Raw genomic sequence first — 53,918 nt, 5'->3', positions numbered from 1 at the left:
GCACTGGGGCGTCGCGATCTGCTCAGTCACGACCAATTCAAGGTTCTCAGCCGACAGGCACGAGCGATTGTTCGTACAGGCGAATGTCAGCCGTACTGCAACATCGTTCTGGTCGCTGGGGTTACGTTCTGATTTTCGATTTCATCTGCACAAGGAATGCGCCATGCAACGCTATGCTCAAAAACTGCATCAACTGGTCCGGAGTCTGCTGCTTTTGTCCGTGATAACTGCAACCGGCGCTCATGCGGCGGAAAAAATCGACCTGATCATCGACACTGATCCGGGTGCCGACGACGTGGTCGCCTTGCTGTTCGCCCTGGCCTCGCCGGACGAACTGAATATTCGTGCGCTGACCACCGTGGCCGGCAACGTGCGCCTCGACAAGACGTCGCGTAATGCGCGTCTGGCTCGCGAGTGGGCAGGGCGCGAGGATGTACCGGTGTACGCCGGTGCGCCGAAACCGCTGATGCGTACGCCGATCTACGCCGAAAACATCCATGGCAAGGAAGGCCTGTCGGGTGTCACCGTGCATGAACCGAAAAAAGGCCTGGCTGAAGGCAATGCGGTCAACTACCTGATCGACACCCTGAAAAAAGCCAAGCCGCACAGCATCACCATCGCCATGCTCGGTCCGCAGACCAACCTGGCGCTGGCGCTGATCCAGGAGCCCGAGATTGTTCAGGGCATCAAGGAAGTGGTGATCATGGGTGGTGCGCACTTCAACGGTGGCAACATCACCCCGGTGGCTGAATTCAACCTGTTTGCCGATCCGCAAGCGGCTGAAGTGGTACTCAAGAGCGGCGTGAAGCTGACCTACCTGCCGCTGGACGTGACCCACAAGATTCTCACCAGCGATGCGCGCCTCAAGCAGATTGCAGCGCTCAACAACAATGCGAGCAAGATTGTCGGCGACATTCTCAACGAGTACATCAAAGGGGATATGGAGCATTACGGTATCCCGGGCGGCCCGGTGCATGACGCTACCGTCATCGCTTACCTGCTGAAGCCGGAACTGTTCACCGGTCGCTCGGTTAACGTGGCTGTTGATAGCCGTGAAGGGATCACTTTCGGTCAGACCGTCGTTGATTGGTACGACGGCCTGAAACAACCGAAAAATGCATTCTGGGTCGAGAATGGTGATGCCCAAGGCTTCTTCGATCTGCTGACTGAGCGCCTGAAACGCCTGAAGTAAGGCAAAGACCCGCAGGTGCCAGCCTGCGGGTCGCTACTCTCTCTCGGTGTCCGGTTTGCCCTTTGGGTCGTGCTGATACCTCTCGAACACTTGGGCTATAAACGTTTGCGCGCCTTGTGTTCCCATCGTTTTGACCAGCAGATCAATACTGATCAATGCCAGCTCTTCCGAACTGCCCGGGCTGTATGAACTGTGCCCTTTCGGCCACAGGACTTTGATGTCGGCGGTGATGCTTACGGTGCTCATGAGTGCGCTCGAAAGGTCGGGAATGTCGGTGGACGAGTTAACCACTTTGTCGCTCGTTTGGCACTGCGACTTAGGCATGAGCACAACGCTATGCGACACTTGGTCTTTTCCGGCTTATCCAAGGATCGTGCTGTGCAGATCGATTTGAATACCCCTGACGGCCTTACGCTTGATGCCGTACGCCAATTGCTGGCGTCGGCCAGCGATGATGAGCACACGCAACTGCGCGTGACCAAGGGCGGTATTGCGTATATTTCTTCGGGCGTGACGGGCGGTCAGGACATTGATGGCCTGTTGTTTCGTCTGGAAACCTGGGCCAAGGGTTCAGGCTATGTGGGAAATGTCGCGGCCAGCGACGAAGTGTGGGTGATGCAGATTTTCAATGCGCTCAAAGACAACTGGCCGAATCCACCTTACGACTACATCGACGTCTACTGAGCTCGTTAATATTCAGTCACGATTGATTGATGAAGGGGTGAGGGCTGCTCAGGCAAACTCGGCGTTTTTCCGGTCGTGGGGCAGGGGGATGGCATTTGTCATGAAACCAAACGCCGCATTGGCGGTCGCACGATCTCAGCTTAATCATTTGAAAGTAAGGAGGCTTCATGCCTTTGAAGTTCGCGACACTGGGTGCACTTATGGCCGCTGCCATGTTGGCCGGTTGCAGTACGACCTCCAGCGAGTCGGCAAAGGATCCTGTGGCGCCAGAAGCTGGTAGCCGCTGTGAAGCGACGGCAGCGGAGTTCGCCATTGGCAAGAAAGCTTCGCCCGCACTATTGGAGCAGGCCCGAGCGAAAGCCGGTGCGCAAAACGCACGCTTCCTCAAGCCCGATGACATGATCACCCTGGAATACCGCTCCGATCGCTTGAACCTGAATACCGATAACGCTCTGGTGGTTACCCGCGTCAACTGCGGCTGATCGCCGAGCGCTTTTGTTTCAGGCATAAAAAACCCCGTCACATGGACGGGGTTTTTTTAGTTCTGCTCAGAAATTACTCTGGGCGAACCTGTGCAGCTTGCATACCCTTTTGGCCTTTCTCAGCCACGAAAGAGACGGTCTGGCCTTCTTTCAGGCTTTTGAAACCGTCGGATTCGATAGCTTTGAAGTGTACGAACAGGTCGTCACCGCCACCTTGAGGAGTGATGAAGCCGAAGCCTTTTTCATCGTTGAACCACTTAACGGTGCCGGTTTGGCGATTAGACATGGTGTATCTCCAAGAAACATATATTTTTCAGTACTGTGCTGCTCAGGCCAACTGGGCACACCCGGGTATCATAGTCGAAATGTTCGCTTTGGTAGCCCCCCGGACGTGCTGTTTGCCAATCAGTCGTGTTTTCTTTGCTGCCTTTGTACGCTGAAAGCCCCGGTTTCAAAGGCTTTTAGCGAAAAGTAAAGACAATAAAAAAACCTGTAAAACCTGCATAAATCGTCCGAAAAGGCTCAAATTCAGCCGTTTTCAGGGGCGCTGAGCCGAGTCAGAAGTGCTTTTTACTTACTTTTTTGCCGGGGTGTTGGCTTTGCATTTGGCAATTTGGCCCAGCGCTTTCTGCTTCAATTCAGGCGTAGCCTTGTTGTCCATCAACGCCTGAATGTCGCTGGCCGGATAAGACTTGATGGCATCTGCACCACAGGCACAGTGAGATTTGGCAGCAGCGGCGCCGATTTGTGGAGTAGCCGCCTGGGTGCACTGTGCCATGTATTTCTCGCGTTCGCCCTTCGGCCAATCAGCGTGAGCGGCCAGCGGCATCAACAGAACAATAGGGGCGACTACGGCGAATAAGGTGTTCAGACGCATGCGAGGATGCTCCTTGTGGGTCAATGTCTTGTTATCTGAGGGGGTAAAGGCCTCTCAAGTTCAGCACTCTGGCATAAAAACGGACGATTTGCCTTCTGCTCAAACAGAGGCATAAGTGACCGCTCATCTGTGCTAGCATGCCGGGCTCAAGCGTTTACAGGCACCGGATGACTTTCCGTCCCGGCTGCGGTCAGCGTGCGAACATTCTGATTTGAATCCCAGTCACTCTGGTTCGGTTTTCCGGTTGGCCGCAAGGCTCCTGCCGCTGTAAGGCAGGCGTTCGTCATTGAATGGCCTGGATCGGATCTTGTACTGGCTCATCCCAACCCACGTGACCTTTGGTAGGGGTCACCACTAGGAGAGGAGGCGCCATGCCAACTATTACTCTTCCCGACGGCAGTCAACGTTCATTCGATCACCCGGTTTCCGTAGCCGAGGTCGCCGCATCCATTGGTGCAGGCCTGGCCAAAGCCACCGTGGCCGGCAAGGTCAATGGCAAGCTGGTTGACGCCAGCGACATCATCGACAGCGACGCGACGCTGCAAATCATCACGCCAAAGGATGAAGAGGGGCTGGAGATCATTCGCCACTCTTGCGCGCACCTGGTCGGCCATGCGGTCAAGCAGTTGTACCCGACTGCCAAAATGGTGATCGGGCCGGTCATCGACGAAGGCTTCTATTACGACATCGCCTTCGAGCGTCCTTTCACTCCGGACGACATGGCCGCCATCGAGCAGCGCATGCAGCAGCTGATCGAAAAAGATTACGACGTCATCAAGAAGGTCACTCCGCGCGCCGAGGTGATCGAAGTGTTCAAGGCCCGCGGCGAAGACTACAAGCTGCGTCTGGTCGAGGACATGCCGAACGAGCAGGCGATGGGCCTGTACTATCACGAAGAATACGTCGACATGTGCCGCGGTCCGCACGTGCCGAACACGCGCTTCCTGAAATCCTTCAAGCTGACCAAGCTGTCGGGCGCCTACTGGCGCGGCGACGCCAAAAACGAGCAGTTGCAGCGCGTTTACGGCACCGCTTGGGCGGACAAGAAGCAGCTCGCGGCTTACATCCAGCGCATCGAAGAAGCTGAAAAGCGCGATCACCGCAAGATCGGCAAGCGTCTGGGCCTGTTCCATACCCAGGAAGAAGCACCGGGCATGGTGTTCTGGCACCCGAACGGCTGGACTCTGTACCAAGTGCTCGAGCAATACATGCGCAAGGTGCAGCGTGACAACGGCTACCTTGAGATCAAGACGCCGCAAGTCGTTGATCGCAGCCTTTGGGAGAAATCCGGGCACTGGGCCAACTACGCCGACAACATGTTTACCACGCAGTCGGAAAGCCGCGACTACGCCATCAAGCCGATGAACTGCCCTTGCCACGTGCAGGTGTTCAACCAAGGCCTGAAGAGCTACCGCGAGCTGCCGATGCGTCTGGCCGAGTTCGGTGCCTGCCACCGTAACGAGCCATCGGGCGCGCTGCACGGCATCATGCGCGTGCGTGGGTTCACTCAGGACGACGCCCATATCTTCTGTACTGAAGAGCAGATGCAGGCCGAATCCGCTGCGTTCATCAAGCTGACCATGGACGTATATCGCGACTTCGGCTTTACCGATGTCGAGATGAAGCTGTCCACTCGTCCGGAAAAACGCGTCGGTTCCGACGAGCTGTGGGATCGCGCTGAAGCCGCACTGGCTGCAGCCCTTGATTCTGCGGGCCTGCCGTACGATCTGCAGCCGGGTGAGGGCGCGTTCTATGGTCCGAAAATCGAATTCTCGCTGAAAGATTGCCTCGGTCGCGTCTGGCAATGTGGTACCTTGCAGCTCGATTTTAACCTGCCTGTCCGTTTGGGCGCTGAATACGTCTCCGAAGACAACAGCCGCAAACACCCAGTGATGTTGCACCGTGCGATCCTCGGTTCCTTCGAGCGTTTCGTCGGGATTCTGATCGAGCACTACGAAGGTGCATTCCCTGCGTGGCTCGCGCCAACCCAGGCGGTGATCATGAATATCACTGATAAACAGGCAGATTTTGTTGCAGAAGTAGAAAAAACTCTCAACGAAAGCGGATTTCGTGCCAAGTCCGACTTGAGAAATGAAAAGATCGGCTTTAAAATCCGCGAGCATACTTTGCTCAAGGTTCCCTATCTTTTGGTTATCGGAGATAAGGAAGTCGAGATGCAGACTGTCGCTGTGCGTACTCGTGAAGGTGCTGACCTGGGCTCGATGCCCGTCGCCCAGTTCGCTGAGTTTCTCGCGCAAGCGGTTTCCCGGCGTGGTCGCCCAGATTCGGAGTAATTATTATTAAGCGTGAAATGAGACAAGATAAACGAGCTGCACCGAAAGCCCCGATCAACGAGAATATCTCGGCACGCGAGGTTCGGTTAATTGGCGCTGATGGCGAGCAGATTGGCATCGTCTCGATTGATGAAGCGCTTCGTATTGCTGAAGAAGCAAAGCTTGATCTGGTAGAAATCTCTGCCGACGCAATCCCACCGGTTTGCCGGGTGATGGATTACGGCAAATCTATCTTCGAAAAGAAGAAACAGGTTGCAGCGGCGAAGAAGAACCAGAAGCAGATTCAGGTAAAAGAAATCAAGTTTCGTCCAGGGACGGAAGAAGGGGATTACCAGGTAAAACTGCGCAACCTGGTACGTTTCCTGAGTGATGGGGACAGGGCCAAGGTATCCTTGCGATTCCGCGGCCGTGAGATGGCCCACCAGGAGCTGGGGATGGAACTCCTCAAGCGGGTTGAAGCTGACCTGCTCGAGTACGGTTCGGTCGAACAGCATCCTAAGATGGAAGGACGCCAACTGATCATGGTCATCGCCCCGAAAAAGAAGAAGTAATCATCAGGGCACGGCAGGCCTTCTGATTATGTTTATCAACTGAATGCGGAGTATCCGAACATGCCAAAAATGAAAACCAAAAGTGGTGCTGCTAAGCGGTTTCTGAAAACTGCTAACGGTATCAAGCACAAGCACGCTTTCAAGAGCCACATCCTGACTAAAATGTCGACCAAGCGTAAGCGTCAACTGCGCGGTAGCAGCTTGCTGCATCCGTCTGACGTGGCAAAAGTCGAGCGCATGCTGCGCCTTCGTTAATTTTAGTCAAGAATAGAGGAAGTAACTCATGGCTCGTGTAAAGCGTGGCGTCATTGCCCGTAAACGTCACAAAAAAATTCTGAAACTTGCTAAAGGCTACTACGGCGCACGCTCGCGCGTATTCCGTGTTGCCAAGCAAGCGGTAATCAAGGCAGGCCAATACGCCTACCGTGACCGTCGTCAGAAAAAACGTCAGTTCCGCGCTCTGTGGATCGCTCGTATCAACGCTGGTGCACGTGTTAACGGTCTGTCCTACAGCCGTTTCATCGCTGGCCTGAAAAAAGCGTCCATCGAGATCGACCGTAAGGTTCTGGCTGATCTGGCAGTGAACGAAAAAGCGGTGTTTGCTGCGATTGTCGAGAAAGCTAAAGCCACCTTGGCTTAAGTACCCCCGACAATCACCCGGTCTCACTTCCGTGGGGCCAGGTGGTAAACGTCTTAAATAGGGGAAGAGCCTTCAAGCTCTTCCCCTATTTTGTATCTGGAGTCTGTACATGGAAAACCTGGACGCGCTGGTCTCTCAAGCTCTAGAGGCTGTGCAAAGCGCTGAAGATATCAATGCCCTGGAGCAAATCCGGGTTCAATACCTTGGCAAAAAGGGCGAATTGACTCAGGTGATGAAGACCCTGGGGAATTTGCCGGCAGAAGAGCGTCCACAAGTTGGCGCCCTGATCAACGTTGCCAAGGAGCGTGTAACAGGCGTTCTCAATGCGCGCATGGCCCTGTTTGAAGAAGCCGAACTGGCTGCCAAACTGTCCGCCGAGTCCATTGATGTGACGTTGCCGGGCCGTGGTCAGACCTCCGGTGGTCTGCATCCGGTGACCCGGACTCTGGAGCGTGTTGAACAGTTCTTCACTCGCATTGGCTACGGCATCGCCGAAGGTCCTGAGGTCGAAGACGACTATCACAACTTTGAAGCGCTCAACATCCCAGGCCATCACCCGGCCCGGTCGATGCATGACACCTTTTATTTCAACGCCAACATGCTGCTGCGCACCCATACCTCGCCGGTACAGGTCCGCACCATGGAATCGAAGCAGCCACCGATCCGCATCGTCTGCCCAGGCCGTGTGTACCGTAGCGACTCCGATATCACCCACTCGCCGATGTTCCACCAGGTCGAAGGCCTGCTGGTCGATCGCGACATCAATTTTGCCGATCTCAAAGGCACCATCGAAGAGTTCCTGCGGGTGTTCTTCGAGAAAGAACTGGCCGTACGTTTCCGTCCTTCGTACTTCCCGTTCACCGAGCCATCCGCTGAAGTCGATATGGAATGCGTGATGTGTAGCGGTAAAGGCTGCCGCGTCTGCAAGCAGACCGGCTGGCTGGAAGTGATGGGCTGCGGCATGGTTCACCCGAACGTGCTGCGCATGTCCGGCATCGATCCGGAAGAGTTCTCCGGCTTTGCTTTCGGTATGGGCGTCGAGCGTCTGGCCATGCTCCGTTACGGCGTGAACGACTTGCGTCTGTTCTTCGACAACGACTTGCGGTTCCTCGCGCAATTTCGCTAGTCGTAACGAATTCTTAGGAGAGCAGGATGAAATTCAGTGAACAATGGCTGCGTGGCTGGGTTAGCCCGCAGGTAGATCGCGACGAGCTGGTTGCTCGTCTGTCGATGGCCGGTCTTGAGGTCGATAGCGTTACGCCGGCCGCCGGTGTATTCAGTGGCGTGGTGGTGGGCGAGGTGCTGAGCACCGAGCAACACCCTGACGCTGACAAGTTGCGCGTGTGCCAGGTCAGTAATGGTGCGGAAACCTTCCAGGTCGTATGCGGTGCGCCAAACGTGCGTCCGGGCCTGAAGATTCCGTTCGCCATGATCGGTGCCGAGTTGCCAGGCGACTTCAAGATCAAGAAGGCCAAGCTGCGCGGCGTTGAGTCAAACGGCATGCTTTGCTCGCAAGCCGAGCTGCAAGTCGGTGAAGGCAACGACGGTCTGATGGAGCTGCCGGCCGATGCGCCGGTGGGCGAAGATTTCCGCGTATATCTCGATCTGGAAGACGCCAGCATCGAGGTCGACCTGACCCCGAACCGTGGCGACTGCCTGTCCCTGGCCGGCTTGGCTCGTGAAGTCGGCGCACTGTACGCCGTTCCGGTCACCCGTCCGGTGGTGATGAGTATTCCCGCTGTGCACGATGAAGTGCGTTCAGTGGAGGTGCTGGCGCCAGCGGCATGCCCGCGTTACCTGGGTCGTGTCATCCGCAACGTTGACCTGTCCAAACCTACGCCGCTGTGGATGGTTGAGCGTCTGCGCCGTGCTGAAGTGCGCAGCATCGACGCTGCCGTCGACATCACCAACTACGTGATGCTCGAACTGGGTCAGCCGCTGCACGCTTTCGATCTTGCCGAAATCAATGGCGGTATCCGTGTGCGCATGGCGGAAGAGGGCGAGAAACTGGTTCTGCTCGACGGTCAGGAAGTTAGCCTGCGTAGCGATACGCTGGTGATCGCTGACCACACCCGCGCTCTGGCGATTGCCGGTGTGATGGGTGGCGAGCACAGCGGCGTGTCCGCGACCACTCGCGATGTATTCCTGGAAAGTGCGTTCTTCGATCAGATCGCGGTCGCGGGCAAAGCTCGTTCCTACGGCCTGCATACCGATGCTTCGCACCGTTACGAGCGTGGTGTGGATTGGCAGCTGGCCCGTGAAGCCATGGAGCGGGCCACCGGCCTGCTGCTGGAAATCACTGGCGGCGAAGCCGGCCCGATCATCGAGACAGTCAGCGAGCAACATCTGCCGTCGATCGCGCCGATCACCCTGCGTGCCCAGCGCATTACCCAGATGCTCGGCATGGAAATGGATTCGGCGCAGGTCGAGCGTCTGCTCAGCGCCTTGGGTCTGAACATTTCCGCCGATGGTGCAGGCCAGTGGCGCGTAGAAGTGCCAAGCCATCGCTTCGACATTAGTCTGGAAGTCGATCTGATCGAAGAGCTGGCTCGCCTGTACGGCTACAACCGTCTGCCGGTTCGTTACCCGCAAGCGCGTCTAGCGCCACAAGCCAAGGCTGAAGCGCGTAGCGATCTGCCGGAGCTACGCCGTCTGCTGGTGGCGCGCGGTTATCAGGAAGCGATCACTTACAGCTTCATCGATCCAAAGCAGTTCGAGCTGTTCAATCCGGGCGTCGAGCCGCTGTTGCTGGCCAATCCGATCTCTAATGATATGGCCGCCATGCGTTCGTCGTTGTGGCCGGGTCTGGTCAAGGCGTTGCAGCACAACTTGAACCGTCAGCAGGATCGCGTGCGTCTGTTCGAAAGCGGTCTGCGCTTCGTTGGTCAACTGGAAGGTCTGAAGCAAGAGCCGATGCTGTCCGGTGTTGTCTGCGGTAGCCGTCTGCCGGAAGGCTGGGCGCAGGGTCGCGATACTGTGGACTTCTTCGACGTCAAAGCTGACGTAGAAGCTGTACTGGGTTTTGCCGGTGCGCTGGACTCGTTCACTTTCGCACCGGGCAAACACCCGGCGCTTCACCCGGGTCAAACCGCACGCATTGAGCGCGAAGGGCGTGAAGTCGGCTTCATCGGCGCCATTCACCCGGAACTGTCGAAAGCTTTGGGTCTGGATCGTCCAGTCTTTGTTTTCGAGCTGGTTCTGGCGGAAGTGGCACTCGGTAAAATGCCGAAATTCCACGAGTTGTCGCGCTTTCCTGAAGTGCGTCGTGACCTTGCACTGATCGCGTACAAAGACGTTGCAGCCTCGGCTGTATTGGACGTAATCCGTGAAAATGCAGGCGAATGGCTCACAGATCTAAGGCTGTTTGACGTTTATCAGGGTAAAGGCATTGATCCTGATAGAAAAAGCCTTGCAGTTGGCTTGACCTGGCAGCATCCATCGCGCACTCTTAATGACGATGAGGTGAATTCGACGACGCAAAATATCCTCACCTCGCTCGAACAAAGGTTGAACGCCACGTTAAGGAAGTGACGTATGGGGGCTTTGACGAAAGCTGAGATGGCGGAACGTCTGTATGAAGAGCTGGGCCTGAACAAGCGGGAAGCCAAGGAATTGGTCGAACTGTTTTTCGAGGAAATCAGGCACGCTCTTGAAGACAACGAGCAGGTCAAATTGTCCGGTTTCGGCAATTTCGACCTTCGGGACAAACGCCAGCGGCCTGGCCGCAACCCGAAAACGGGGGAAGAAATCCCGATCACGGCTCGCCGTGTGGTCACCTTTCGTCCAGGGCAGAAGTTGAAGGCCCGAGTTGAGGCTTATGCTGGAACCAAGTCATAACGACGAACTACCCGTCATCCCGGGCAAACGCTACTTCACCATTGGTGAAGTCAGCGAGCTGTGTGCCGTAAAGCCACACGTGCTGCGCTACTGGGAGCAGGAGTTTCCTCAACTCAACCCCGTCAAACGCCGCGGAAACCGTCGGTATTATCAGCGCCAGGACGTGCTGATGATCCGGCAGATCCGCGCGCTCCTTTACGATCAGGGTTTTACCATCGGCGGCGCACGTTTGCGTCTGTCCGGCGATGAAGCCAAAGACGACACCACCCAATACAAGCAAATGATCCGCCAGATGATCGCCGAGCTCGAAGATGTGCTGGTGGTACTCAAGAAATAAAAAGCTGCGTTTGAATACTTCCAGTTTTCAAAAGCTTGCGATATATTCTTGAGCGCTCTTAGAGGTGAAGAGCGAAATGCAACATCAGTCGGGGCGTAGCGCAGTCCGGTAGCGCACTAGCATGGGGTGCTAGGGGTCGAGTGTTCGAATCACTCCGTCCCGACCATTATTCCTGAGTAAAATCAGACACTTGAGCCGATCAAATAGATCGGCTTTTTTGTGCCTGCGCAAAATCCGCGCAAAACTTGCGCAAAACTACCCGGTGATTTCGTTGATATTCAGGTCTGGAATTGCCTCCGACCAGACGATCTCGGCGTGGTCCTTCTGGTAGTTTTTGGTCATGGTTTCGCTAGCGTGTCCGGCGATCTTCTGATCGAAGTAGCCAATGATGTAGCTGGTGTTTAGCTCGCAAAAGAACTGGGCAATGTTCAGGCCGTCCCACATGCTTCTCCAGTAGGCCGTCCAGCTCTTACCCCAGCAACTGACGGTGATCTTCCCTTTGCATGGCGCCAAGTCTTCGAGGAACACGGTGATTGGGTCGAGGTTCGGCGCGCCGGTGATTACCAGCTTCGTCACGGTCGAGCGCTCAACCTTCAGCGGCTCGGCCGGTTGGTTTTCTGTGGGCATGGGGCGTCCTATGCTGGGGCATGCCCGGGCGTTGGAGGGGGTGGGGGATCAGCTACAGTTGAGCGATTAACTAGAGATAGAAATCATGGTTCACATAAACAAGCATGGACTTCGCCGCACTGTCCCAGCAGCCGTAAAGCGTGAGATACGCAGTCGATGTGGTTTTGGATGCGTAATTTGCGGTCTTGCCTATTATGACTACGAGCATTTCGACCCAGAATTCAAGGAAGCTAAAGCTCACAATCCCGAAGGAATGACCCTTCTTTGCATGCAGTGCAATCAGAAGAGGGCACGCGGCACCTTGTCTGTGGAAACGGTTACCAGGGCAAATCTTAAACCGAAGTGCAAGGAAGATGGTTTTGCTTCGGAGTTGTTTGATTTTGGTCCGGAGCCTGTAGAGGTTACATTTGCAGGCGTGACTTTTTACAACTGTGACGTGCTCATTCAAATTTCGGGAATCCCCCTACTCTCGTTCTCACCGCCAAAAGAAGTTGGTGGCCCGGTTCTCCTTTCAGGTTTTCTCGCAGATTCGAGTGGTGCAACCACGCTAAAAATTGTAGAGAACGAATGGTTTGCGGGGGATGAAAGCTGGGATGTAGACGTGGTCGGACCTCAAATAACCATACGCAGAGGGCCAGGAGACATAGCTCTGCAAATCAGAGTGGCACCTCCGCATGCGATTTTCATCCAGAGAATAGACATGAATTTCGAAGGCTATTTTCTGCGGGGAGATCAAGAGTCGTTGCATATTTCGCAAGACGGAAAAAACTGGACCACTTTCAGTGCAGTTGGCGTGCGGAATTGCGGGGTTGGCATTTCATTGCGTTGATTTCCAAAGTTTTTGCCTTACGCCGCTTCCATGAGCGCTTCAATAATTCTTTGCCCAGCCAGCGGCGGTACTGCGTTGCCGGTCATGTGCATGGTCAGCTTGTGGTTGTTCGGGCGCAGCGTGTCCTTCAGGAATGATTGTGCGGCCATAGCCTCGTCAGCGCTGATCATGCGCATCATGTCACCGTCGACCACTGCCCAGCGGTCCAGCGTGGTGATGGTGCCGATCGGTCGATCAAGGCTGCGCCCAGTGAGGCCAGAACCCGAACCGTAATAGGGCATCACGAAACGATCGCCGAAGCGCTAGCGACCATTCTTCACACGGGTCAGCGTCGACGCAGCACGGCCTGGCTTGTTGGTCGGCGACCACTTGCCCGCGCCGAAGTCAATAATCTCGCGGGCGGGCACATACTGGTAGCGGGGGAGCTGTAGATGTAGAGGCGCTTTGCTACGCGAGCAGACCATGAACAGGCGCACGCGGTGTTGCGGGACACCAAGATCGGCGCAGTCCACGATGTGCGGTGCCAGTGCGTAACCCAGGCGCTGCATGGCGTCGGCCCAAGCCGGATACAAAATCCAGTCCATGAACTCCGGTACATTCTCGATTACGGCGAACTCCGGTCGATTGACCTCAGCGTTTTGTACCGGCGCCCAGGCTGTCAAGCGAGAGTTGTCGTGCTGAGGGTTGCCGGCAGCCTTGCCGCGAGCCTTTGTGTGCCCTTGGCAGCAGGGAGAGGCGAGCATTACATCGTGCTTCGGTACGTCGGCCCAGTTCGCCTGGTGCAGATATTGGCAGGCGTGAATCGTCTCCGGATTGTTGCGGGTGTGCCACTCGACCGCCTCGGGCCAGCGGTTGGCAGCCCAGAGAACATTGAGGCCGGCATCCTTGCCGCCACGCGTCCAACCGCCGAAACCAGAAAACAAGTCAATTGCGGTGAGCATGCGGGATCCCACCGGGCATTTCCAACCGGCTGAATGAATTTATGTGTTCGCGTTCGCCATCTCCCTACGCAAGAAGTCCAAACAACTATTGAGGTGTCGGATGGCGCAGGTATGTGAATGTCTTGATGTTTTGATCGCTTTATTGGCTTTGATTGCTGCATTGCTCCGGCTTTGGCCAGGATGACAAGCAATAGTGTTTTTTAGTTTTGGTTGATACGTTGGGCTTCTGGGGAGGAGAGGCCCATTTCACTTTCAGCGAACCAGGTTGCGCGCATGCCGAGCGGCTTCCATGCAAGTGTTGCCGCCTCGATGCCGGAGCACACCGAGCCGTATTCGATTTCCATAGGGGGGGCCTCGCCGGCTGGCGTGATTCGTAGAAGTGAGGTAGATTTTTTGGACAATAACTCGAGCGAAATTGCAATGAATGTACGAATGACACCATTAGAGTGATGGGCGGCAGGAATAGCGACCTCGCTGTTTGTAGTTGGTTTTGCGCTAGGCTATTTTTGGGATTCCGTTTGGCTCAATAGGTTTGGATCTTTGATTATTGTGGTCGGAGTGATGGCGGCCACAATCAAAATCTCAGACTTGATTGACTTGCAGGGAAACTATCCAAAAATCCTTGAGGAAGTAGTACAACACAATCGTGATTTTTTTGGCGGGCAAATGCCAGCAGGATATCAAGTAAAACTTGAGCAGGCAGTTGCTAAAAATTTCGCGAAAAATTTGTAGAATTCAAAAGAGATCAAGTTGATCGCGCTAAGTGGGTTGAAGTATATGTGATCGTCTTTGGGACTTTGACTAATGGATTTGGCGATTACCTGCTTAGCCTCTTCAAGGTTGTCGCTACCTGAAGTAGAGCTGTAAATGAGGAAGGTCAGGCGCGCCGAACTTTGAAGTGCAGCATCGCCTTGATGTTATGGCAGTAATCCTGAAACCGCTCGTAAGCCTTGTATTTGGCCTGGCTGCGAGTGGCTGCCCATACCCTGACCAGGTCTTCGCGGGCTTCCCGGCTCCAATCGAGATCGTCCCAGTCATGCTTGAACGGTAGTGCCAGCCACTCCTTGAGCGGCAACGTTTCGGCCATTTCGCCGTATTGCATTTCGTGGGTTGGGTGGTGGTTGTTGATCCGCTTCTTCGGGTCTTCGTCAAGTACCACGCCGATGTAGTGCCCGCGATCTGCCAGGATTATCCCGGGCTTCCCGTAGGCTATGACGCGGCGGCCAATTTCGGCGGGCATCTGATAGTGCTGCCGCACGTATGTGCAGTTGTGATTCATGGATTATCTCCAGTCAGGCGCCGCCCTTCGTGACCGGATGGAGGTGGCGGGTTGAATTTATTGAACTGGGCTACGCTCTTGGCTCAATCTCACTGAAGGATCGAGTCATGAGCAATCAATCGGAAGAATCGTCGCAAGTTCGCCGAAACAGAATTCTTGGTGATGCGATTGGGTTGTCGCCGGACGAAGTGGCTGAGTACGTCACCAGCATCCAGAAGAAGGATGGAAGCGACGAGTACACGATCCACTTCGGCATCCAGATCCCTGAAGCCATTCGCCGCAAGGTAAATGGCCTGGGTGGAGCGCTATTCTTTGATACTGGGCCAATAGACTTTCAAGGGCTTCAGACAAGCAAGATCTAAGCAGATGCGCGCTTGAGTTGGTCTCTGAGCTGGGTTGGCAGGCCTCTCGGAGTCAACGTGCCGCCAGCTTCGTCGAACTCAATCTTCGAAGCGAGCAGGTGCTGCTCGAAGCTGATCGTCAGTCCCTCGGCCCGGCCGGTGAATCGCCGGAATTTGTTGAGGGTCTTCTTGTCCAGCGGCAGGGTGTCGGAAAGCCCGTAGTCAGATGCCTTAACGAAGTCGACGAATGCCGGCGGCTGGTCTTCGTTGATCAGTTCGGAAAGGTCGTCGAGGGTGATCGGATCGCCAAGCTTGGCCTGGGCCATTGAGTGGCTGACAAGCGTATGGGTCTTCTCGCGGGCCGACTCTTCACCGAGATCTTCGCTCTCAATGAAGTCACTGAACGCTTTGAGCGGAGTTCGCGTCTGGCCCGGGCCGTCAATTCCTTCCTGGCAGCCGAGGAAGTCGCGGAAGTAATCGTTGAGCTTGCGACCCTGTTTGCCCTTGACGTACGAGATGTACTGCTTCGACTGCAGGTTGTTCTGCCATTCGCTGATGTTGATGCGCGCAGCCAGGCGGATGTGATTCGGGTCCAGGCGCTTGACCGCCATAAGGTGCAGCTCTTCGGTCATGGTCACCGCTTCCGTTTCTTGCACCAAGGCAATGATCAGGTAGTTGGTGAGGCCTTGCCGGTAGTGGCAGAAGAGGGCGTGGCCGCCCGTGGTCAGGTTCGGCTCTTCCATCAGTCGGGTCAGGTGCTCGACGGCGATGATGCTGAAGTCGAGGAAGTCCGATCTGCCGGCCAGGTATTTGGCGAGCCAGCCGCTGAGTGGAAACGCTCCAGATTCAGCGTGGAAGAGCCCCCAGCCTTTGCCGGTGGTGGCGTTGTAGCTTTCGTTGAACTGGTTCATCAGGTCGTCACGCGCTTGGCTTTTGACCTGCTCGGTGGCGCCGAGAAACAAAACTGCCGACGAGCCGTCGGGTTTTTTGTCGATCTTGTGAAGTGCGCTGTGGAGAGCTGGCATTGTGATTACCTCGGGTAGGCGCCGCCCTCCGTGACCGGTGGTGGCAATTTGGTTTGGGTTGGGGTATTACGAGTGACCGGCATGGAGCCGGGTCAAAGGAGATTTAAAGTGACAGATATCAAAATGGCCGAAGATCGTCCGCGCGACATCCATTACAAAGATGGCGTCTACGATGTGTCTTTAATTTTCGGGTGGCTTGATTCAGGAAAAAAACCCTCTGGTCTGCGAGTACATGTTGCAGAAACAGCGAAGCCAACCAACTTTGCTCAGTCCACTGGCTCTATCCAAAAAACATGGTCTACGTTTGAAGAGGCTACGGAAGAGGGCAAGAAATTCGCAACAGGCCTTATCAGTACTTGGCCAAAGCGGAAAGAAAACCCTGAAATTGAAGCCGGCTAATCAGCTGCGGCATCTACGAATCGATGCTGTTGGTATGCGCCACCTCAATTCGGCTAGATGATCTCTTCGCCGGGGTAGCGTTTGATCTCGGCTAAGCTTTCATTCCGAAACATCCGCGCCACGTTTTCGCTTATCTGCACTTTGTGGCGCGGGCTCTGAATCGCCTGATATGAGAGAGTCGGCTCGAGTGCGTGCGCGTTCAGAATGAGGTTTCTGCACCGTCTCGCTCATTTCCTCAATGCCGCTCCAGGCCATAAGCTCATCAAGCTTCTGCCGGGTGCCGAGCCTGACCCGGTGCCGGAGCTCCTTCTCGTCGTACTCGATCCGCTTCTCGGCGGCCTTCGCCGATCGTTCTTTTCCAGTCTTGGCCATGGCCTACCTCTTCAATTCCGCTGGCCGGCAAGCCCAGCCAAGTCTGTCGGCGGCGCGTGGCCGCCCGGTTGATGGTTTGTTTCATCGAAATGCGGACTTCAGCTTTGGATAGTCGATCTTGTGGTCGCGGACGATCCGATCGAGCATGTTGTAACTGATCGCCAGAGCATTGCAGCACTGGCTGCGGTTCATGCCGCCGGCGACGCAGTCCTTGATCTGATAGACCAATCGCGCTTCCACATCTGGCGGCACCTTGTTCGGCGCCGTTCCGATTTTTTGCGGAACTTGGAACTTGATGGCGTGCTTTGAGGCGATCGCCTTCAGTGGGGCCAAAGCTATTCCTTCCCGCTCGCAGATCTCGTTCCGGGTCAGCGTCTTTGCCATTTCACGGATTCGCGCAACGCGTGCAGTTGTTTCGTCCTTCACCTTCGGGCGCTGGAAGCTCGGTGGATGCTTCCGCTCGGAGGTGCTGGTGAACTTGATCGGGGTCGGTTCTGGCACGTCGATCTTTCCGCCAGCGGCCAGGAACTCGGCAATCTGAGCGGAAAGATTTATTGCGTCTTAGCGCCGCCGCTCAACGTCGCAGCCGTGTCGTGCATCTCGACCAGTTTGAATATCTGCTCCCTGGCTTGGCGCAGTTGAAGGTTCAATTCCTCGAACTCATTTTCGTAGAGCGCGAACTGGTGCCGGCAGGTTTCGAGCGGCGTCGGGCAGCCGAGCCAGTCGTCGGTGCTTTCGATAGCGGAGGGATCCACGGAAGGTGTCTTGCTTTTTGCTGTTTGGATATACAGTAATCGAGGCGCGGCAGGTGGTCGAAGGTGAGGCGACGAGCTGTAAGGTTTTGGATTGGAGATTGTCGGCAGAACACCGGAGGAGGAAAGTGCACGCACTTCGACTGCATTTGCCGATTCTTTGCGATAGCCTCAAGAAACAAATCAAAGAGGAGTCATCGTTATGGCAAAAGCGTTGTATGGGGTTTATTTCGTCTTCGCCCTGGGATTCGTCGGAATGGGGTATTCGTTTTTCACGGCGTCCAAGGACATTGAGCAGAATGCGTTTTCATGCTTGAGGCTGCCACAGGCCGAAATCGATAAGTGCATGGATGGTGTGACGCGGCATGCCGCCACTCTTCGGAAAGCTGCTGGGGTTCTTACCGGCCAAAATTGAAGAGCTCTGTAGGAATATACAACGCTAAGTTATTGATTCTTATAGGGTGATATGTTGCTTTTATAGCTTGGCGATAACTGCATATTTTCCTTATTGCTCAACGGCTTACGCGGGTTTCGTGGTCACCTTGACATGGTGGTGCTTTAACCTCGCCTCAAAGCCCCGCGGTGGCCGCGGGGCCGTCACGCCATTACTTACCGAGCTTCTTGCGAACGTCGGTCACCATCGGACCGACTGCTTTCACAGCTGCTTTTAGCTGGTCCGCTGTCACGCCGAATTTAGTCGACCAGTATTTCAACTCCCAATCCTCGGAAGTGTTTACCCGGTCTCTATCTTTGGGGCCGCGGTTTTTCAGATCATCAGCCATCTTCAATTTCCTTTTTGGTAGCCTGGGGCAGTCCAGGCCAATCCAGCATAGACGATCAATCCTGATCGCCTGGGTGGACTACCTTTCTGTGCAAAACCTCCGCTACCGCCCACGGTTTACCGTTTGCAAAAGCACAAAAAACGGATGTTTTGCAATTCATGAAAAGAATAATTTCCCTTATAAAACAATTACTTGGGTGGCTGTAGGCCCTGGCATGGGGTGCTAGGGGGCGAGTGTTCGAATCACTCAGTCCCGACCATAATTCCTGAGTAAAATCAGACACTTGAGCCGATCACATAGATCGGCTTTTTTGTGCCTGCGCAAACCGCTTAACACCTGCGCCAAGCATCGCAAATACCTTTCGTGGAGAAATATCCATCGATGTCATCCGTTAAGCCGACTGCTATTCGGTACGGAGTGAGCGCTCGGGTGGTGCCAAAAGAATGTTGATTGCCTAACAGCGGTCTGTTAAAAAGCCGCCTGATTTGCCGGCCCCTGCGTCTCTGAGGCAAACAACGCAAAAGTAATAAGGAAGTTACGTGATACGGAAGTTGATCTTGATTCTGGCGGCCTCGCCACTGAGTGGTTGCGCTTGGCTTGGGGCTGTTACGAACCCTCCCTATGACTGCTATGACGGCGTCAAGGGCGAGTACGTGCTCGCGCAGTTTCTCGGCCCTCTTGTCCTCATTGATTTGCCGTTCACTTTCGTGGCCGATACGGTTTCACTTCCTTTTTGCTGGTACTGAGCTTGCCCTCGTTATTAGTTGCGAGTTAGTGCGAGTTTCACAACGGATAAGTAATAAGGAAATTAAGTGCTACGCCAGCTGATCTTGATTTTGGCTACCTCGCAGTTGAACGGCTGCGCATGGTTTGCCGCCAATTCCTATGGCCCTATTTCGTGCTTTAACGGAACGGAGTACGAGTTCAAGGAATTGATGCCAATCATCGGGCCTTTCATCATTATCGACCTGCCTTTTACGTTGGTTGCCGACACGCTGGCGGTTCCTGCTTGCTTGTAGGGCCTGCATAAAAACCACCAAAGCCCGCGCTTGGTGGTATTGCATCGGCTATTTGTTGTCGCGGGATGCGCAGTTTTTGAATGAGTGATAAGGACGTTACGTGTTGCGTAAAGTGATTTTTCTGGTTTTGAGTGCCAGTCTAAGTGGGTGTGCGGCAACTGCGATGCGGTTGGATTACGGCGAGCATCGATGCCCTTACATCGGCTTGAGATTGGATTGGTGGCTGGTAGGCGAATCCAATGGAAAGTTGATCCCTTTTTTGCTTATCGACGCGCCGTTTTCGTTCGTGGTTGATACAGTCTTTTTTCCCTTCGAGTATCAATATATCGACGACTGCCCAAGGCAGTGATGCCAATTTCGCTCTAAAGAAAAAGGCCTGAGCGCAGATGTTTCTAAGTGCAAGAGGCAATTGTCAGCAACGCTTCTGGCACGGCAGTTTCCGGTAATGAGTGCTACTGTTTCGGCTCCTTCTTGATGTCCTCCGAATCGCTCGAAGTGGCTGCGTCCTTTGCTGTCTCATGCGGCTGTGCCCCGGAATTACCTCCCGAGGATTCCTCACCTTTTTTGTTGGCCTTCTCATCATTGGCGCGCGAACTTTTGGACTGATTGACGCCAGGCAGAGCATTGGGTGGGGCGGCAGAGTCCGCTGTTGTCTTTTCAGTTGCCAGGGCGTAGAGCGGGCCGAGGATAAGCAGGCTGGCGAGCGATAGGGCGGTCATGTTCTTGTTCATCATCTAAGCCTTCCACGCAGGGGGTGTACCGTATTGGAAGTGCGCCGAAGGCAAAGGTGCTCGGCGCTGGACGAGTGGTAGGCATTACGATTGGATTATGCCGCTCCACTCGAGCCCGAATCGCGTCAGATATTTCCTCAGTCGATCGGCATCATTCGGCTGCGCCTTGGCTTGTCGCGATACTCCAAACAGTTTTCGCCCGGCATCTGACAGGCTGTCGGCCTGTCGGCAAACCTCAAGCACACCCTTCAATTGCAGGCGATCAAACAGATCCATGCTCTCGCCATCTCCCGGCAACTCATCCGTAATGCCTGCGGGTTGCGCCAGACCCCATGCGTAGCGCAACCGATCAATTTCTTCCTGCACTTGCGCTTCATCAATCCGCCCACTGTCAGCCAACGTCGCCATCCGCGTGATCGACGCCGATAGTTCGCGAAAATTGCCCAGCCATGCCGCTTCCCTGGAGCTGGCGAACGCCAGGTAACGACGGCGTGCTTCCAGATTGAAACGCACCAGTTGCCCATGTTCACGGGCGTGGCGCTCCAGCTCGAAATCGATGTTCGGCTCGATATCCTCGCGACGTCCCGCGAGACCGGGAAGGTCGAAAGTCCACAGGTTGATGCGCGCGTACAGGTCCTCGCGGAACAAGCCTTCAGCAACCCGGCTGCGCAAGTCGCGATGGGTGCCGGCGATGATCAGGAAGTCGCTGTCGACTTCCTTGTCCGAGCCGAGCGGGAAGAAGCGTTTTTCTTCAATCGCCTTGAGCAGCATCGCCTGTTCGTCTGCGCCCAGTTCGCCGATTTCATCGAGAAACAACATGCCACCATCGGCCGCCCGCAGCAGTCCGTCGCGGGCGTTTTGTGCGCCGGTGAATGCGCCTTTGACGTGGCCGAACAATGCAGACATTGCGCCGTCGCCGCGCAGGGTGGCGCAGTTCACTTCGACAAAGCGGCCCTGCATCTGATGGCGGCTGCGCTTGAGTTCGAAGATGCGTCGGGCGAGGAAGGATTTGCCGGCGCCGGTCGGGCCGATCAGCAGCATCGGCGCTTTAGAGCGCACCGCCACGCGTTCGATCTGTTCGATGGAGCGGTTGAATGCGGCATTGCGCGTGGCGATGCCCGACTTCAAGAACTCGAGGCCTTCCAGGCGTTTGTTGGCGAAGCGCGAGGCGATGCGATCATAGCGCGACAGGTCGAGGTCGATCAGGGCGTGAGTGCCGGTGGCGTGTTCGTCTTCGCTTTTGCGTGTGGCGGGCGAAGTCTGGATCAGGCGTGCCGGCAGGTAGCGCGCTTCGGTCAGCAGGAACCAGCAAATCTGCGCGACGTGGGTGCCGGTGGTGATGTGAACCAGATAGTCCTCCTGCTCGGTGTCGAAATCGTAGGCGGTGGTGAAGTCGTGCAGTGCACCGTAGACCTCTTCGAAATCCCACGGATTACGCAGCGACATCGAGTGCAGGCGCACTTCGGTTTCCGGGGAGATCTGTTGGATATCAGCGCGAACGCGCTCGGCGAGGCTGATATCGCGGGCATCGACACCGTGAATCAGTTCCAGGCGGTTGATCAGCACATCCGGCTGTTGGCACAACCCTACGCTGGGTCGCCAGTGGCTCCAGCGGTTGGCGCCTTTACCGACGCGATCAAGGGTGGCTCCGATAAAACCGATGGCGACTGTGCGTTTGCTGGGCATGTTTATCTCAGAAGATAAAAGACGATATCCAATGATAGATTTTCGTTGATGGGTTTGTCGCGAATTTAATTGGCAGAAGCGCTATGAAAAATAAAAACCGTTATAAATCAATAAGATAAAAATAATAAAAGAAACAAAAACAAAACTGGCACAGCGGCTGCAATACCTATCGCAACGAACAGGACAACACAGCGAGATGCCACGATGGCCAACCAGAATCTCTTCAATACGCAATCGAATCACTTGCCAGCCTGCGACACTCTGAATGCCTCCGGTGCCTCGGCCTATGCCTACACACCCAGGCATCAACTGGCTCAATTGGCAGTGACCGGTTGCCTCAACCAGACCTTTTACGCTTCTGCTGAAAGCCAACTGGACCAAGTGTTGAAACTGGTGGCCGAACTGGACAGTAGCTTCGTTGCCAAGGCGGCGATTTACGCTCGTAAAAAAGGCCATATGAAAGACATGCCGGCATTGCTGCTGGCCGCATTGACCGCTCAGCGTTCAATGCTGGTGCCACAGGTTTTCGAGCAAGTGATCGATAGCGGCAAAATGTTGCGCAACTTTGTGCAGATCCTCCGCAGCGGTGCCACCGGGCGTAAATCCCTTGGTTCGCAGCCGAAGCGATTGGTGCAGAACTGGTTGAACAGCGCGACTGAACGCCAACTCTTGCAAGCATCGATTGGCAATCAGCCTTCGTTGGCGGATGTCGTGAAAATGGTTCATCCAAAACCTGCCGAAGCCTGGCGCGAAGCGTTCTTCGCCTGGTTGATCGGTAAGCCGGTGGATGTACAGGCGCTTCCGCAATTGACCCGCGATCTGCTGGCGTTTCGCAGCGGCGCGATTGAAGAAGTGCCAGCGGTGCCGTTCCAGTTGCTCGGCAACGAAACGTTGAGCAAGGAACAATGGGCCGCTCAGGCTCGCAACATGGGCTGGCAGGGGCTGCGTATCAACCTCAACACTCTGGCTCGCCACGGTGCGTTTGAAGTGCCAGGTTGCGTCGAGTATGTGGCGGCGCGGTTGGCGGATCCGCAAGAAGTTGCCAAGGCGCGGGTGTATCCGTACCAGTTGCTGGCGGCCTATCGAATGATGGGTGAGGACATTCCAGCGCGGATACGTGAAGCGTTGCAGGATGCACTGGAATTGTCGTTGGCCAACGTGCCACAACTGCAAGGCTCAGTGGTGGTTTGCCCGGATGTCTCGGGCTCGATGGGCAGCCCGGCAACCGGTTATCGCCAAGGCGCGACTTCGGTGGTGCGTTGCATCGATGTCGCGGCGCTGGTGGCAGCAGCCGTATTGCGCAAACAACCGCTGGCACGGGTGATGCCGTTCGAAGTGGGCGTGGTGGATATCCAGCTCAACCCGCGTGACAGCGTGATCAGTAATGCGGAGAAACTCGCCGGTATTTTTGGCGGTGGCACCAACTGCTCGGCACCGCTGGCGAAACTGGCCGACAGTAAGGCCAGGGTCGACACGCTGATTCTGGTATCGGACAACGAATCCTGGATCGACATACGACGTCGGGGAGCCAGTGAGACGATGCGTCAATGGGAGCGGATCAAGCAGATCAACCCGCAGGCGCTACTGGTGTGCATCGATATCCAGCCTGGCCATGCAACACAGGCAGCGGATCGCGACGACATCTTGAATGTCGGCGGTTTCAGCGATGCGGTGTTTGATGTGATCGAGCAGTTCACCAGCGGTCATTACGGTGCGCAGCATTGGGTTGAAGCGATCGAAAATATGCAATGAATTGATTTATCACAGGCGCTGAATGCTGATGGGACTACATCCAAGACGTCTCATCAAACCCTTGTCAGCGCGTGTGACGGCACGAATGCCGGGTGGCTGTACATTGGAGTCCGGTTAATCCCGGAGCGCGGCAACGCGCAACAGTCACCCACTTTTGTCGTGCCACCTTATTTGTAGTGAAGACAGCGAATGCGACAGGTACTCCATAGGAAACGCGGGTTCGAATCCCGCCCCGGCAACGGGGGCTTAAATCAGGCGGAGCCACAGTGTCTGTGTTTTTGTCGCTGCGACAAACGGAACAACGCCGAATGATCGGCCAATGAATAAAGAATAGAGAAATGAAAGAACATACCTACCAACTGCTCGAAGTCGCCAACGGCAAGCCGATCAAGCTCTGGACCGAAGGCGTCCCGGTGGAAAACGAGGCACGCGAGCAGTTGATGAACACCGCGAAGATGCCGTTCATCTTCAAGCATCTGGCGGTCATGCCGGACGTGCATCTGGGCAAGGGCTCGACCATCGGCAGCGTGATTCCAACGGTTGGCGCGATCATTCCGGCTGCGGTCGGCGTGGACATCGGTTGCGGCATGATCGCGGCGCGTACGTCGCTGACCGCCGCCGATCTGCCGGACAATCTGCTCGGTCTGCGCAGTGCCATCGAGCAAGCGGTGCCACACGGCCGCAGCTCGACCCGCTCGCGGCGTGACAAGGGCGCCTGGGACGAGATTCCGCAGCAGGCCGATCAGGCATGGGCGGCATTGCAACCACGGTTCAAGTTGATCACCGACAAATATCCGAAACTGGCCAACACCAACAACCGCGGGCATCTGGGCACTTTGGGCAGCGGCAACCACTTCATCGAAGTGTGCCTGGATGAAGCAAACCGCGTCTGGTTCATGTTGCACAGCGGTTCACGCGGTGTCGGGAACGCCATCGGCAACCTGTTCATTCAAATGGCCCAGGCGGATATGCGTCAGCACATCGCCAACCTGCCGGACCGCGACCTGGCGTACTTCGAAGAAGGCAGTCAGCACTTTGATGATTACGTGGAGGCAGTGGGCTGGGCGCAGGACTTCGCCAAACAGAACCGTGAGTTGATGATGCGAGCGGTGATTCAGGCGACGCGGCAGATCATCCGCAAACCGTTCGAAGTGGCGTTGGAGGCGGTCAACTGCCACCACAACTACGTGCAGAAAGAGCGGCATTTCGGCGAAGACATTCTGGTCACCCGCAAAGGTGCGGTGTCGGCGAAGAAGGGCGAGCTGGGGATTATTCCGGGCTCGATGGGCGCCAAGAGTTTCATTGTCCGCGGCCTGGGCAACGAAGAGTCGTTCAGCTCCTGCAGCCACGGCGCCGGTCGCACCATGAGTCGCACCAAGGCGAAGAACACCTTCACCGTCGAAGATCAGATCCGCGCCACCGCTCATGTGGAGTGCCGTAAGGATGAAGCGGTGATCGACGAAATTCCGATGGCCTACAAGGACATCGACAAAGTCATGCACGCCCAGCGTGAGCTGGTGGAAGTGCTGCACACCCTGCGTCAGGTGGTGTGCGTCAAAGGTTAAAAGGAAAACATGTCATGGAATTCGAAGAGCGCCACCCGCTGTGCAGCACGATGCGCGCACGGGTGCTGGAAGAGCTGGCGCGCATAGAGCGCGAGCGCAACGTTACGGTGTTGTATGCCTGTGAGTCTGGAAGCCGGGCCTGGGGCTTTGCCTCGACCGACAGTGATTACGACGTACGGTTTGTGTACGTGGAGAAGCCTGACTGGTTTGTTCAGGTCGACACCCCGCGCGACGTGATCGAGCGACCGCTGGACGACGAACTCGATGTCAGTGGCTGGGAGTTGCGCAAGACCCTCGGGTTGCTGCGCAAGTCCAATCCGACGCTGCTGGAGTGGCTCGATTCGCCCTTGGTGTATCGCAGCGAAACGGCAGCGGTGGGGCAACTGCGTGAACTGGCGGAGGCGTTTTACAGCCCGCCGGCCGCCCGTAGCCATTATCTGTCGATGGCAAAGAAGAACTTTCGCGGCTACCTGCAAGGCGAAACCGTGCGGTTCAAAAAGTACTTCTACGTGCTGCGGCCGCTGCTGGCGGTGCGCTGGATCGATCAGGGCCGCGGCCGGCCACCAATGACCTTCGCCGATCTGCTGACCACGGTCGATGATCGCGCATTGCTCGATGAAGTCGACGAACTGCTGGCCCTTAAACGCAATGCCGACGAGAGCGCCTACGGGCCACGGCGTTCGGCGCTGCACGGGTTCATTGCTGCGGAACTTGAGCGCGAAGTGCCTGCATTAAAAAGAACTCAGGAAAACTCGCGACGGCTGGATCAGTACCTCAGGGATACCGTCGGGCTGTACGCATAAGGATTGCAATGAAACAGGAAGTGATTGAACTGGACGGCGCCATCGGTGGCGGTCAGGTGTTACGCAGTGCCTTGAGCCTGTCGATGGTGACAGGTCGGGCGTTTCGCATTAAGCAGATTCGCGCCAGACGCAGCCGTCCGGGACTGTTGCGTCAGCATTTGACGGCGGTGCTGGCGGCGGCCGAGGTGTGTGGCGCCAAGACCCTGGGTGCGGAGTTGGGTTCGCAGGCATTGAGTTTCGAGCCGGGAGCGATTCGCGGCGGCGATTACCAGTTCGCGATTGGCACGGCTGGAAGTTGCACGCTGGTGTTGCAAACGCTGTTGCCTGCATTGTTGCGCGCACCCGAGGCGAGTCGGGTGCGGATCAGCGGCGGTACTCATAATCCGCTGGCACCGCCGACGGATTTCCTGACCCGCAGTTGGTTGCCATTGCTGCGGCGCATGGGCGCCAACATTGAGCTGGATCTGCTGCGACACGGTTTTGTACCGGCAGGGGGCGGTGAGATCGAGGCAAGGGTGCAGCCGTCAGCGCTTGTCCGAATGGATTTGTGTGAGCGAGGCGCGGCCATTTCGTCCCGGGCTTCAGCACTGACGGCCGGGCTTGCACCGGTTGTCGCCGAGCGTGAGCTTGATCGAGTGTCCAGGCGTTTGAGTCTGCCGGCGGACGCATTGCAGCAGGTCACGCTCGATCCGGCGCGTGGGCCGGGCAACGTGCTGTTGCTGGAATACGCATTTGAGCATGTCACTGAAGTGTTCAGCGCATTTGGTCAGGTTTCACTCCGGGCGGAGAAGGTCGCAGACGCGGCGATCAACCAGGCGGCGGACTGGTTGCACAGCGGTGCGGCGGTGGCCGAACACCTCGCTGATCAATTGTTGTTGCCGATGGCGCTGGCCGGTGGTGGATCGTTTACCACGCCGCGCATGACCGAGCATCTGCACAGCAACATCGCCGTTATCGAGCAGTTTTTGCCGATCAGCGTCGAATGTCTGGAGGAGGGGCCAGATCGTTTAAGGGTTGAGGTCAGTGCGATCTGACAAATGCAACGGGACAGCGGGATTTCATCATGACATCGCGCTGTCCCTTTTTTTGTAGCCGAATATTGCCAAAAAGCGGCAAATTGCTGGCCCCCGAGTGAGTGCTTCGTCGGCAAAATCGCCTTTTTTCAAAAGGTTAGGTTGGCTATATGCGGACGATTGTCATAACCGTTGCAACGCTTTCCCTGGCTGTTCTTGCCTCGGGAGTCCAGGCAAAAGAGTTAAGCAAAAGCCATCGCTTTGCCTGTGCCTGGGGATCGGATATTGCCGCCGGCGCGCAACAATCCAAGCTGTCAGGGATATCTTTGTATGGTGCGCGTAAACAATTGCAGGTGCGCAAATTCCAGCAACCGTGGATGCGCATGACCGCCATGGGCATTACCGAGCAGACCTACAACAGCGCCTCGAAGCTCAAACCGGCGGCGGTCAAGCAGACCTATTACGAGCAATGCGTCAGACACGAATTGGCCCAGCGCTGAACAAAAAGCCCAACCTGAACCGGTTGGGCTTTTTCATGCCTGACGAACCGCCAGCGTTATTTTTCACTTTCGCAATTGACCATCCACGACACGCCAAAACGATCTACCAGCATGCCGAAGCGTGCGGCCCAGAAGGTTGCTTCCAGTGGCATATCGACGCGCCCGTCCTTGGCCAATGCGTTAAATACCCGTTCGGCTTCAGCGATGCTGTCGACATTCAGTGAAATCGAGCATCCGCTCATGCCCTGAGTCGGCCGGTCGGGCGTAGTGTCCGAGGCCATGATCGACTGATCGCCGACTTGCAGTGACGTGTGAATGATCAGATGGTGATGCTCTTTCGGCACATGCTCGGCGGCCGGCGTTTCGCCGAAGGTCATCATGGCCTCAAGTTTCCCTTGCAAGGCTTGCTCGTAGAACGTGAAGGCTTCGCGGCAGTCGCCGTTGAAAATCAGGTACGGGTTGATTCTCATGTCTCTGCTCCCGGTGGTCAGACGCGGAGAGTGGCGACCGTTCGCCGGGTTCCGCGATGGGCGGTGAAAACATAGCAGAGCGTTGGACGCCGGGAAGTGCGAAGTCTTCCAGACGTTTTTCTCATGAAAAACGCACGTCTTAGCACGGCGCAGTGTTCTGACATTCAATCGACAATAAAGCGCTCGTCTTCATCACTCAGACATATCGTCAATTGATGGCCATCCTTGTCGAATGCACAGTTGGGCAATGAAAGCTGCATTGCGATCCGGATGGGCGCACCGATAAACACAATGGCGATCAGGGTGGCTACGATGGCTTTGCCGATCAATACAGGACGAGACCCAAGGCGGTTGTTCCTGAGCCGCGAACGCAGAAACAGGCCAAGGGCAAGGAGAGCAGCGCCGATGAACATTGTGCTGCCGATTTCATGCGGGGTGATGCTGTAGATCTGCTGCTCTGCGTCGTTCGGATAATTGATCAGCCACCAGGTGCCGATGCCCAGTGGCAAAAGTCCTGCGGCGATACAGGCAGGTATCGACCCGGGCAAGCGCAGTAACAGACTCAACAGCAGGACCCCTGTGGTCAGCATCCACGCGGAGGCAAACAGGGGACCGTTCATGCCACCCATGAAAGTGCCGCCGACATCCCTGGGGGAGATCAGGTACACGTCATAAAAGGCGATGTGCAGTGTCAGTGCGAGTACAGCGAGCCAGGAGACAGGGTAGTAAAACCAGAAGAAATTGGCGCGGGATAACACACTCAGTCCTTTTCGTGGTGTTCGGGCGCGGCAGTATGCCGAGGAATACCCGACACTGGAAATCCAATCGCGGCGCTGGAGTACCATGGCGCACTCTCTTCCTCTGCCGAGCCCAATGCCCTATGCCTGTTCTATCGCGCTTCACGTCATTGCTCGACCAGGGACAGCGGGCCTTGCGACTGGTTTGGGGCACGTCGCGCGGCTTGTTCCTGGGGCTGGTACTGGCGACGTTGTTTGCCGGACTGCTGCCGGCGCTGGCGGCATGGCTGGGGCAACGGATTGTCGATGCGGTGGTCGCGGCGATGCAGCTGCACGCGCAGCACGGTACGGCGCCATTGTGGCCGGTGTTGCGTTATGTGTTGCTGGAGGCCGGGGTGTTGGCGTTGTTGTCCGGAACACAACGGGCGCTGTCCGTGCAGCAGTCGCTCTTGCGGGTGCAACTGGGGCAGAAGGTCAACACGCTGATTCTGGAGAAAGCACAGACCCTGTCGCTGGTGCAATTCGAGAATTCCGAGTTCTACGACAAACTGGTGCGTGTGCGTCGCGAAGCCTCGACCCGGCCGCTGGCGTTGGTCATGAAATCGCTGGGGCTGATCCAGAACCTGATCATGCTGATCAGTTTCGGCGTGCTGCTGGTGCACTTTTCGCCGTGGGCGCTGGTGTTGCTGGTGGTCGGCGCGTTGCCGGTGTTCTTCGCCGAGGCGCATTTTTCCGGTGACGCTTTTCGTCTGTTCACCCGGCGTGCGCCGGAAAGTCGCCAGCAGAATTACATCGAAACCCTGCTGTCCCACGAGGCCTACATCAAAGAGGTCAAGCTGTTCGGTTTCGCGCCGCTGTTGTTGCAACGCTATCGCGACACGTTCGCCAGGCTCTATGCCGAAGACCGCCGATTGACCTTGCGCCGCGATGGCTGGGGCTTCGGCCTCGGATTGCTGGGTACAGCGGCGTTTTACCTGGCCTATGCCTGGGTGGTGATCGATGCTGTGCATGGCAATATCAGCCTGGGCCAGATGACCATGTACCTGGTGCTGTTCAAGCAAGGGCAGGGCGCAGTCAGTAGCAGTCTGAGCGCGATCAGTGGGTTGTACGAAGATGGCCTGTACCTGACGAGTCTTTACGAATACCTGGCTGAACCGGTACTCGCCGACACCGGTCATCTGACCGTCGGCGCGCAACCGGGCGATGGTTTGCGCTTCGAGAACGTCGGCTTCCGTTACCCCGGTGCGAGTCGCGCGGCACTGCAAGGCATCGACCTGCATCTGGTGCCGGGGAAAAGCATGGCGCTGGTGGGGGAGAACGGCTCCGGCAAGACCACGCTGATCAAGTTGCTGACCCGGCTCTACCGTCCGGATCAAGGGCGGATTCTGCTCGATGGCAGTGACTTGCAGGATTGGCAGGAAACCACGTTGCGTCAGCGCATCGGGGTGATTTTTCAGGATTACATCCGCTATCAATTCAGCGTCGGGGAAAACATCGGCGTCGGCGATACGCTGGCGTTCAACGATCAGCAACGCTGGAAGGAGGCCGCTGCCGAAGGCATGGCCGCGCCCTTTATCGAAGGCCTCGACCAAGGTTACGCGACACAATTGGGGCGCTGGTTTGCCGGTGGTCAGGAGCTGTCTGGCGGGCAATGGCAGAAGATTGCCTTGTCCCGGGCCTACATGCGTCGTGATGCCGACATCCTGATTCTTGATGAACCGACCTCAGCCCTCGATCCGGCGGCAGAGGCGGCGGTGTTCGAGCATTTCAGTCAACACACCGAAGGGCGCATGACCTTGCTGATCTCTCACCGGTTTTCCAGCGTGCGCAATGCCGACCACATCATCGTGCTGGAACAGGGGCGGATTCTGGAGCAGGGCGATCATGACGAGCTGATCGCCTGTGCCGGGCATTACGCGCAACTGTTCGATTTGCAGGCTCGCGGCTACCGTTAGGAGTCCTGCGCGCTGCGCAGCATGGCCGGCCCGGCTACACGCGGCGCCGGTTTACTCTGCATCAATGCATCGATCGCCTTGCGATAATTCTGCCCACCCAGTGCCATGCTGTTGTTGTGCGTGGCACCCGGTACCAGCAACAGTCGCTTGGGTTGTTGCGCGGCGTTGAACAACTGCTCACTGAAGCGCGATGGCACGAACGCATCGGCCAGACCGTGCACCACCAGCAATGGCATATGAATGTCGGCGATTTTGTCGATGGAATCGAATTTCTGCGACAGCAGCCAGCGCACCGGCAGCGAGGTATTGGCCACGGCCGCAGTCACATCTGCCAGTGAAGTGAATGTGGATTCGATCACCAGCCCACGCACGGGGAGTGCGGCGTGATCACGGGCAGCATCCTTGCCGAGTTCGGCGGCCAGATCGATTGCCACGGCACCGCCCAGAGAGTGGCCGTAGATCAGGCGCTTGTTCGGGTCCGGCTGCAACAGTTTGAAACGCTCCCAGGCGACTCGCGCATCTTCGTAAACGCTGCTTTCCGAGGGCAGATCACCCTTGCTCTTGCCGAACCCACGGTAATCGATGGCCAGCACCGAATAACCCGCCGCGCGCAATTGCTCGATACGGAACAATTGCCCGGTGAGGTTCCAGCGCACACCGTGCAGATAAAGAATCGCCGGGGCATTGGCTTTTTCCGCCGGCCACCACCAAGCGTGGATGTTCTGCCCGGCCTTGAAACTCTTCGGTTGCAGATCGAGTTCCTGCACGCTGCCCGGCAAACCGTGGTACCAACCGGCCGTACCAGGCTCGATGCGAAACAGCAATTTGCGCTCGGCATGTTCCAGCACGGCACAGCTCGTCGGCACACCGATAATCAACGCGGCCATGCAGGCGAACGCCAGGCGTCGACGGCGCAGTCGAGTCATGAAGGGAAGGAACATTAAACGTTTCACCGCAGCGCAGACAAAGAAGGCTTTTTACCAGATGACTCGGTCTGCGCGCGATATTTTCGACCACCGTGCGAGGTCAACAATTACAAAATGCTGCGACGGTTCAGTTCACCTGCAGGACAATCTTGCCGATATGGTCACCGGCTTCCATGTGCGCATGCCCCTGAGCTGCGTCGGTGAGTGCGTAGACTTTGTCGATCATCGGCAGGCAGCGCCCAGCGCTCAGCGCCGGCCAGACGTGTTCACGCAGTTGATCGGCGATGGCGGATTTCTCCGCCGTGGTGCGTGCACGCAATAGCGATCCGGTCACCACCGCGCGTTTGCCGAGGATCGCCAGTAGATCGACATCGTTGGCCCGGGCGCCGCCGAGGAAACCGAGCATGACCACGCGTCCGTCCATCGCCAAAGCGCTGACATTGCCGTTGAGGTACGAGCCACCCATGATGTCGAGAACCACATTGACACCTTGGCCAGCGGTTTTCTCGGCGATCACTTCAGCAAAATTCTGCTCGCGATAGTTGATCGCCTGGCCGCCCAGTTGACTGATCGCCGCGCACTTTTCAGGGCTGCCGGCGGTGGCGAAGGCTTCGATGCCAAATTCGCGGCAGAGCATCAGCGCCGTAGTGCCGATGCCGCTGGTGCCGCCATGAATGAGTACACGTTGCCCACGGCTGGCACCGCCGAGGCCAAACAGGTTGGCCCACACGGTAAAGAAGGTTTCCGGGATCGCGGCGGCGTGCACCCAGTCGAGTCCGTCGGGAATCGGTAGCGTCTGGCCCGCCGGAACGGTGCAGTATTCAGCGTAGCCGCCGCCATTGGTCAGCGCGCAGACTCGATCACCCACAGCAAACTGGCTGACCCCGGCGCCGAGGGCCACCACTTCGCCGGCCACTTCGAGACCGGGAATCGGGTTCATGCCGGGCTTCATCGGATACTTTCCGGCGCGCTGCAAGGCGTCCGGCCGGTTGATGCCGGCTGCGTGTACGCGAATCAGCACTTCACCTTCAGCGGCCACCGGCAGCGGTACGCGTTTGGGTTGCAGGACTTCGGGGCCACCGGGTTCAGTGATTTCGATGCGGGTCATTTCGTTGGGCAAGGTCATTTCAATTCCTGCTGATGAAGGTTCCGTAGATGGGAGGTCTGTGCAGTGCAAAAATTCCAGTCAATCGGCGCAACCCTGTGGGAGTGGGCTTGCCCGCGAAGGCGCCTGCACAGCCAACGCAGCGTTGTCAGGCAGGGCACTTGCGTGAGCAGGCCCACGCCCACCCTGATTTGTGCGGTACCAGAGGTTCATCGCCTGCTCCAGCAACAACGCCACCACGATCGCGCCAGCGGCGATCACGAACAGCAACGCGTGATGGCCGCCCGTGGCATTGAACACGGCTGAATAGGCAAACCCGGCCAGCGCCTGAAACGTAGCGAACGACACGGTGGCCCGGCTCCAGGCGATCTGCTGGCGATGATGCTCCGGCACCAGCTCATGCACACGGGCCAAGGCCAATGGCACGATGCCGGGCGGAAATGAGCCCAGCACCACTGCGAGCACCGCCAGCGAAATGAATGAGTGAGACGTCGCCAGCAGTCCAAGCGCAATCGCCTGCACCACCAGGACCAGACGAATGCTCGTCCGGGCGCCGAATTTGTCCGCCAGAAAGCCATAACTCACCGGCCCGACAATTGCCCCCAAGCCATACATCACCCACACCAGCGCGCCGATATGTGCCCCGGCACCGATCCCGCGTGCCACGTAATCCACCAGAAACACCATGGCTGGCACCAGTCCGGCGGCCATAAAAGCGTATTGAGCGAACAGTAAATACACGCCGGGCGGTGTCGGCTGGACCGCCGCGTTCGATTGAGCGGCCACCGTGTGCGGCAAGTCAGAAGGCCAGCCAAACCAGCTCAACGCGGTCAGCAGCAAGGACAATGCGCCCAGTCCCAACCAGGTGGCTTGCAGGCCCAGACTCAACAGCGGTGGCACGATGGTCCCCGAGCCGGCGATGCCCAGCCCGATGCCCAGGAAGATCGCGCCGCTGGCCAAACCTTTGCGGGACGCTGGCACGTGGGGCAACACCGTCGCGGCCACCAGCACCATGATCGCGCCACCGGTGATCCCCGACAGCAAGCGCCAGCCGAAGAACCAGCTCACCGACAACGGAAACGCACAGGCAAAAAAAGCGGCGGTGACGAGCAACATCATCAAGCGCAGGGCGTTTTTGTTGCCGAGTTGGCGTGCGAGCGGCCGACCGAGCAGGGCGCCGATCAGATAGCCAACCAGATTGGCCGCGCCGAGGTAGACCACGTCGTTGGCGGAGAACCACTGCGCCTGAATCAGTTCGGGAATCAGCGGTGTGTAGGCAAAGCGTGCCAGACCAATACTGACCAGGCTGGCGCAAAGTCCGGCGAAGATGGCTAGTGCTGAAGATGACGTACGCATGGGAGCGTTCCTTGGGAAGGTATATGGCGCTGAGCATATCGGCTATCGTTGATGCTTTAACGCAGCGATTAGGCGACGCAGTGATGCATATTTGCATCGGTAGGGGGCGGTATGAATTGGGATGATGCACGGGTGTTTCTCGCTGTTTGCCGCGAGTCTTCGCTACGGGGTGCAGCGCGGGTTCTAGGCGTGGATCAGGCCACCGTCGGGCGGCGTATAACCGCGTTGGAAAAGTCCCTGAGCGCCACATTGTTCTTGCGTACGTCCGATGGCTACGCGCTGACGGCGGTTGGCGAAGCGGCGCTGAAAAACGTAGAAAAAATGGAGCATTCGGCGCTGGAGCTGGAGCGGCAGATCCAAGGTCTGGATGATCGCCTGACAGGCACCGTGCGGGTCAGCACCACTGATTCGCTGGCCATCGACTTCCTGATCCCGGCCATCGCGCGCCTGCACCGGCAGCACCCGGACGTGCGGGTGGAACTGGATGCGTCCACGCAAATTCTCAGTCTGGCCAAACGCGAAGCGGACATCGCCGTGCGCAACACCCGACCGGACAACCCCGACCTGATCGCCCGGCGGATTGCCCGCTGGCCGGTAGGGTTGTTCGCCTCACAGGCCTACATCGACGCCAAGGGGATTCCGCAGCAGGGCACGGCGTTCGAAGGCCATGACCTGGTGGTCTATCAACCTTATTTGCAGAGTCGCAAGGACCTGACACTGGTCAGCGAGCCCATCTATCGTGGGCGAATCGTCGCCAGTCTCAGTTCCAGCCTCTTGGTGCGCCGCTCGATTGCGGCCGGAATCGGTGTAGGAGAAATGACCGCTTACATGGCCGAACGCGATGGCTTGGTCAGGCTCTGGCCGGAGCGCAGTTGCCCGCAACCCTATGAGGTGTGGCTGGTGACTCATGCGGATTTGCGCCATACCGCGCGCGTGAGGGCGGTAATCGAACAAATTGTCGAGGTGTTTGCGACAGAGAATGAGTGAGTGCGACGACTGCTTTGGCAAAACTACGCTGCCTGACGAAAAGGCCTACACCCCGAGCAGAATCCGCTGGCTTGTGGGCTTTGGGGGAGGGCTCTATTGTTTCTACAGCTGGGTGAGAGACGTAGCGCTTACACCCAGGTGATCGACCAGGGAAGGTATCGGTAACCCAAGGAAGGGGATCGGATTGAACGCCAGGGAAATTGAGCAATACCAAAACATGAACGCTTCGAGTAAAGGTCAGAGCACTCCCGCCATGAACACTATCAGCCGTGAAGAATTCAACGCCAGAATTGAGGCCATTGAGACAAGGATGGATGCTCGGATGGAGGCTGTATCAGGGAGGATCGACGCGTTTCTTTTAGCTCAGGCAGCCAGGGACAAAGCGAATGAACGCATTCGGATCGAGCGCGATAAACGCCTCGACTCAATTGCCGTAGAGTCGAAAGAGGCGCTCAGACAAGCAAGTACCGTGAAGGCGAATGTCTGGATGGCAACGGCTGTGCATTTATTTGGCGTGGTCAGCATTGTCATTGGTGGCTACTTCGCCAGTCAGGCCAATCTGTATGTTGCGATACAAACAACCCTGACGGCGGTTCAGGCGGGCAAGGATGTCGGCGTACCAAAGCCTGCCGAGCTGCCATCGTCCGAGTCGCCACAATAAAAAACGGCCTTCAAAAGAAGGCCGTTTTACGCGCGTTGGAGCACTGCCTCATGGCATCTGCGGCAACTCCTGCGGCCGCAAGTCAAACACCAGTACCTCGGCATCCACGCCATTGTTCAAGGTCAGCGCCTGTTCTTCGCGAACCCGCACGCCGTCACCTTCCTGCAACCGCTGACCGTTCAGTTCAACACTGCCGCGAGCCACGTGGACATAAGCGTAGCGATTGGCCGGCAGTTTCAGCGTGGCGCTTTCCTTGCCATCGAACAGCCCGGCATAGACCCGCGCATCCTGGCGCACGGTCAGCGAGCCGTCGCTGCCGTCCGGCGAGATGATCAATTGCAGCCGGCCGCGTTTTTTCTGCGGGCTGAAATGCTCCTGTTGATAGCGTGGTTTGGCGCCGCCAACGTCCGGCACGATCCAGATTTGCAGAAAGTGCACAGGCTTGGTCGCCGAATGGTTGAACTCGCTGTGCGCCACGCCGCTGCCGGCACTCATCAGTTGCACATCGCCGGGGCGGATCACCGAACCGGTGCCCAGGGTGTCCTTATGCTCCAGCGCACCTTCCAGCACGTAGGAAAAGATCTCCATGTCGCGATGCGGGTGCTGGCCGAAACCTTTGCCGGCGGCAACGCGGTCATCGTTGATCACCAGCAGGTCGGAAAACCCCTGCTCCCGCGGATCGCGATAGCTGGCGAAAGAAAAGGTGTGGAACGACTTCAACCAGCCATGATTGGCGAGGCCACGATCGGAGGCTTTGCGAAGAGTCAGCATGATGAAATCTCCTTGGGGGACGTTGATTCGTCCGAGTGAGGAGAAGCTTACTGGTTACCTTTCGATGCAATAAGTAGGTGGAAATTGAAAGACTGTCGCAATCAGGTTGACAGTTTTGCGCGGCAGTTCACGCAACTTTTTCCGACACTCATCGCACGCTTGGCCATAATGTCCAACCTGTCTCATGCGTTTACTTTCTTTGATCTCAGTGATGTCTCCCCATGAAAACCGTGGCAATGGTGTTGTTCCCCGATTTTCTCCTGCTCGACATGGCCGGGCCGATGGAAGTGTTTTCGGTGGCCAATCGTTTCCTGAAAGCAGAATCACATTATCAATTGGTCACCCTCGGCACTGAGCGCGGCAAGTTGCGCGCCTCCAATGGTTTATGGGTGCACGCCGATCGGCCTGTCGAAGACGACCGTGAACACTATGACTTGCTGTTGGTACCCGGCGGCCCTGGTGCTTACAACGAGAAATTTCCGGCGCTGTTCGACTGGTTGCCGGACGCCGTGCAGCGCGCCGAACGCTATGGCTCGATCTGTACCGGCGCCTTCGTGCTGGGCCATGCCGGATTACTCGACGGCTTTCGCGTGACCACCCACTGGAATTACACCGAACGCCTGATCAAGGGCTTCCCGAGAGCCACGGTCACGACCGACCAGATCTACGTTGAAGATCGCAATTTGATCACTTCCGGGGGGGTTACCGCGGGCATCGATCTGGCGCTGGCCGTAGTCGCACGGGACCATGGCAAAAAACTCGCGCAGGATGTGGCCAAAGTGTTGCTGGTGGTAATGAAGCGCCAGGGCGGGCAGGCCCAGTTCAGCCCATTGATGGCCGCCGTCGCGCCGCAGGAGACTCCGATCACCCGGGTGCAGAATTACGTGCTGGAACACCTCGACGAAGCGTTCACCGTGGAGCGCATGGCGGGGCTCGCGAACATGAGTGCGCGGCACTTCGCGCGCTTGTTCAGCCGTGACGTCAACATGACGCCTATGGAGTTTCTGCAAAGTGCGCGTATCGATTGCGCGCGCAACTTGCTCGAAACCAGCGATCTGCCGATGAAAACCGTGGCTTATAAAAGCGGCTTCGGCAGCGTGCGGCACATGCGCTCGTTGTTCGCTGAAAAGCTCTGTCTTACCCCTGCGCAGTACCGCGAACAGTTCAGCTAGAGCGGTTCTGTCCGTCTGGCGCACCCGGATGTCCGTGCTGCGCCCTGCACGGAGGTTGTGCCGTCATCGCAGGCTGCCAAGATAGTTGGCATGAACAGCCTCAACGATTTGAACGCGGCGTCGGTGCTGTATTTCGGCCCCTATGCCTTTCATTTGCGCCAACGGTTGATCCTGGAAGGGGATCGACCATTGCGCATGGGCGGGCGTGCGCTGGACATTCTGCAAGTGCTGGTCGAGCGCGCAGGCAGAGTGGTCAGAAAGGAGGACTTGATTGCACGGGTCTGGCCGACGTCGGTGGTTGAGGAGATCAATCTGCGCGTGCACATCGCCGCTCTGCGACGGGCACTCGGCGATGGTGAAAACGGCCAGCGCTACATCGTCAATGTGCCGCAATGCGGCTACTGCTTCGTTGCTCCCGTGCAGGGCGACAGCACCGCGCAGGAAGTCCTGGAAAACCTGCAGGCGCCGCAACACAACTTGCCGGTGCGGCTGACGCCGGTCACCGGTCGCGATTCAGTGGTCGGCGCAATGGTGCGGCAATTGCCGCTGTGCCGATTGATGACGGTGACGGGGCCTGCGGGTGTTGGCAAAACCACGGTGGCGTTGCGCGTTGCAGAATTGCTGTTACAGCATTTTCGTGACGGCGTGTGGTTAGTGGATCTGTCGATAGTCAGCGACTCCACGTCGTTACTCGATCACCTCTTGCATACCCTCGATACCAATCTCGCCACGCTGTCTGCCCGCCACACTTTGTTGGTGCTGGATAACTGCGAGCATCTGCGTGAGGCCAGCAAGGCTTTGGCTGAGCGTTTATTGGCGAGCGCGCCAAGGCTGTCGATTCTGGCCACCAGTCGCGAAGCGTTGCAAGCCAGTCTGGAGACCGTACAGCAACTGCCGCCACTGGCCATTCCCAAGTCCTCAGCGTTGAGCAGTGTCGAAGAAACCATGGGCTATTCGGCAGTGCAGTTGTTTGTGAGTCGCGCCCGCGCCCGCCAGCAAGGTTTTACCCTGCGCAAACAAGACCTCAACGCGGTGCGGGACATCTGTCGACGGCTCGATGGATTGCCGCTGGCGATTGAACTGGCGGTGGCGCAAATCGACGCTTTGGCGATGGTCGGGTTGCAGTCCCAACTCGACAACTGTTTGCAGTTGCTCAGTCATGGCCGGCGTACGGCCGTGCCCCGCCATCAGACCTTGAAAGCCGCGCTGGACTGGAGCTATCAGCACTTGAGTGAACAGGAACAGCAGGTACTGCAACGGCTGTCAGTGTTCAAAATGGCGTTTGCCATGGACGCCGCAATGGGCGTGATCAGTTGCGCGCAATTGCCTCCCTCGACGCTGGCCCTGATCATCGAGCGATTGGCGCAGAAGTCCTTGCTGGCGGTGGAGCGGGGTAGCGCAGGGTTGCGCTATCGCATGCTCAACACCACCCGTGGGTATGCCCGCGAACAACTGGAGCGCAGTGGTGACTCGAACGATTACGAGCGCCGGCATGCGCGCTACGTCAGTCGTACTCGTTGGGTTTCAGGTCCGCAATTGACTGCCCAACTCATCGAGTAACTCGCGCACCTTGCGCAAGTCCGGGGTGGCGTAGCCTTCGGTGAAGCGTTGATAGATCGGTTTCAGCAGATCCAGCGCTTCGCGGTGGCGATTTTGCCGTTGCCACAGCCGGGCCAGTGAAGTGGCGCTGCGCAGTTCCCAGGCCAGGGCGCCTTGGGCTTGGGCGATTGCGAGTGCCTGGTGCAACACCTCCTCTGCCCGACAGGTATTGCACGTGTCTGCGCTGACGCCTTCGCTGGCCGGCCCGCTCCCACAGGGTTCGGCGGTGCATTGCGGATGTTTGTCCAGCACGCCGAAACTGTGGGAGCGAATTTGCTCGCGATGGCGTCGGCTTGGGCAACCCGATGCTTCAATCAACAACCGTTCAGCCCGAGCTCGCAGAATCTCTGCCGTGCTCCAACCTGCTGCACCGCTATGTGCGCGTTCAAGCAACGCGTCATCAACAAAACCGCTGTCCAGCGTCACCATGATTTCCCGGATCAGGCCGCTGTCATCAGCCGGCATCGGCACGGCGGTATCGGCGTCAATGACCTGCGCGTAGTGCCGTGCCCATTGATAGAACAGCAATACGGAATGCTTCTGTGCCTGCTCCAGCAACAGATGCAACAAAGCACGGGCGTTCGGTTGGTCACCGTTGTAATGAGCGATCAGGCAACTGGCCAATGCCAGGGTGTAGCAGATCGAGGTGCCATGGTTGATTTGCACGGCGATGTCCAACGCCTGCCGGGCCGTGCGCCATGCTTGTTCCGGAAAACCTTGCAGCCACAACACCCGGGCAAGCACCGTCAGTGAGGCGACGCTCTGGTCGTACTGCACGCCGAAGCCATGGGTGAAGCGGTTGGGATTGCCGCTTTGCGCCATGCGCTGAATCACCTGTTCGGCATGCAGCCGCGCCTGCTGCTGGTCGCCGGCATAATGCAGTGCCAACACGCGCAGGCGATGGGTACTCAGCGACAACTGCGGGTCGCCGTGCAGGCCGAGTCGATCGAATTGCTCGCTCTGTTCCAGCGCCAATCGATAGTGGCCACAGCTAAGGTTGACTGCCATATGCCCGGACACCGCACGCAGTTGCCCGGCCACATCGTCGTGCTCTAGCGCCAGCGTGTGGGCGTCGACGAACGCCGCGATGGTTTCCGGGGTACCGCCCCAGGTGTGGTAGCAGGCGCTGCCGAGCGCCAGCTTCAGAGCGATTTTCACTCGCGGGCAGGGTTCGGCAGCGTTATCGAGCACGGCCAGTGCCCGACGCACGTAACCGCCGTACTCCTTGAGCAGCGACAACTCTTGCCACAGCGGGGCCGAGGTCGCGGCCAGATAAATGCCCACATCGTTGGGGCCGGCACCGTTCAGGCTCCAGTCGAGCGCCGCACGCAAGTCTTCCAGACCGCGCGCATAGCGTTCGATCCATAGGGCGGTTGAGGTGTTCTCCCAGTCAGTCTGCCCCTGATACATCAGCGCCAGACAGCGTTCAGCGTGGCGTTCACGGGTTTCGGCGAGTTCGCCGCACTGGTCGAGTTTTTCCAGCGCGTAGCGGCGGGTGGTGTCGAGCAACCGATAGAACACCTCTTCATCACCGACTTCGACGTTGAGTAACGACTTGGCGACCAGTTGCGTGATTGAGCCGAACACCTCTGCGGGCTTGATGTGCTGACCAACGATCACGGCGGCGGCAGACTCCAGCGTAAAACCACCGCGAAAAACGCCGAGCCGACGCAGGCAGGTCTGTTCACAGTCGGTGAGCAGGTTGAAGCTCCAGTCCAGCGTGGCGCGCAGGGTGAGGTGGCGCTCCACGCTGCTCTGAGTGCCGGTGGCCAGTGCCGGTAAACGGCCCTGGAGCTGGCTGAGCAGGCCGTGCAGGCCGAGCCCGCCAACCTGCGCCGCCGCCAGCTCCAGGGCCAGCGGAATGCCGTCCAGACGTCGGCAGATTTCAATGGCATCGGGCAACTCGGCGTCGCTGAGTTCAAAGCCCTCGTGAGCGGCCAAAGCGCGTTCGGCAAACAGTTGCAGTGCAGAAAAACTCAGCGCCTGCGTGCGATCGAGCGCAGCAATCGGCGGTGGGTAATCAAGGGACTCAAGGCGCTGCACATATTCGCCTTCGGCCCGCAGGCTCTCGCGACTGGTGGCCAGAATGTGCACATGCGGTGCACCGCGCAAAATGCGCTCGCTGAGCAGGGCCACGGCGTCGATCAGGTGTTCGCAATTGTCGATCACCAGCAGCATCTGTCGCTTGCGCAGGACGTTGACCAGACTGGTCAGCGGCTCATTGTCATGCAACACCACGTCCAACAGGGCCGCCAAATGCGAGCAGATCATCCGGGCGTCGTTGATGGGCGTCAGGTCCAGCAGCCTGATGCCGTCCTGATAGTGGCCGATCATCTGCTCGGCAACGCGCAGGGCTACGGTGGTTTTGCCGATGCCGCCAGGACCGACCAGCGTGATGCAACGCTTGCGCGGCAACTGCCTGATCAGGTTGTCGACCAGCGGCTGCCGGCCGATCATTCGCGTGCGGCGCAGCGGCAGGTTATGCCGGGTGCCGGTTTCGGCGCAGGTGGGTTGTTCGATCGATTGCACCGCGATCGGTGCGACAAAACTGTAGCCGCGCTGCGCAACGGTGACGATGAACCTCTGCCCGGCCTGACCATCGCCCAGCGCTTTGCGCAACGCCGCCATGTGCACCCGCAGGTTGATGTCTTCGACCACACTGTCCGGCCAGACCCCGGCAAGCAATTGCTGCTTGCTCACAACTTCGCCGGCATGCGCCAGCAGGATCAGCAGAATGTCCATGGCACGTCGACCCAGACGCAACGGCTGCTCGCCCTCAAGCAGCAGCCGTTTTCCAGGCTGAATCCGATAGGGGCCGAAACCGAGGGCCTGATTCGGGGAAAGACTCAACAGCTCACTCCTGCGATGTTTTTATAATCCTGCCCAGGGTTTGTGAAGTCTTCGTGAGGGCAGGGCGGATGACGGCGTCAGCGGCACGCAAACCTTCTAATCCGCAGTTTTCAGACATATTCCTCAGGTTCTGGCGTCAGTGCAACGTGCAGATTGCCGGAAACCATGCACAACGCTGCGCATAACCGCTGTTTTTACCCGCTGCGCTGCTCGAATCAGCGCGCTGTTCCACAGACAATTAACAACGATTAACTCGTCTGCATCTGCGCCAGCCCCAAAAATCCCTTGAACAAGTTCAACCTCAGGCACAGACCTGACGGCTGCAATGGAATGCACACGTCCGGAGGACGGCGCAATGAGCAACGTGGTGGTGGTCTATCACAGCGGCTACGGCCATACACGCGTCATGGCTGAAGCAGTGGCGCAGGGCGTCGAGCGACACCTGGGCAGTACCTGTCGGTTGGTGACGGTAGAGGAAGTCGAACTCTATTGGGATGAGTTGCACCGCGCCGATGCGATCATCTTCGGCGCGCCGACCTACATGGGCAGCGCGTCGGCGGGGTTCAAGCAGTTCATGGAGGCCAGCGCGGCGTTCTATCTGGCCAAGCCGTGGCGCGACAAGGTGGCCGCCGGGTTCACCAATTCCGGCAGCCTGTGCGGCGACAAGCTCAATACGCTGCTGCAACTTGCGGTGTTTGCCGCGCAACATTCAATGATCTGGGTCGGTCTCGACTTGCTCCCGGCGCGTTCGGCGGCCGGGTTCTTTGATGGGCAATTGAATCGTCTGGGCAGCTCGCTCGGTGCCATGTCCCAATCCAATGTCGAACAGACACCCGAGCAGGCTCCGCCGCTCGAAGACCGGCGTACGGCGGCACATCTGGGCGAGCGAGTGGCGCAAGTGGCGCAGCGTTTGCGACACAAGTGAAGGCGGATCAATAGAGCGTCGTGGGCAACAGTGGTTACACCGCCAGACGCATGCCGAGCGGCAATGCCGAAGCTTGCGACCTCTTGAGTTTCATCTCCGGCACCTCACGGCAGCGCCAGGCGAACGGGCTGATCCCTTCGCTGCGGGTGAAGATGTGGCAGAAGTGCGCCTGATCACAGAAGCCGCATTCCAGGCTGATCTGCGTCAGGCTCAAGTGCGTGAGCTGGATCAACTGCTTGGCGCGGGCGATGCGCTGGGTGCGGATCCAGTCTTGTGGCGAGAGTCCGGTGCTGCACTTGAATGCCCGGGAAAAATGACTGCGTGACAACGAACATGCCTCTGCCAGTTCGGTGACTTCCAGGCTTTCACCGAGGCGATCGAGGATCATCTGTTTGACCCGCCGTTCGCGCTGCGGACTGAGGCCGCCGATGCGCGGTGTGCGAGATTCGCTGGCGGGGGCGAGGGCGACTGTTTGTTGTAAGTGAGCCATGGCCAATGTCCGTGTCGGGGGGGAAGGCACGCTCGGTGCTTTCCCCTCAGGTCAAAAAAACAATGTTGCGCAGAGGGTTTCATTGTTGGACGGGGCCGGAAGACTGACGAGTTAAACGTTGTTAATTGCACCGCAAAACGTTGAACTCAGCACATCGCTGCAAGTCGGCGACGCGGCGGATCGGCGAGGATGGCTACTATTAGAGGCGCACGTTCAGTGCCGTCGAAGATCGATCAAGCAAGGGGATTGGCATGACAGGTTCGTTACACGCTACGTGGGGCACACTCGGATTGGCGCTCGCGCTGGCGGCCACAAGTGCTCTGGCACAGGCGCCGCAGGTCGGTACGCAGGCCCCCGGCTACTTTCGTTTGGCGCTGGGCGACTATGAAGTGACGGCACTGTTCGACGGTTATAACGATCTGTCACCCAAATTGCTTCAGGGCATGAGTCAGGGGCAGATCCGTGCATTGCTCGCTCGCCGTTCGATTGAAACCCCGGGCGTGCAAACGGCGTTTAACGCTTTTCTGGTCAACACCGGCAAGCAGTTGATCCTGGTCGACACCGGTGCCGGGCAGTGCATTGGCGCTACCGCCGGCCAACTTTCTGCGAACATGCAGGCTGCGGGCTACCAACCAGAACAGGTCGATACCATTCTGCTGACGCACCTGCATCTGGACCACGTTTGCGGACTGGTCGACGCTGAGCAAAAACCGGTTTTCGCCAATGCAACAGTCTATGCAGCCAAGGCTGAGGCCGACTATTGGCTCGATCCGCAGGCGTTGGCCAAAGCCCCGGCCGGGGCGAAAGAATTCTTCAGGATCGCTCAGGATTCCACCGCACCCTACGTGGCCGCGGGCCGCTTCAAGACCTTCACGCCGGGGCAGTCGCCGCTGCCAGGTGTGGTCGAGGCTGCACTTGAAAGCGGGCACACCCCAGGCAGCACCACCTACCGTTTCACTTCTCAGAACCAGAGCATCGTGTTCATGGGTGACCTGGTGCACAACCTCGCCGTGCAGTTCGACCACCCTGAAGTGTCGATCAGTTTTGACGTCAACGGTCAGCAGGCGATCAAAAGCCGTAATGCTGTGTTCAGCGCTGCGGCCGCCAGCAAAACCTGGGTGAGCGCCGCACACCTGCCGTTTCCGGGGATCGGTCACATCACCGCCATCGATAAGCACTTCCAATGGGCGCCGGTGGAATACGGCCCTTACAAACGCGCGGCCAAAGTACCGTTGATCGAGTAAAGTACGGCGCTCTCGCACCTGACTGAACAAGACTTCCAAGCAAGGAACACGAGCCGATGAACCGTAACGATCTGCGTCGCGTCGACATGAACCTGTTGGTGATTTTCGAAGCGCTGATGTTCGAAAAGAACCTGACCCGCGTCGCCGAGAAACTGTTCATGGGCCAACCCGCCGTGAGTGCGGCGCTCGGCCGTCTGCGCGATCTGTTCGATGACCCGTTGCTGCTGCGCAACGGTCGCAGCATGGAACCGACAGCCCGCGCCCTGGCGATTCTCAAGGAGCTGCAACCGGCGATGGACGTCATTTCCGGGGCCGTCAGCCGCGCCAAGGAATTTGAACCGGCGAGCAGTTGCGACGTGTTCCGCATCGGCCTGTCGGACGATGCCGAGTTCGGCCTGTTTCCGCCGTTGTTGCGCAAGCTTCAGCAAGAAGCACCGGGGATTGTCGTGGTGGTGCGCCGCGCCAATTACCTGCTGATGCCGGCGCTGCTGGCGTCCGGGGAAATCTCGGTGGGTGTCAGCTACACCACCGATCTGCCCGCCAACGCCAAGCGCAAGAAACTGCGCGACATTCCCTGCAAAGTCCTGCGCGGTGACGATCGTCCGGGGCCGCTGACACTGGATGAATACTGCGAACGCCCGCACGCGATGGTGTCATTTTCCGGTGATTTGAGCGGCAACATCGATCTGGACCTGGCCAAGCTGGGCCGCACTCGCCGTGTAGTCCTCGGCGTGCCGCAGTTCAGCGGCTTGCGCGCCTTGCTCGCCGGCACCGAAATGATCGCCACCGTCCCGGACTATGCCGCGTGCGCTCTGGTCGAGGGCTGTGCCTTGCGCGCAGAAGATCCACCGTTCCCGATCGAAGCGGCGCAGCTGTCGATGGCCTGGAGCGGGGTGCATGACAACGACCCGGCGGAGAAGTGGTTGCGGTCGCGGATCAGTCAGTTCATGTCGGTGTCGCTGGATATCCCCTCGGTCTGACGAAACAACACAGTTCCCCCCCCCCATGTGGGAGCGAGCCTGCTCGCGATGGCGCACGGTCAGTCGACATCCCTGTTGAATGACACACCGCTATCGCGAGCAGGCTCGCTCCCACAGGGGTTTTAGGTGAAAGAAAGAAAGAGAGCACATCCATCCAATTTCCCCGCGCCCGGCATCGGCATTATTCAGGCCAATGACATTTCAAGGGTCGGGGCATGAGCGCGATACACAATGATGAACGGGCGCGCGACGTCGGTTTGCTGTTTCTGCGGGTCAGCGGCGGGTTGTTTCTGCTGTGGGTGCACGGTTTGCCCAAGTTGCTCGACTTCACCGCGCAATTGGCGCTGATCGAAGATCCTTTCCACCTCGGCGCCCACCTGACCTTGTGTCTGGCGATCTTCGCCGAAGTCCTCTGTCCATTACTGATCGTCGCCGGGTTACTGGTGAGATTGGCGTGCTTGCCTATTCTGTTTGTGCTGCTGGTGGCGCTGTTGGTTGTGCATCCGCAATGGAGTGTGGCTGAGGGGCAGTTCGGCTGGTTGCTGTTGATCCTGTTTACCACTGTGTTTATCGCCGGGCCGGGACGGCTGGCGATTTCTGTTCGTTTGCCCGGAGTGTTGCGTTATGCCTGAAGTCCTGAGTCCAAAAGCACCGGGGTCCGATGAGACTGTCACGCTGATCGTCAAGCACCGGGTCAAGGCCGGCTTTGAGTCGGCGTATGAAGCGTGGCTACGCAATATCGTCCGGGTCGCGGGGCAGCGCGAAGGGCACTTGGGGGTGGACGTGGTGCGCGGCAAGCTCGCCGGGCTCGACACTTACACCTGCGTGCTGCGCTTTTGCTCGACCGAGGCGATGCAGCAGTGGCTGGAATCGCCGCAGCGTCAGGCGCTGGTCGATGAAGCCGCGCCGATGCTCGCCGACGGCGACCAGACCGAGGTCGCCCCCGTCAATGAATTCTGGTTCGCTCCGCTGGCCGATGCCGCTTCGCCGCCACCGCGCTGGAAGCAAGCGGTGATCACCTTGCTGGTGATTCTGCCGCACACCTTGCTGGTGCCGCTGATCTGGGGGCCGCTGCTCAAGCTGCACCCGCTGCTTTCCAACTACGTGGTTGCGACGTTCCTGATCACCCTGACCATCGTGCTGTCGGTGGTGTACGTGTTCATGCCCCGCGTGACCCGTCTGTTCGCGCCGTGGCTGGAAGCCAGCCAGGCGCATACCCACGTCGAACCCACCGAACACCCGTCACGCTGAATCCCATTCATTTTTTCTCGAAGGAACTGCGATGAGCGCCGATCTGATTCTCTTCAATGGTCAATTTCATACCGTCGATCGCACCAAGCCACTGGCCAGCGCCGTGGCGATCAAGGACGGCCGCTTCGTGGTCGTTGGCAATGACACCCAAGCCATGTCCTTGCGCGGCCCGGCCACGCAAGTGATCGATATGCACGGTCGCTGCGTGATTCCCGGCCTCAACGACTCGCACTTGCACTTGATCCGTGGCGGTTTGAACTACAACCTCGAACTGCGCTGGGAAGGCGTGCCGTCGCTGGCCGATGCACTGCGCATGCTCAAGGACCAGGCCGACCGTACACCGACCCCGCAATGGGTGCGCGTGGTCGGTGGCTGGAACGAATTCCAGTTCGCCGAAAAACGCATGCCGACCCTCGAAGAACTCAATCAGGCGGCGCCGGACACCCCGGTGTTCGTCCTGCACCTCTACGACCGTGCACTGCTCAACCGCGCGGCGCTGCGCGTGGCCGGCTACACCCGCGACACGCCGAACCCGCCGGGCGGCGAGATTGTGCGTGACGCCAATGGCAACCCGACCGGCATGCTGGTGGCCAAACCCAACGCGATGATTCTCTATTCGACGCTGGCCAAGGGGCCGAAGCTGCCGCTGGAGTATCAGGTCAACTCGACCCGCCAGTTCATGCGTGAACTCAACCGCCTCGGCCTGACCAGCGCGATCGATGCCGGCGGTGGTTTCCAGAACTATCCGGACGATTATCAGGTGATCGAGCAACTGGCCAAGGACGACCAGTTGACCGTGCGCATCGCCTACAACCTGTTCACCCAGAAACCCAAAGAAGAACTGACCGATTTCCAGAACTGGACCGGCAGCGTCAAGTTGCATCAGGGCGACGACTTCCTGCGGCACAACGGTGCCGGCGAGATGCTGGTGTTCTCGGCGGCGGATTTCGAAGACTTCCTCGAACCGCGTCCGGACCTGCCGCAAACCATGGAGGCTGAGCTGGAACCGGTGGTGCGCCACCTCGTCGAGCAGCGCTGGCCGTTCCGTCTGCACGCCACCTACAACGAATCGATCAGCCGCATGCTCGACGTGTTCGAGAAGGTCAATCGCGACATTCCGTTCAACGGTCTGCCGTGGTTCTTCGACCACGCCGAAACCATCACCCCGCAGAACATCGAACGGGTGAAAGCCTTGGGCGGCGGCATCGCGATTCAGGATCGTATGGCGTTCCAGGGCGAATACTTCGTCGATCGTTACGGTTCGAAAGCTGCCGAAGCGACGCCGCCGATCAAACGCATGCTCGCCGAAGGTGTGCCGGTTGGCGCGGGCACCGATGCGACGCGGGTTTCCAGCTACAACCCGTGGACGTCACTGTACTGGATGGTCAGCGGGCGCACCGTCGGTGGCCTGGCGTTGTACGAAGAAGGTTTGCCGCGCACCACCGCGCTGGAACTGTTCACTCACGGCAGCGCTTGGTTCTCCTCGGAGCAGGGCAAGAAAGGCCAGATCAAGGTCGGGCAACTGGCGGATCTGGCGGCACTGAGCGCGGACTTTTTCCACGTCGAAGAAGAAGCGATCAAGTGGATCGAGTCGGTACTGACCGTGGTGGGCGGCAAGATTGTCTACGCCGCAGGTGACTTCGCAGACCTCGGCCCGGCCAGCGTTCCGGTGCTGCCGGACTGGTCGCCGGTGGTGAAAGTCCCCGGCCACTGGCGGCCTAACTCGCCGTTGCAGGCGCAGGTTCACCAATGCGTCGGCGCCTGCGCCGTGCACTCGCACAGTCATGAAAAAGCGCGATTATCGAACGCACCGGTCAGCGATTTCGCCGGTTTCTGGGGCGCGTTCGGTTGTTCCTGCTTCGCTTTCTGATTTCCCCAAAAGCGCCGGCCACGAGGCACGGCGCTTGACATCACATCCATCCAACCAGGAGTTTCCCCATGAGCGTTCCTTACAAGCGTCTGAACAAAGATGATGCGGTCGTGTTGCTGGTCGACCACCAGACCGGTCTGATTTCGCTGGTACAGGATTTCACCCCGAACGAGTTCAAGAACAACGTGCTGGCACTGGGCGACATTGCCAAATTCTTCAAGCTGCCGACCATCCTCACCACCAGTTTCGACGCAGGCCCGAACGGCCCGATCGTGCCTGAACTGCTGGAGCAGTTCCCGGATGCACCGTTTATTCAACGTCCAGGCCAGATCAACGCCTGGGACAACGAAGACTTCGTCAAAGCCATCAAGGCCACCGGTCGCAAGCAACTGATCATCGCCGGTGTGGTGACTGACGTGTGCGTGGCGTTCCCGACCCTGTCGGCCATCGCTGAAGGCTTCGAAGTATTTGTGGTGACCGACTCGTCCGGCACCTTCAACACCACCGTGCAACAAGCGGCGTGGGCGCGGATGTCGGCGGCCGGTGCGCAACTGTTGAACTGGTTCTCGGTGGCGTGCGAGCTGCAGGGCGACTGGCGCAACGATATGGAAGGCCTGGCGAATCTGCTGTCGAACCGCTTGCCGAACTACCGCAACCTGATCAACAGCTACACCAAGTTCACTGCCAAGTAATTAGATGTGAGTTTGAAAAGCCCCTCACCCTAGCCCTCTCCCAGAGGGAGAGGGAACTGACCGAGGGGCTCTTTAGAAGTACGCCGACGTGCGATACCGAGCCGAACTCAGGTTCTGAATTGCATGCGGTCTGCTCCCTTTCCCCCTCGCCCCCCTGGGGGAGAGGGCTGGGATGAGGGGGTAAAGCTCTTGATCTTAAGTTCTTCGCATCAACGCTTTTGCAGCCAACCGAGAAACCCACCTTTCCTCACAGCCACCGGTTTGCCCATCAACGCGAGGTGACTGTTCTGTTGCCGCACCGCCTGCAATTTATTCAACGCCCGCCCCACCTCCGTGCGTTGCTCCATGCACTGGCGGGTCAGCCCCTTGTCGAGACGGTAGATGATGCTCGATGTCAGCGCCGTAAACGTAGCCTGCGACGGCGTATCGGCGAGAATGCTCTGTTCGCCCATGACCTCACTCGGCCCCATTCGCCCGGCTTCGGTCTGCCCGTCGCCGTCCGGCACAGTCGCACTGACCACGCCCGTGGCGATCACAAACAGGCTGTCGGGCACTTCATCCAGATCCAGCACTACCTGGCCCGCCGCGTACTGCTGCGCGACCATCGATTCAGCCAGACGGTCACGTTCCTCATGGCTCAGCGAGCGGAAAATTTTCACCTCATCCAGCAACGCGCGGGCGCGGGTCGAAGGCTCGATCACGCCATCCGGATGCCGCGAAATCCCGGCCGCTTCGAGATGACGGTGGGCGAGGTCGAACAGTTGATTGCGCACTTCGCCTTTCTTGCTCAACTCGGCAATGAAACCGCTGGCCACATATTCCGAGGTGGTTTCACCAGCCTCTTTCAACACGGCTTTGGGTGCCGGGGTCAGCAGCAGACTGCTGCTGCCTTGCAACGTACGGTCGAGGGCGTCGAGTACCCGGCGCGGGCGAATGTGGTTGGGCACCTGAATGCTGATCGACACGCCATGCATGTTGCTCGGGCGGCTGAGGTTGACGATTTTCGCCTTGGCCGCCACCGAGTTTGGCACCACAGCCATGGTCCCGGCGCTGGTCAACAGATGCGTGGCGCGCCAGTCGATGTCGAGCACTTTACCTTCGACGCCGTCGATCACTACGAAGTCGTCCACTTGGTAGGGCTTGGTGGTGTTGAGGACGATCCCGGAAAACACGTCGGCCAGGGTACTTTGCAGCGCCAGACCGACGACGATGGCGACCACACCGGACGTAGCGAGCAGGCCTTTGACCGGCAACTCCAGCACATAACCGGCTGCCGCAACGATGGCCGCCAAAAACACCAGCGCGCCAATCACGTCCTGCAGCAAGCGCCCGCTGTGACCAATGCGGCGCATCAGGATCAGGCCGATGACTTCGGTGAGGACCCTCGCGGCGTACAACCACCAAAGAATGCCCAACGCCGTCGCGCCGAGCTGCGCCACGCGATCATCGGCAAACAGCGGCGCCTGCAACGGGCTGACGCCGGCGTTGATCACCAACGCGCTGAACGCCAGAAACAGCACCAGGCGAATGCCGATTCGCGGTGCACGATGGGCGAATGGCGAGAAGTGCCAGAGCACGGCATCAACCAACAGCAGAACGGCGCTCAGGGACAGCAGGTGGGTGAGGAGGAAGGACATGATGTGCTCCGGATTGGCACGAGCCTTGGTGATGAAGGACTTTTTGTGGTGAGGGGATTTATCCCCGACGGGTTGCGCAGCGCCCCCAAAAAAGGGGTAGTTGCGCAGCCCATCGGGGATAAATCCCCTCGCCACAAGATCAATGGAAAAGATCGCCGCCTGCACGTGTCCGATGTGGGAGCCGCTGCAGGCTGCGATCTTTTAACGTCAAGGCTGCAAATGCGTCTTCAGCTCAGCCGCCGCCTGCCGCACGGCCGCTTTCACTTCCGGAATCTGACTCAGCGGGTTGAGCAAACCAAAGTCATGAATCATCCCGTTGTAACGCACCGAGGTCACCGCCACGCCGGCCGCATCCAGGTGCCGCGCATAGCCTTCGCCTTCATCGCGCAGCACGTCGAATTCGGCCGTCTGCACCAGGGCGGCGGGCAATCCCTTGAGTTGCTCTGTGCTGGCGTTCAGCGGCGAGGCATGGATCTGCGCACGCTCGGCGGAATTGGTGGTGTAGCTGTCCCAGAACCACTGCATCATGCCCTTGGTGAGGAAGTGGCCCTCGGCGAATTGCTGGTACGAGCCGTCGTCGAACTGCGCGTTGGTCACCGGCCACATCAGCAGCTGGAAGCGCAGGGCAGGGGTTTTCTGTTCTTTGGCCATCAACGCGACGACGGCCGCCATGTTGCCGCCGACGCTGTTGCCGGCTACCGCCAGACGCTTGCCGTCGACGCCGATGTCCTTGCCATGCTCGGCCACCCATTTCGTTGCGGCGTAGGCCTGGTTGATTGCGGTCGGGTACTGCGCTTCCGGCGACGGCGTGTAATCGACGTACACCGCGACGGCGCCGGAGCCCACCACCAAGTCACGAATCAGGCGCTGGTGAGTCGGATAATCACCCAGCACCCAGCCGCCACCGTGGAAGAACATGAACACCGGCAACTCACCTTTGACCTTGGCCGGGCGCACCACTTTCAGGTTGATCGTCTGACCATCGACCTTGATCGCCTTGTCGCTGACTTCCACACCGGACAGATCAACCTTCACCGAAGCCTGCGCACCTGTAAGTACTGCACGGGCATCTTTCGGGCTCAGTTGCTCAAGCGGTTTGCCACCGCCAGCTGCGAGGGCTTCGAGGAAGGCCTGTGTGTTGTGCTCGACGCCCGGGCTGCCGGCTGCGAAAGCGTTGCCGATGGACAGGGCGAGGAGGGAAGCGGTCAGGGTTTTCTTGACGATGTTCATGTGCAATTCCTTTTAATCCGTTTGATTTTTTATGCCTGGGTTGCGGGCTGCTGTGGCGCTGGGCTTCAGGCCTCAGCAACACCGTGAGCACAGATTAATGAGCTGCCGGAAAGTGAAAAAGCGGCTATAAAGCGTTTAACTGTCCACCAGAGAGTGACAATGAACCCGTTCGAAGACATGCGTATTTTTTGCCAGGTCATGGACTCCGGCAGCTTCACCAACGCCGCCGATCAGTTGGGCCTGTCCAAGCAATTCGTCAGCCGTCGCTTGATGCAGCTCGAAGAGCGTCTCGGCGTGCGTTTGCTCAATCGCTCGACCCGGCGCCTCGACGTCACGCCACTGGGCCAGAGCTACTACGAGTCGGCACTGCGCTTGCTCGGTGAAGTCGAACAGGTCGAGCAGGGTATCGCCGGGCAAACTGCCGAGCCGCGCGGGACGATTCGTCTGAGCGCGCCGTTATCGTTTGCCGTGGCGCATCTCGGTTGCCTGTTGCCGATGTTTTTGCAGCGTTATCGCGAAGTCACCGTTGAGGTCGATTTGAGCGATCGGCCGGTGGACCTGCTTGGCGAAGGCTACGACCTGGCGCTGCGAATCGGCGTGCTGGAAGACTCGACGCTGATCGCCCGGCGCATTGCGTCGATTGAGCGGGTGTACTGCGCCAGCCCGGCGTATCTCGCCGAGCGCGGCACACCGCTCAAGCCTGAGGATCTGCTCAGCCATGACTGTTTGCCCTATGGCCACGGGCGCTCGGTGCAATGGCGGTTCAATGCGGGACAGGGCAAGCCGCAGTTGGTGAATGTCACCGGGCGCATGCGCGTGAACAACGGCGAGTTGCTCAGGGATGCGGCGGTGCAGGGGATGGGGATTACCTATTTGCCGACGTTCATTGTCGGTGCGGCGCTGAAGGATGGCCGGCTGGTGCCGGTGCTGGATGATTTGCGCCCGGAGCCGCTGACGTTATCGGCGGTGTATCCGCAGCATCGACAGGCCTCCCGACCCGTGCAGGCGTTGGTCGAATTCCTGCGCGAACGGCTGAACCAGAGCAACGTCGCTCTCTGAGTGGATCTTTCAAACACTGCAAAGCCCTGTGGGAGCGAGCCTGCTCGCGAAAGCGGACGGTCAGTCAAAACATCATTGGCTGACCCACAGCATTCGCGAGCAGGCTCGCTCCCACATTGGGTTCATGGTTGTCTGCGGAATTTGTGCACACTGCATAACCCTGTGGGAGCTGGCTTGCCAGCGATAGCGGTGTGTCAGGCAATACAAGGTTGCCTGATCCGGCCTCATCGCTGGCAAGCCAGCTTCCACAGGTTTTGTGGCGTTTCTGAAAATCAGTTGGCGCGCTTGTCATCGCCGGGCTCGCCGCCGACATGCACGCCGCGATCATCGCCGACTTCACCGGCGCGGTGGACGCCGTGGTCGTCGCCGACTTCACCGGCGCGGTGGACGCCGTGGTCGTCGCCGACTTCACCGGCGCGATGGACGCCGTGGTCGTCGCCGACTTCACCGGCGCGATGGACACCGTGATCATCGCCTGGCTCAGCGTGAGTGCCGCTGCGTCCTGACGAGGACGCGGAGTCGCCCGAGTGTCCGGAGCCTTGGCCGCTGCCGCTGCGACCACCGCCGCCATCACCGTGTCCACTGCCACCGTTGCCACCGTTGCCACTGCCGCCATGACCGCCACCATTGCCGCCACCGCC

Annotated in this window: 60 protein-coding genes, 1 tRNA gene and 3 pseudogenes (1 of these 64 running past the window's edge); 39 read left to right on the top strand and 25 right to left on the bottom strand. The window is 58.3% G+C overall.

The genetic code is table 11. The features are described from left to right. Positions 1-132: the 3' end of a D-ribose pyranase gene (rbsD, locus tag AC3WMT_RS21220; protein WP_103304890.1), read on the top strand. Its footprint begins 273 nt before the window's first position; 132 of the gene's 405 nt are visible here — the last part of the coding sequence; its start codon lies beyond the left edge, outside the window; the stop codon is at positions 130-132. A 31-nt stretch (positions 133-163) separates the two neighbouring features. Continuing rightward, positions 164-1,192 (top strand): nucleoside hydrolase, encoded by a 1,029-nt coding sequence (locus tag AC3WMT_RS21215; protein ID WP_103304891.1) that lies wholly within the window; start codon positions 164-166, stop codon positions 1,190-1,192. A 33-nt stretch (positions 1,193-1,225) separates the two neighbouring features. Here the strand turns inward: AC3WMT_RS21215 and AC3WMT_RS21210 are convergent, their stop codons facing one another. Beyond that, positions 1,226-1,438 carry a hypothetical protein gene (locus AC3WMT_RS21210; protein WP_103304938.1) on the bottom strand — a complete coding sequence of 71 codons (213 nt, stop codon included), beginning with the start codon at positions 1,436-1,438 and terminating at the stop codon, positions 1,226-1,228. Positions 1,439-1,570: 132 nt separating this feature from the next. Between AC3WMT_RS21210 and AC3WMT_RS21205 the strand changes: the two genes are divergently transcribed. Next, entirely contained in the window at positions 1,571-1,876 is a 306-nt protein-coding gene (locus AC3WMT_RS21205) for a hypothetical protein (RefSeq protein ID WP_007913485.1), read from the top strand. A 167-nt stretch (positions 1,877-2,043) separates the two neighbouring features. After that, positions 2,044-2,358 carry an I78 family peptidase inhibitor gene (locus tag AC3WMT_RS21200; protein ID WP_103304892.1) on the top strand — a complete coding sequence of 105 codons (315 nt, stop codon included), beginning with the start codon at positions 2,044-2,046 and terminating at the stop codon, positions 2,356-2,358. Between the two features lie 73 nt (positions 2,359-2,431). Here AC3WMT_RS21200 and AC3WMT_RS21195 read toward each other — a convergent pair whose 3' ends face one another. Beyond that, entirely contained in the window at positions 2,432-2,644 is a 213-nt protein-coding gene (locus AC3WMT_RS21195) for a cold-shock protein (RefSeq protein WP_003179963.1), read from the bottom strand. 288 nt (positions 2,645-2,932) lie between these two features. Beyond that, positions 2,933-3,235, bottom strand: coding sequence for a hypothetical protein (locus AC3WMT_RS21190; protein ID WP_103304893.1), 303 nt, complete (start codon positions 3,233-3,235; stop codon positions 2,933-2,935). A 371-nt stretch (positions 3,236-3,606) separates the two neighbouring features. Here AC3WMT_RS21190 and thrS point away from each other — a divergent pair, with 371 nt between their 5' ends. From thrS to AC3WMT_RS21145, 9 genes are all read left to right on the top strand, one after another. Beyond that, positions 3,607-5,529, top strand: a complete 1,923-nt coding sequence (thrS, locus tag AC3WMT_RS21185; RefSeq protein ID WP_103304894.1) for a threonine--tRNA ligase — start codon at positions 3,607-3,609, stop codon at positions 5,527-5,529. Then, the gene (infC, locus tag AC3WMT_RS21180) at positions 5,529-6,080 is read left to right on the top strand and encodes a translation initiation factor IF-3 (RefSeq protein ID WP_171057393.1); all 552 of its coding nucleotides are present in this window, start codon (positions 5,529-5,531) and stop codon (positions 6,078-6,080) included. The genes thrS and infC overlap by 1 nt, the downstream gene beginning before the upstream one ends. A gap of 60 nt (positions 6,081-6,140) precedes the next feature. Continuing rightward, the gene (rpmI, locus tag AC3WMT_RS21175) at positions 6,141-6,335 is read left to right on the top strand and encodes a 50S ribosomal protein L35 (RefSeq protein WP_002553160.1); all 195 of its coding nucleotides are present in this window, start codon (positions 6,141-6,143) and stop codon (positions 6,333-6,335) included. Positions 6,336-6,363: 28 nt separating this feature from the next. Continuing rightward, positions 6,364-6,720: a 50S ribosomal protein L20 gene (rplT, locus tag AC3WMT_RS21170; RefSeq protein ID WP_007913489.1), complete on the top strand. Its 357-nt coding sequence runs from the start codon at positions 6,364-6,366 to the stop codon at positions 6,718-6,720. Positions 6,721-6,829: 109 nt separating this feature from the next. Beyond that, positions 6,830-7,846 carry a phenylalanine--tRNA ligase subunit alpha gene (pheS, locus tag AC3WMT_RS21165; RefSeq protein WP_003226365.1) on the top strand — a complete coding sequence of 339 codons (1,017 nt, stop codon included), beginning with the start codon at positions 6,830-6,832 and terminating at the stop codon, positions 7,844-7,846. A 26-nt stretch (positions 7,847-7,872) separates the two neighbouring features. Further along, positions 7,873-10,251 (top strand): phenylalanine--tRNA ligase subunit beta, encoded by a 2,379-nt coding sequence (gene pheT / locus AC3WMT_RS21160; RefSeq protein WP_103304895.1) that lies wholly within the window; start codon positions 7,873-7,875, stop codon positions 10,249-10,251. A gap of 3 nt (positions 10,252-10,254) precedes the next feature. Then, complete coding sequence (gene ihfA / locus AC3WMT_RS21155; protein WP_002553164.1) at positions 10,255-10,557, top strand: integration host factor subunit alpha; 303 nt, start codon at positions 10,255-10,257, stop codon at positions 10,555-10,557. Beyond that, the gene (locus AC3WMT_RS21150) at positions 10,538-10,894 is read left to right on the top strand and encodes a MerR family transcriptional regulator (protein ID WP_003179985.1); all 357 of its coding nucleotides are present in this window, start codon (positions 10,538-10,540) and stop codon (positions 10,892-10,894) included. Before ihfA ends, AC3WMT_RS21150 begins: the two co-directional genes overlap by 20 nt. Before the next feature lie 89 nt (positions 10,895-10,983). Then, positions 10,984-11,060, top strand: a tRNA-Pro gene (locus tag AC3WMT_RS21145). An 89-nt stretch (positions 11,061-11,149) separates the two neighbouring features. Here AC3WMT_RS21145 and AC3WMT_RS21140 read toward each other — a convergent pair. Beyond that, complete coding sequence (locus AC3WMT_RS21140; protein ID WP_103304896.1) at positions 11,150-11,521, bottom strand: phiTE_072 family protein; 372 nt, start codon at positions 11,519-11,521, stop codon at positions 11,150-11,152. An 85-nt stretch (positions 11,522-11,606) separates the two neighbouring features. On the opposite strand from AC3WMT_RS21140, the gene AC3WMT_RS21135 reads away from it, so the two are divergent. Further along, positions 11,607-12,350, top strand: coding sequence for a hypothetical protein (locus AC3WMT_RS21135; RefSeq protein ID WP_103304897.1), 744 nt, complete (start codon positions 11,607-11,609; stop codon positions 12,348-12,350). A gap of 17 nt (positions 12,351-12,367) precedes the next feature. Here AC3WMT_RS21135 and AC3WMT_RS21130 read toward each other — a convergent pair. Together AC3WMT_RS21130 and AC3WMT_RS21125 are read right to left on the bottom strand one after the other, a co-directional pair. Continuing rightward, positions 12,368-13,291 (bottom strand): annotated as a pseudogene (locus AC3WMT_RS21130) (DNA cytosine methyltransferase). Between the two features lie 200 nt (positions 13,292-13,491). After that, entirely contained in the window at positions 13,492-13,635 is a 144-nt protein-coding gene (locus AC3WMT_RS21125) for a hypothetical protein (RefSeq protein WP_218276680.1), read from the bottom strand. Between the two features lie 217 nt (positions 13,636-13,852). Between AC3WMT_RS21125 and AC3WMT_RS21120 the strand changes: the two genes are divergently transcribed. After that, positions 13,853-14,023, top strand: a complete 171-nt coding sequence (locus tag AC3WMT_RS21120) for a hypothetical protein (RefSeq protein WP_158249176.1) — start codon at positions 13,853-13,855, stop codon at positions 14,021-14,023. A 145-nt stretch (positions 14,024-14,168) separates the two neighbouring features. Here the strand turns inward: AC3WMT_RS21120 and AC3WMT_RS21115 are convergent, their stop codons facing one another. Then, positions 14,169-14,570, bottom strand: coding sequence for a hypothetical protein (locus AC3WMT_RS21115; RefSeq protein ID WP_103304898.1), 402 nt, complete (start codon positions 14,568-14,570; stop codon positions 14,169-14,171). 107 nt (positions 14,571-14,677) lie between these two features. Here AC3WMT_RS21115 and AC3WMT_RS21110 point away from each other — a divergent pair, with 107 nt between their 5' ends. Further along, positions 14,678-14,932 (top strand): hypothetical protein, encoded by a 255-nt coding sequence (locus AC3WMT_RS21110; RefSeq protein ID WP_103304899.1) that lies wholly within the window; start codon positions 14,678-14,680, stop codon positions 14,930-14,932. Here the strand turns inward: AC3WMT_RS21110 and yejK are convergent. Beyond that, complete coding sequence (yejK, locus tag AC3WMT_RS21105) at positions 14,929-15,936, bottom strand: nucleoid-associated protein YejK (protein ID WP_103304900.1); 1,008 nt, start codon at positions 15,934-15,936, stop codon at positions 14,929-14,931. The two genes, AC3WMT_RS21110 and yejK, sit on opposite strands and share 4 nt — an antisense overlap. Before the next feature lie 108 nt (positions 15,937-16,044). Between yejK and AC3WMT_RS21100 the strand changes: the two genes are divergently transcribed. Beyond that, complete coding sequence (locus tag AC3WMT_RS21100) at positions 16,045-16,335, top strand: hypothetical protein (RefSeq protein WP_103304901.1); 291 nt, start codon at positions 16,045-16,047, stop codon at positions 16,333-16,335. A gap of 53 nt (positions 16,336-16,388) precedes the next feature. Here the strand turns inward: AC3WMT_RS21100 and AC3WMT_RS21095 are convergent. The 3 genes and pseudogenes from AC3WMT_RS21095 to AC3WMT_RS21085 all read right to left on the bottom strand — a co-directional run bounded on the left by AC3WMT_RS21095 (position 16,389) and on the right by AC3WMT_RS21085 (position 17,462). Beyond that, positions 16,389-16,707, bottom strand: a pseudogene (locus tag AC3WMT_RS21095) (hypothetical protein). Positions 16,708-16,788: 81 nt separating this feature from the next. Continuing rightward, on the bottom strand, positions 16,789-17,208 hold the full coding sequence (locus AC3WMT_RS21090; protein ID WP_103304902.1) for a hypothetical protein: 420 nt from the start codon (positions 17,206-17,208) through the stop codon (positions 16,789-16,791). Between the two features lie 50 nt (positions 17,209-17,258). Beyond that, positions 17,259-17,462: a hypothetical protein gene (locus AC3WMT_RS21085; RefSeq protein ID WP_103304903.1), complete on the bottom strand. Its 204-nt coding sequence runs from the start codon at positions 17,460-17,462 to the stop codon at positions 17,259-17,261. A 199-nt stretch (positions 17,463-17,661) separates the two neighbouring features. Here AC3WMT_RS21085 and AC3WMT_RS21080 point away from each other — a divergent pair, with 199 nt between their 5' ends. Beyond that, positions 17,662-17,874 carry a hypothetical protein gene (locus AC3WMT_RS21080; RefSeq protein WP_103304904.1) on the top strand — a complete coding sequence of 71 codons (213 nt, stop codon included), beginning with the start codon at positions 17,662-17,664 and terminating at the stop codon, positions 17,872-17,874. Between the two features lie 190 nt (positions 17,875-18,064). On the opposite strand, the gene AC3WMT_RS21075 is transcribed toward AC3WMT_RS21080, so the two are convergent. After that, complete coding sequence (locus tag AC3WMT_RS21075) at positions 18,065-18,241, bottom strand: DUF3606 domain-containing protein (RefSeq protein ID WP_008076910.1); 177 nt, start codon at positions 18,239-18,241, stop codon at positions 18,065-18,067. A 539-nt stretch (positions 18,242-18,780) separates the two neighbouring features. On the opposite strand from AC3WMT_RS21075, the gene AC3WMT_RS21070 reads away from it, so the two are divergent. The 3 genes from AC3WMT_RS21070 (at position 18,781) to AC3WMT_RS21060 (ending at position 19,609) form a co-directional block, all read left to right on the top strand. After that, positions 18,781-18,987, top strand: coding sequence for a YceK/YidQ family lipoprotein (locus AC3WMT_RS21070; RefSeq protein WP_103304905.1), 207 nt, complete (start codon positions 18,781-18,783; stop codon positions 18,985-18,987). A gap of 66 nt (positions 18,988-19,053) precedes the next feature. Continuing rightward, positions 19,054-19,260 carry a YceK/YidQ family lipoprotein gene (locus tag AC3WMT_RS21065; protein ID WP_249412114.1) on the top strand — a complete coding sequence of 69 codons (207 nt, stop codon included), beginning with the start codon at positions 19,054-19,056 and terminating at the stop codon, positions 19,258-19,260. Positions 19,261-19,360: 100 nt separating this feature from the next. After that, the gene (locus AC3WMT_RS21060; RefSeq protein WP_103304906.1) at positions 19,361-19,609 is read left to right on the top strand and encodes a YceK/YidQ family lipoprotein; all 249 of its coding nucleotides are present in this window, start codon (positions 19,361-19,363) and stop codon (positions 19,607-19,609) included. A gap of 103 nt (positions 19,610-19,712) precedes the next feature. Here AC3WMT_RS21060 and AC3WMT_RS21055 read toward each other — a convergent pair whose 3' ends face one another. After that, entirely contained in the window at positions 19,713-19,991 is a 279-nt protein-coding gene (locus AC3WMT_RS21055; RefSeq protein ID WP_103304940.1) for a hypothetical protein, read from the bottom strand. A gap of 84 nt (positions 19,992-20,075) precedes the next feature. Beyond that, on the bottom strand, positions 20,076-21,677 hold the full coding sequence (gene rtcR, locus AC3WMT_RS21050) for an RNA repair transcriptional activator RtcR (protein WP_103304907.1): 1,602 nt from the start codon (positions 21,675-21,677) through the stop codon (positions 20,076-20,078). 204 nt (positions 21,678-21,881) lie between these two features. Here rtcR and AC3WMT_RS21045 point away from each other — a divergent pair, with 204 nt between their 5' ends. From AC3WMT_RS21045 to AC3WMT_RS21025, 5 genes are all read left to right on the top strand, one after another. Next, positions 21,882-23,429 (top strand): TROVE domain-containing protein, encoded by a 1,548-nt coding sequence (locus tag AC3WMT_RS21045; RefSeq protein ID WP_103304908.1) that lies wholly within the window; start codon positions 21,882-21,884, stop codon positions 23,427-23,429. A 338-nt stretch (positions 23,430-23,767) separates the two neighbouring features. Further along, entirely contained in the window at positions 23,768-24,994 is a 1,227-nt protein-coding gene (locus tag AC3WMT_RS21040) for an RtcB family protein (RefSeq protein ID WP_103304909.1), read from the top strand. A gap of 14 nt (positions 24,995-25,008) precedes the next feature. Continuing rightward, positions 25,009-25,797, top strand: a complete 789-nt coding sequence (locus AC3WMT_RS21035) for a nucleotidyltransferase domain-containing protein (RefSeq protein WP_103304910.1) — start codon at positions 25,009-25,011, stop codon at positions 25,795-25,797. 8 nt (positions 25,798-25,805) lie between these two features. Then, positions 25,806-26,831 (top strand): RNA 3'-terminal phosphate cyclase, encoded by a 1,026-nt coding sequence (gene rtcA / locus AC3WMT_RS21030; RefSeq protein WP_103304911.1) that lies wholly within the window; start codon positions 25,806-25,808, stop codon positions 26,829-26,831. A gap of 149 nt (positions 26,832-26,980) precedes the next feature. Then, on the top strand, positions 26,981-27,310 hold the full coding sequence (locus tag AC3WMT_RS21025) for a hypothetical protein (protein ID WP_103304912.1): 330 nt from the start codon (positions 26,981-26,983) through the stop codon (positions 27,308-27,310). Positions 27,311-27,366: 56 nt separating this feature from the next. Here AC3WMT_RS21025 and AC3WMT_RS21020 read toward each other — a convergent pair whose 3' ends face one another. Next, entirely contained in the window at positions 27,367-27,780 is a 414-nt protein-coding gene (locus tag AC3WMT_RS21020) for a VOC family protein (protein WP_103304913.1), read from the bottom strand. Between the two features lie 164 nt (positions 27,781-27,944). Then, positions 27,945-28,625, bottom strand: coding sequence for a hypothetical protein (locus AC3WMT_RS21015; protein ID WP_103304914.1), 681 nt, complete (start codon positions 28,623-28,625; stop codon positions 27,945-27,947). A gap of 35 nt (positions 28,626-28,660) precedes the next feature. Here AC3WMT_RS21015 and AC3WMT_RS21010 point away from each other — a divergent pair, with 35 nt between their 5' ends. Beyond that, a complete protein-coding gene (locus tag AC3WMT_RS21010) occupies positions 28,661-30,472 on the top strand; it encodes an ABC transporter ATP-binding protein (protein ID WP_103304915.1) in 1,812 nt (603 codons plus the stop codon). On the opposite strand, the gene AC3WMT_RS21005 is transcribed toward AC3WMT_RS21010, so the two are convergent. The 3 genes from AC3WMT_RS21005 to AC3WMT_RS20995 all read right to left on the bottom strand — a co-directional run bounded on the left by AC3WMT_RS21005 (position 30,469) and on the right by AC3WMT_RS20995 (position 33,859). Then, positions 30,469-31,413 (bottom strand): alpha/beta hydrolase, encoded by a 945-nt coding sequence (locus tag AC3WMT_RS21005; protein WP_103304916.1) that lies wholly within the window; start codon positions 31,411-31,413, stop codon positions 30,469-30,471. The two genes, AC3WMT_RS21010 and AC3WMT_RS21005, sit on opposite strands and share 4 nt — an antisense overlap. Positions 31,414-31,525: 112 nt before the next feature. Continuing rightward, positions 31,526-32,524, bottom strand: a complete 999-nt coding sequence (locus AC3WMT_RS21000; protein WP_103304917.1) for an NAD(P)H-quinone oxidoreductase — start codon at positions 32,522-32,524, stop codon at positions 31,526-31,528. A gap of 60 nt (positions 32,525-32,584) precedes the next feature. After that, a complete protein-coding gene (locus AC3WMT_RS20995; protein ID WP_103304918.1) occupies positions 32,585-33,859 on the bottom strand; it encodes a YbfB/YjiJ family MFS transporter in 1,275 nt (424 codons plus the stop codon). A 111-nt stretch (positions 33,860-33,970) separates the two neighbouring features. Between AC3WMT_RS20995 and AC3WMT_RS20990 the strand changes: the two genes are divergently transcribed. Both AC3WMT_RS20990 and AC3WMT_RS20985 read left to right on the top strand, forming a co-directional pair. Then, positions 33,971-34,846, top strand: a complete 876-nt coding sequence (locus AC3WMT_RS20990; protein WP_103304919.1) for a LysR family transcriptional regulator — start codon at positions 33,971-33,973, stop codon at positions 34,844-34,846. A gap of 184 nt (positions 34,847-35,030) precedes the next feature. Further along, the gene (locus AC3WMT_RS20985; RefSeq protein ID WP_249412115.1) at positions 35,031-35,507 is read left to right on the top strand and encodes a hypothetical protein; all 477 of its coding nucleotides are present in this window, start codon (positions 35,031-35,033) and stop codon (positions 35,505-35,507) included. Positions 35,508-35,555: 48 nt separating this feature from the next. Here the strand turns inward: AC3WMT_RS20985 and AC3WMT_RS20980 are convergent, their stop codons facing one another. Then, positions 35,556-36,278 (bottom strand): pirin family protein, encoded by a 723-nt coding sequence (locus AC3WMT_RS20980; RefSeq protein ID WP_213028176.1) that lies wholly within the window; start codon positions 36,276-36,278, stop codon positions 35,556-35,558. A gap of 221 nt (positions 36,279-36,499) precedes the next feature. Between AC3WMT_RS20980 and AC3WMT_RS20975 the strand changes: the two genes are divergently transcribed. Together AC3WMT_RS20975 and AC3WMT_RS20970 are read left to right on the top strand one after the other, a co-directional pair. Continuing rightward, positions 36,500-37,450 (top strand): GlxA family transcriptional regulator, encoded by a 951-nt coding sequence (locus tag AC3WMT_RS20975; RefSeq protein ID WP_103304921.1) that lies wholly within the window; start codon positions 36,500-36,502, stop codon positions 37,448-37,450. 90 nt (positions 37,451-37,540) lie between these two features. Beyond that, positions 37,541-39,010 (top strand): ATP-binding protein, encoded by a 1,470-nt coding sequence (locus tag AC3WMT_RS20970; protein WP_103304922.1) that lies wholly within the window; start codon positions 37,541-37,543, stop codon positions 39,008-39,010. On the opposite strand, the gene AC3WMT_RS20965 is transcribed toward AC3WMT_RS20970, so the two are convergent. Continuing rightward, positions 38,975-41,899 carry an ATP-binding protein gene (locus AC3WMT_RS20965; RefSeq protein WP_103304923.1) on the bottom strand — a complete coding sequence of 975 codons (2,925 nt, stop codon included), beginning with the start codon at positions 41,897-41,899 and terminating at the stop codon, positions 38,975-38,977. The genes AC3WMT_RS20970 and AC3WMT_RS20965 overlap by 36 nt on opposite strands. Positions 41,900-42,254: 355 nt before the next feature. Here AC3WMT_RS20965 and AC3WMT_RS20960 point away from each other — a divergent pair, with 355 nt between their 5' ends. Then, a complete protein-coding gene (locus AC3WMT_RS20960) occupies positions 42,255-42,824 on the top strand; it encodes a flavodoxin family protein (RefSeq protein WP_103304924.1) in 570 nt (189 codons plus the stop codon). 34 nt (positions 42,825-42,858) lie between these two features. On the opposite strand, the gene AC3WMT_RS20955 is transcribed toward AC3WMT_RS20960, so the two are convergent. Continuing rightward, complete coding sequence (locus AC3WMT_RS20955; RefSeq protein WP_103304925.1) at positions 42,859-43,314, bottom strand: helix-turn-helix domain-containing protein; 456 nt, start codon at positions 43,312-43,314, stop codon at positions 42,859-42,861. 251 nt (positions 43,315-43,565) lie between these two features. On the opposite strand from AC3WMT_RS20955, the gene AC3WMT_RS20950 reads away from it, so the two are divergent. The 6 genes from AC3WMT_RS20950 (at position 43,566) to ycaC (ending at position 49,351) form a co-directional block, all read left to right on the top strand. Then, on the top strand, positions 43,566-44,558 hold the full coding sequence (locus AC3WMT_RS20950; RefSeq protein ID WP_103304926.1) for an MBL fold metallo-hydrolase: 993 nt from the start codon (positions 43,566-43,568) through the stop codon (positions 44,556-44,558). Between the two features lie 56 nt (positions 44,559-44,614). Next, a complete protein-coding gene (locus AC3WMT_RS20945) occupies positions 44,615-45,538 on the top strand; it encodes a LysR family transcriptional regulator (protein WP_103304927.1) in 924 nt (307 codons plus the stop codon). 215 nt (positions 45,539-45,753) lie between these two features. Further along, complete coding sequence (locus AC3WMT_RS20940; protein ID WP_103304928.1) at positions 45,754-46,170, top strand: DoxX family protein; 417 nt, start codon at positions 45,754-45,756, stop codon at positions 46,168-46,170. Then, positions 46,163-46,789, top strand: a complete 627-nt coding sequence (locus AC3WMT_RS20935; protein ID WP_103304929.1) for an antibiotic biosynthesis monooxygenase — start codon at positions 46,163-46,165, stop codon at positions 46,787-46,789. The genes AC3WMT_RS20940 and AC3WMT_RS20935 overlap by 8 nt, the downstream gene beginning before the upstream one ends. A gap of 31 nt (positions 46,790-46,820) precedes the next feature. Then, positions 46,821-48,659 carry an amidohydrolase gene (locus AC3WMT_RS20930; RefSeq protein ID WP_103304930.1) on the top strand — a complete coding sequence of 613 codons (1,839 nt, stop codon included), beginning with the start codon at positions 46,821-46,823 and terminating at the stop codon, positions 48,657-48,659. A 68-nt stretch (positions 48,660-48,727) separates the two neighbouring features. After that, positions 48,728-49,351: an isochorismate family cysteine hydrolase YcaC gene (gene ycaC / locus AC3WMT_RS20925; protein ID WP_103304931.1), complete on the top strand. Its 624-nt coding sequence runs from the start codon at positions 48,728-48,730 to the stop codon at positions 49,349-49,351. A 209-nt stretch (positions 49,352-49,560) separates the two neighbouring features. Here ycaC and AC3WMT_RS20920 read toward each other — a convergent pair whose 3' ends face one another. Both AC3WMT_RS20920 and AC3WMT_RS20915 read right to left on the bottom strand, forming a co-directional pair. After that, positions 49,561-50,988, bottom strand: coding sequence for a mechanosensitive ion channel family protein (locus AC3WMT_RS20920; RefSeq protein ID WP_103304932.1), 1,428 nt, complete (start codon positions 50,986-50,988; stop codon positions 49,561-49,563). A gap of 207 nt (positions 50,989-51,195) precedes the next feature. After that, entirely contained in the window at positions 51,196-52,218 is a 1,023-nt protein-coding gene (locus AC3WMT_RS20915; RefSeq protein ID WP_103304933.1) for an alpha/beta hydrolase, read from the bottom strand. A gap of 159 nt (positions 52,219-52,377) precedes the next feature. On the opposite strand from AC3WMT_RS20915, the gene AC3WMT_RS20910 reads away from it, so the two are divergent. After that, positions 52,378-53,277, top strand: a complete 900-nt coding sequence (locus AC3WMT_RS20910) for a LysR family transcriptional regulator (protein ID WP_103304934.1) — start codon at positions 52,378-52,380, stop codon at positions 53,275-53,277. A 272-nt stretch (positions 53,278-53,549) separates the two neighbouring features. On the opposite strand, the pseudogene AC3WMT_RS20905 reads toward AC3WMT_RS20910, so the two are convergent. After that, positions 53,550-53,918 (bottom strand): annotated as a pseudogene (locus AC3WMT_RS20905) (hypothetical protein); the annotation flags it as partial.

The sequence above is a fragment of the Pseudomonas sp. FW305-7 genome (genome assembly GCF_058786735.1).
Note: the sequence above shows the minus strand (reverse complement) of the source record. Positions and strands in the feature narration are given on the sequence as shown.

Excerpts from the sequence above, each read along its gene's own strand:
- AC3WMT_RS21005 (WP_103304916.1), bottom strand. The coding sequence starts at position 31,413 with ATGTTCCTTCCCTTCATGACTCGACTGCGCCGTCGACGCCTGGCGTTC.
- AC3WMT_RS21120 (WP_158249176.1), top strand. The coding sequence starts at position 13,853 with ATGGCGGCCACAATCAAAATCTCAGACTTGATTGACTTGCAGGGAAAC.
- AC3WMT_RS21150 (WP_003179985.1), top strand. The coding sequence starts at position 10,538 with ATGCTGGAACCAAGTCATAACGACGAACTACCCGTCATCCCGGGCAAA.
- AC3WMT_RS21215 (WP_103304891.1), top strand. The coding sequence starts at position 164 with ATGCAACGCTATGCTCAAAAACTGCATCAACTGGTCCGGAGTCTGCTG.
- AC3WMT_RS20995 (WP_103304918.1), bottom strand. The coding sequence starts at position 33,859 with ATGCGTACGTCATCTTCAGCACTAGCCATCTTCGCCGGACTTTGCGCC.
- AC3WMT_RS21115 (WP_103304898.1), bottom strand. The coding sequence starts at position 14,570 with ATGAATCACAACTGCACATACGTGCGGCAGCACTATCAGATGCCCGCC.
- AC3WMT_RS21140 (WP_103304896.1), bottom strand. The coding sequence starts at position 11,521 with ATGCCCACAGAAAACCAACCGGCCGAGCCGCTGAAGGTTGAGCGCTCG.
- AC3WMT_RS21125 (WP_218276680.1), bottom strand. The coding sequence starts at position 13,635 with ATGGAAATCGAATACGGCTCGGTGTGCTCCGGCATCGAGGCGGCAACA.
- AC3WMT_RS20910 (WP_103304934.1), top strand. The coding sequence starts at position 52,378 with ATGAACCCGTTCGAAGACATGCGTATTTTTTGCCAGGTCATGGACTCC.
- AC3WMT_RS20970 (WP_103304922.1), top strand. The coding sequence starts at position 37,541 with ATGAACAGCCTCAACGATTTGAACGCGGCGTCGGTGCTGTATTTCGGC.
- pheS (WP_003226365.1), top strand. The coding sequence starts at position 6,830 with ATGGAAAACCTGGACGCGCTGGTCTCTCAAGCTCTAGAGGCTGTGCAA.
- AC3WMT_RS21010 (WP_103304915.1), top strand. The coding sequence starts at position 28,661 with ATGCCTGTTCTATCGCGCTTCACGTCATTGCTCGACCAGGGACAGCGG.
- thrS (WP_103304894.1), top strand. The coding sequence starts at position 3,607 with ATGCCAACTATTACTCTTCCCGACGGCAGTCAACGTTCATTCGATCAC.
- AC3WMT_RS21110 (WP_103304899.1), top strand. The coding sequence starts at position 14,678 with ATGAGCAATCAATCGGAAGAATCGTCGCAAGTTCGCCGAAACAGAATT.
- AC3WMT_RS21025 (WP_103304912.1), top strand. The coding sequence starts at position 26,981 with ATGCGGACGATTGTCATAACCGTTGCAACGCTTTCCCTGGCTGTTCTT.
- AC3WMT_RS20940 (WP_103304928.1), top strand. The coding sequence starts at position 45,754 with ATGAGCGCGATACACAATGATGAACGGGCGCGCGACGTCGGTTTGCTG.
- ihfA (WP_002553164.1), top strand. The coding sequence starts at position 10,255 with ATGGGGGCTTTGACGAAAGCTGAGATGGCGGAACGTCTGTATGAAGAG.
- AC3WMT_RS21135 (WP_103304897.1), top strand. The coding sequence starts at position 11,607 with ATGGTTCACATAAACAAGCATGGACTTCGCCGCACTGTCCCAGCAGCC.
- AC3WMT_RS21195 (WP_003179963.1), bottom strand. The coding sequence starts at position 2,644 with ATGTCTAATCGCCAAACCGGCACCGTTAAGTGGTTCAACGATGAAAAA.
- rpmI (WP_002553160.1), top strand. The coding sequence starts at position 6,141 with ATGCCAAAAATGAAAACCAAAAGTGGTGCTGCTAAGCGGTTTCTGAAA.
- pheT (WP_103304895.1), top strand. The coding sequence starts at position 7,873 with ATGAAATTCAGTGAACAATGGCTGCGTGGCTGGGTTAGCCCGCAGGTA.
- yejK (WP_103304900.1), bottom strand. The coding sequence starts at position 15,936 with ATGCCAGCTCTCCACAGCGCACTTCACAAGATCGACAAAAAACCCGAC.
- AC3WMT_RS20975 (WP_103304921.1), top strand. The coding sequence starts at position 36,500 with ATGAAAACCGTGGCAATGGTGTTGTTCCCCGATTTTCTCCTGCTCGAC.
- rtcA (WP_103304911.1), top strand. The coding sequence starts at position 25,806 with ATGAAACAGGAAGTGATTGAACTGGACGGCGCCATCGGTGGCGGTCAG.
- rtcR (WP_103304907.1), bottom strand. The coding sequence starts at position 21,677 with ATGCCCAGCAAACGCACAGTCGCCATCGGTTTTATCGGAGCCACCCTT.
- AC3WMT_RS21055 (WP_103304940.1), bottom strand. The coding sequence starts at position 19,991 with ATGAACAAGAACATGACCGCCCTATCGCTCGCCAGCCTGCTTATCCTC.
- AC3WMT_RS21210 (WP_103304938.1), bottom strand. The coding sequence starts at position 1,438 with ATGAGCACCGTAAGCATCACCGCCGACATCAAAGTCCTGTGGCCGAAA.
- rplT (WP_007913489.1), top strand. The coding sequence starts at position 6,364 with ATGGCTCGTGTAAAGCGTGGCGTCATTGCCCGTAAACGTCACAAAAAA.
- AC3WMT_RS21000 (WP_103304917.1), bottom strand. The coding sequence starts at position 32,524 with ATGACCTTGCCCAACGAAATGACCCGCATCGAAATCACTGAACCCGGT.
- AC3WMT_RS20945 (WP_103304927.1), top strand. The coding sequence starts at position 44,615 with ATGAACCGTAACGATCTGCGTCGCGTCGACATGAACCTGTTGGTGATT.
- AC3WMT_RS21020 (WP_103304913.1), bottom strand. The coding sequence starts at position 27,780 with ATGAGAATCAACCCGTACCTGATTTTCAACGGCGACTGCCGCGAAGCC.
- AC3WMT_RS21035 (WP_103304910.1), top strand. The coding sequence starts at position 25,009 with ATGGAATTCGAAGAGCGCCACCCGCTGTGCAGCACGATGCGCGCACGG.
- AC3WMT_RS21075 (WP_008076910.1), bottom strand. The coding sequence starts at position 18,241 with ATGGCTGATGATCTGAAAAACCGCGGCCCCAAAGATAGAGACCGGGTA.
- AC3WMT_RS21200 (WP_103304892.1), top strand. The coding sequence starts at position 2,044 with ATGCCTTTGAAGTTCGCGACACTGGGTGCACTTATGGCCGCTGCCATG.
- AC3WMT_RS20920 (WP_103304932.1), bottom strand. The coding sequence starts at position 50,988 with ATGTCCTTCCTCCTCACCCACCTGCTGTCCCTGAGCGCCGTTCTGCTG.
- AC3WMT_RS20930 (WP_103304930.1), top strand. The coding sequence starts at position 46,821 with ATGAGCGCCGATCTGATTCTCTTCAATGGTCAATTTCATACCGTCGAT.
- AC3WMT_RS20990 (WP_103304919.1), top strand. The coding sequence starts at position 33,971 with ATGAATTGGGATGATGCACGGGTGTTTCTCGCTGTTTGCCGCGAGTCT.
- AC3WMT_RS21040 (WP_103304909.1), top strand. The coding sequence starts at position 23,768 with ATGAAAGAACATACCTACCAACTGCTCGAAGTCGCCAACGGCAAGCCG.
- AC3WMT_RS21015 (WP_103304914.1), bottom strand. The coding sequence starts at position 28,625 with ATGGTACTCCAGCGCCGCGATTGGATTTCCAGTGTCGGGTATTCCTCG.
- AC3WMT_RS21045 (WP_103304908.1), top strand. The coding sequence starts at position 21,882 with ATGGCCAACCAGAATCTCTTCAATACGCAATCGAATCACTTGCCAGCC.
- AC3WMT_RS20980 (WP_213028176.1), bottom strand. The coding sequence starts at position 36,278 with ATGCTGACTCTTCGCAAAGCCTCCGATCGTGGCCTCGCCAATCATGGC.
- AC3WMT_RS20960 (WP_103304924.1), top strand. The coding sequence starts at position 42,255 with ATGAGCAACGTGGTGGTGGTCTATCACAGCGGCTACGGCCATACACGC.
- AC3WMT_RS20935 (WP_103304929.1), top strand. The coding sequence starts at position 46,163 with ATGCCTGAAGTCCTGAGTCCAAAAGCACCGGGGTCCGATGAGACTGTC.
- ycaC (WP_103304931.1), top strand. The coding sequence starts at position 48,728 with ATGAGCGTTCCTTACAAGCGTCTGAACAAAGATGATGCGGTCGTGTTG.
- AC3WMT_RS20950 (WP_103304926.1), top strand. The coding sequence starts at position 43,566 with ATGACAGGTTCGTTACACGCTACGTGGGGCACACTCGGATTGGCGCTC.
- AC3WMT_RS21190 (WP_103304893.1), bottom strand. The coding sequence starts at position 3,235 with ATGCGTCTGAACACCTTATTCGCCGTAGTCGCCCCTATTGTTCTGTTG.
- AC3WMT_RS21080 (WP_103304904.1), top strand. The coding sequence starts at position 17,662 with ATGGCAAAAGCGTTGTATGGGGTTTATTTCGTCTTCGCCCTGGGATTC.
- AC3WMT_RS20915 (WP_103304933.1), bottom strand. The coding sequence starts at position 52,218 with ATGAACATCGTCAAGAAAACCCTGACCGCTTCCCTCCTCGCCCTGTCC.
- AC3WMT_RS20955 (WP_103304925.1), bottom strand. The coding sequence starts at position 43,314 with ATGGCTCACTTACAACAAACAGTCGCCCTCGCCCCCGCCAGCGAATCT.